The organism is Paenibacillus solani, from assembly GCF_001277345.1.
Classification (GTDB): Bacteria; Bacillota; Bacilli; order Paenibacillales; family Paenibacillaceae; genus Paenibacillus_AQ; species Paenibacillus_AQ solani.
This window is the reverse complement of record NZ_LIUT01000001.1, coordinates 2,242,448-2,286,688: the sequence shown is the minus strand read 5'-3', so window position 1 is coordinate 2,286,688 and position 44,241 is coordinate 2,242,448. Positions and strand designations below refer to the sequence as shown.

Below are 44,241 nucleotides of genomic sequence, written 5' to 3'. Positions count from 1 at the left end.
TACAGTACCGAACTCATTTTGAGAAAGCTGCCTAATGAAATAACCGTGTCTAACTTTTGGGGGTCACTTCAGGATTGTCGGCTTGTTCTTTTTGATATTTCTAAACTACAAGGCAGATAACCATAGATACAGCCCAAGCAAAGTAATAAATAACGTGGGAATCGTGAGAATTAATCCCGTTCTAAAGTATCTCCCCCAAGAAATTCTGACTCCTTTGGTTGCAAGTACATGAAGCCAAAGCAAGGTTGCCAATGAGCCGATAGGCGTTATTTTAGGTCCCAGATCCGAACCAATAATATTGGCGTAGATTAATGCTTCTCGGATCGCTCCAGAGGTTCGGGTGGCATCGATGGCCAGCGCATCAATCATAACGGTAGGCATATTGTTCATGATGGATGATAGGATCGCAGCAATGAAGCCCATGCCCATTGTGGCCACAAACATTCCTTGGTCTGCAACAGTTTGTATGACCTGGGCGAGTAAGTCTGTAAGCCCCGCATTTCGAAGTCCATATACCACGACATACATGCCAATAGAGAAAAAGACAATCGACCAGGGCGCTCCTTTGAGAACCTCTTCAGTTGGGACAGAACGGCTTCTATTAGCAATTAGAAGAAATATAATAGCTACAAATCCGACAATGACGGATACTGGAATATTTAGAAATTCGCTAATAAAGTACCCGAGCAATAGTACCGTCAGAACATACCAGGAAATACGGAACATTACGGGGTCCTTGATTGCATCGTCAGGATTCTTCAGGCGCTTGTCTTCAAATTGGCGCGGAATACTTTTTCGGAAAAAGAAGTACAGAACCAAGACGCTGATGGCCAGAGAAAATAAATTCGGTATTATCATGCGACTAGCATATTCCGCGAATCCGATCCCAAAGAAATCAGCGGACACGATATTAACCAAGTTGCTTATAACGAGCGGAAGAGAGGTAGTGTCTGCTATAAAACCACTCGCGATAATAAAAGGGAATACCTTTTTCTCATCGAAATGAAGCGCCCTTACCATAGCCAGCACAATCGGTGTCAAAATAAGTGCCGCACCATCATTGGCAAAAAAGGCGGAAACAATAGCGCCCAGAATACTAACGTAAACAAACAAACGGATGCCGTTTCCATGAGCAGCTCGTGCCACATGTAAAGCAGCCCATTCAAACAATCCAATCTTGTCTAGAATTAGCGAAATAATGATAATCGCAATGAAAGCTAAGGTGGCATTCCAGACCATTAGGGTAACATCCCATACATCTTGTATATGAACAACTCCTACGAGCAACGCAAGGATGGCACCTCCGCAAGCTGACCATCCAATCGATAGATTTTTTGGCTGCCAGATGACGAGAGTTAGTGTGAGTACAAAAATAATACATGCTAAAACAACAGTTACCATGTCGACCTCCGAACCGTGCAATGTGGATTAACTTAAATCAGTATATAATTATTCACTTATATATAAGGGACAAGAAATAACTTATTTACAAACCGAAGTTATTTCTTCCTTGTTCATTGCAGTCAAGATGGCTTTCGAATTAGGCGTATATTCGAGTACGGACTTAATATATGGTTGATCATCAACATTCAACGAATAATACACCCATTGGCCGCGTTTATCTTCCTTTACAAGGCCATAGGATTTCAATTTCCGTAAATGCTGGCTTACGCCCGGTTGAGAAATCTCAAGGATATCAACGAGCTCACATACGCAATACTCCCGTTCCCTCAGCAACGCTAAGATCGTCAGTCGAGTACCGTCGCTTAATAGCTTCAGCTTGTCCGCCATTTCTTGGATCTGCTCCATATCGTTTCCTCCTTACAATTATATAAGTGAATGATTATATAATAATCTGATATTTGTTATAAATCAATTGCAACAACTCACCTGATCATGAATATAGTCAATGCAATGGAAGGGGGCACTACAGTTTTCTAGCTTTGATTACAAAAGTAACTGGTAGCATCTTTGCTTTTTTAGCAAAATCGCTGTCATCATTCCGCGACTGAATTATGTCTTCATCAGATTCTTCAATCATTTCCTCAATGATAAATCCCGCCTTGGCCAAAGCATTTACATAGGTTGACAGTTTGCGATCAGATAATGATAGTTCACCTTTTTCAAGAGAAACCGAGTACCAAGATTCATCGAAATAACATTTTTTGAAGGCAAGCATATCATTTTCCGCAACCACACATTTATGTATAGGGTGAGACCAGCTGAATATAAAAACTCCGTCTTGTTTAAGGTAAGAAGCGATCCGACGAAAAGTACCCTCAAGGTCGGTGGTCCAGCCGATGGCGTAAATTGAATATACAAAGTCAAAATAATCGGTGGGAATGCCGCATTCTTCTTCCATAGGAGAACAGATCAAATTTGCAGAAAGTCCACATGTCTTCAAATGCTGAGCTGCCTTCTCAATTTGTTGTTCTGATATATCTACAGCCCATAGTTCGGATGCTTGGCGTTCCCCATGATATTGTAAGGATTGACCGTTTCCGCAGCCGATTTCCAGCATTTTTTTCCCAGAGACATCGCCAAAAAGCTGGCATTTTTCTTCTGAAACAAACGATCCGTAAAAAGGTAGTACGATTGCCCCCAAGAAGTCATTTCCGTATGTATCCCAATAGTAGCTGTTTGTTTTATGAACATCATTTTTGTCCATATCGACCGAGATTACGCTGCCAACCTCGCCAGCACCAATAATGTTTGTACTGAATGCAGAACCCTTGTCCATATGAGCGACCTCCCAAAATATAAAGTAGTTTAAAGGCACAAACGTATATCCCGAATTGCACTTTATTCTACTAATAGAGATAAAAGAAGAATAATCTGTCGTCATAGATTTCAAATAATGTACCATTATTCAATGAACAAATCCACCTGATCTTCTTTCTATCCCTGATTTTAATCTGAAGACATGATAATTCCATCATAGGAATGTAAGTTGAAGACAGAACATGCGGGTGAATGATATTTTTTATGAATTTATATATATTGACATGTATATACACATTGGTATATATTAAACACATGAACACATTAGTTATGCAAAGAACATTACTCACTCTTGCTGAGCCTAATCGGTTCAACATTGTTGAACTGCTCAAAAAAGGACCAAAGTCAGTAGGAGATATCGTCCAAGCCCTAGGTATTAGCCAGCCGCACGTATCTCGTCATTTGCGCATTTTAAGCGAGGTCGGGATTGTTAGCTCCCGCAGGGAAGCGCAGCTGAGAATATACAGCCTCGAAGCCGGACCTTTTCAGGAGCTGGATGAATGGTTTGATTCATTTAGCGTTCTGTGGGAAGAGCGTTTTGATCAATTTGAGACGTATATGCTGGACTACAAGAAAAAGGAGGAACTATGACAGGCATTAACAGTTTTATGGCTAGTTACATTCTCAATTATCGGAATGTCTGGAACCAAAGACTGGAGGCACTTGAACATTATTATCTGAGAAGGATAAATGCAGATGAAAAGAAAAACAACCATTCATAAAAATCGTGAACGTAGAGAACTCATCGTTGAACGTACCGTGGCTATGCCAGCACAGCTTGCTTGGGAAGGCTGGACCGATCCAAATCATATCACCAAATGGTGGGGTCCAAAAGGATGGACGACAACTGTTTATGAAATGGATGTAAGACAAGGCGGCGTTTGGAGGTATAGTCTGAAGGCGGATCACAACAGCGGTGGAGAATCCAAGTGCGGCGAAGAGACATACTGTAGAGCTATTTATGAAGAAGTTGAGGCACCTCATAAACTCGTCTATATTGACTCATTCGCAGACAGTGACTGGAATATCGTACAGGACAGTGAAATGTTCACGACCGTTCACTTTGTAGAAGCTGCCTTAGGAACACGGATTAGCATCATGACGCGATTCGCAACCAGCGAACAACTGGATAGTGCAGAAGCCATGGGAATGATCGAAGGATATACCGATGCGTATGACCGACTGGAAGACTATTTGGAATCTTTAAAGGAGGGCACTATGGATACAGTTATTTCAAAGGATGGAACACAGATTGCCTATAAAAAACAAGGGAGTGGTCCTGCACTCATCATCGTTTCTTCGGCAGCAGCAGACCATCTGGAGGCGTCTCAATTGGCTGAGCATTTGACAGCTCAATTCACTGTCTATAATTATGATCGCCGTGGACGAGGACAAAGTTCAGATACCGCGCCTTATGACGTCAAGAGAGAAGTCGAAGATATCGAGGCTCTGATTGAAGCCGCTGGTGGCAAAGCTTGCCTGTTTGGAAGTTCGTCTGGAGCTGTATTGGCACTTGAGGCGGCAAACTTGCTGGGGGATCAAATAGCGAAGCTCTATTTATATGAACCGCCGTTTATTATTAATGACAGCCGCAAGCCAGTGCCTGTTGACTATGTCCAACATTTGAATTCTCTGATTGATGACGGCAAGAGATCTGAAGCAGCTGAATACTTCGCATCCGAGGCTTTGGGCATTCCAGCAGAATTCATCGAATACATGAAAGCCGATCCTTCTTGGAATAAGATGGAGACCTTGGCACACACCCTTGCATATGATGGCCTGATTATGGGTACCACTCAGTCAGGCAAACCGCTACCAGACAGCAGATGGATTATACAAGCTCCAACGTTAATCATGACTGGTGAAAACAGCGAGCCTCTCTTTCATGACGCAGCACATGCGCTTGTCAAGCTCTTACCTAACGCCGAATTTCATACGCTGTCAGGTCAAGACCATTCTGCTGTTGTAATGGCACCTGATGTACTGGCGAAGGCTGTAGCCGATTTTGAAAGCGGTAAACTGGCATATCTGTCTAGGTCCTTCGCCGACTCGTGATTGTTCACTTTAAGACAGGAAGCTGTGAAAATCTAAGGGCACCCATTCGGGTGCCCTTAGATTATGGCCGAAGTAAGACGAAACTTATATGTGAAGAAGGGTGCTATTGAAATTTTAATAATGCGCCTTTGGCCAGAATCCGCGGACTGTTCGCCAGCCAAGAAGTCAACAGCAGCATTGGCTAGTTCAGTGCTTCTACTGTTCTACACGCCAGTCCACTTTTTTCAGAATCAAGACGATGGAAATCAACGAGAAAAGCAAGAGTACAAGCGTGTTCCAAGCGACAGACGGGGACCAGCCCGAAATCAATACCTCCCGCATGGCATCGGCGGCGTAGGTGGTAGGAAAGATATAAGAGAACCACTGCAGGATCGTAGGCAATTGATTCATATCCACCATAACTGGCGTCAAAAACGAGACGAACATCATCAACGCCTGAACGAGCATATTCGTCAATTGATGGCTAGGCGACCAGAAGCCGATCAGTACACCTACGCCAACCACGCTGAAAACGGTGAGCAGCAGTACGGGGACAAGTCCCCAGCTGTAGTGGAATTGAATGCCGTAAGCAAGTTGACCAATCATCGCTAAAATAATAAAAGACGGTACACTCATAATCAAGCCTCGCAGCAGATTGGCGAAGATGAAGTTGATCTTGGCGATTGGCAGGGATGAATAGTACGTGAAGTGACCTTGATGCTTCTGCCAAGATATCTCTTGAGCCATGGAGTTGAGTCCCATGACGATTAAGCCAAATAGCATGTTCCCCGTAATAATACGTGTCATGACAGCCGGCGTCGGGTCGACCGTAAAGAATTTGAGAAACAGCAGCGTTGTTAACGGAAACATGCATGCCATGATGAAAATCCAAACCCATGCCTCGCGGATGATCGTGAATTGAATGCGGGCCAGGATCAACCATTCTGTAATTCTGCGTTGAATTATGCTCTGCTGCTCCTGCCCTTGGAGAAAGACTGTGTCTTGGAATTGCAAGTCTTGATTTTGCATGGCTGGTTTTATTTCTCCCATGTTTAGACCACCTCCGCTTTGGCAGGCCTATCTTGTTCGTCATCAATGTGAAAATAGACATCTTCAAGATTCGGCGGGACCAAGGAATATTCTTCAATCGGTAAATGCTGATTGGTCAGGACGTCAATCGCATAACTGGCGTTTTGCTTCTCGATAAGTGCCCGGATTCGGTTTTCTCCCGTTTGCGTCCAATGTCCCAGCGCGCTTAAGCTTTGGCAAACATAATCGCTTTCCCCTAAGGAGGTCGTAATTTCCAGCTTCATTCGCTGATCAACCCGTTGTTTTAAGACGCTTACATGATCGATGGCCAGTAGCTTGCCGTGATTCACAACAGCTACTCTGTCCACAACCTGTTCGGCTTCCAGCACGTTGTGAGTCACCAGGATTATGGTTACTCCTTGTCGATTGCGTTCTTGTATCAGATCCCATACCAGCCTTCTCTTTTTGGGGTCCAGTTCATTGGTGGGTTCATCCAGAATCATGACGGGGGAGAAGCCGATCAAGCAAGTACCGATCCCGATTAAACGTTTCTGTCCGCCGGAAACATTCTTCAGCAGCTTATGACGGAGATCCTGCATTCCAAAGCGTTCCAACAATTCCTCTGTTTGTTTTACGGCGTACTCCTTCGTCAATCCCCGCAATCTGCCCGTAAAATATAAAGCTTCCCAGGTTTTTAAACTGGTCAGGGCGTGGGGCTCTTGCGAATAGTATGCCACCTCCTGGGCCACTCGCTTTGTTTGGGTCTGTACGCTGGTTCCTTTATAGCACACCGTACCTGAAGTGGGAGCAAGATGCCCTACCATCTGCTTAATTAAGGTAGATTTGCCAGCTCCATTCGGACCAAGCAAACCGAGAATTTCCCCTTGTTGAACGTCGAAGCTTATATTTTGATTGGCAACAACCTTTCCTTTTTTATACGTTTTATTCACGTCCTCTAATTGGTAGATCAGCTTCATCATTCTAAACTCCTTTCTGTTCGTGCTATGTTTATGCTGCTTTCGTGTCTGGGCCCAGGAGTATGTATTTTTTGACTGATATTGCTTTTGCTGGATGGTGCTTAAGTATACTATACGGTAAATCAGGCATTAATATAAAGCTATCATTTGTTCTCCCAAGGAGTAATGGGCGGCAGAATGGTTTTTGTCTCCGTCTGGGGACGGAGACGCGGAATGCTGAATTCTGAATCCAAGGTGTAGACCTACACCGAAGTTATCTTTAAGCGAAATCCTTAATTAAGCATTTGCTTTATAAAGAAAATGATTTATTATAGAATTACAAATAATAACAAACTATAAAACGATGAGTTCCGAAAAGGAAGAGAAAGGAGGAGCGAAACGATATATGCCGGCAGATATATTCTCAGCTTTAGCTGACCCTACCAGACGAAAAATACTGGAGATGTTGGCGGACCATGATGGATACCCTGCATCGGACATTCACAACCAATTCCATATCAGTCCTCAGGCTATATCCCAACATTTGAAAATTCTTCGAGAAGCCAATTTGGTGCATGTGGAGAAAAAAGCACAGCAGCGCATATATCGGATTAACACTGGATCAATGGCTGAATTGGAAGATTGGCTCCATAGCATGAAACAGCGCTGGAGCAGCCGACTGGACGCGCTGGATGCTGTATTGAAGGCCGAAATGGAAAAACTTAAAAATCAAACTTAAAGATGAGGAGAACGTTCCTATGGATGGAAGTTCCAACAAGCAAGATATTGTCATTACGCGAGAGTATGATTATCCTGTGGAACTTGTTTGGAAGGCTTGGACGGATCCTACGCTGGTAATGAAATGGTGGGGGCCGACGCATTATACCTCACCTCGATGCTAGATCGATTTTCGCGAAGGCGGGAAATACGTATTCAGCATGCGTGCACCGGAAGCGCAAGGCGGGATGGAATCATATTCAGCGGGTATCTATAAGAAAATCGTTCCGATGAAGCGGCTTGAATTCTCTTCATACTTATCCGACCGAGATGGAAACGCCATCGATCCGGTTCAAGCGGGTGTCCCGTCGGATTTTCCAAGACATATCGAATTCGTTATCGAATTCATTGCTAAGGGCGAACGAACAGAGCTTAAAGATTATGGAGTTCGGATGGACAGTCGGAGAGATGTTAAAACACGCTATCACGGGTATGAATCAGTCATTAGATAAGCTAGCTGCAAATTTGGTTGAATTCTAATATAAGAATCGAGGAGAAGCAAATGGGAAAAATAATCGCTTCGGTTAGTTGTACACTGGATGGAATCTACACTGGTCCGCAAGGTGATGAGAATAATATGGTGAGCTGGGCGATGCCCGGAATTATCGACTCCACCGCCGACAATCTGATTATGTTTCAGGAAGCTAATGCCATCTTGATGGGCAGGGTTAATTACGAAGGCCTTGCTAGCTATTGGCCTTTCGAAGAGGGAGAGTTTGCCGACGCTATGAACAAAACTCCCAAATATGTAGCAACGCGTAACCGCGAGGCAACGGAAGTGCAATGGGGGGATTACGGCGATACCATTTCACTCCTGGCAGGTGACTTACGTGAACGTGTGACGGAGCTTAAGAACAACATTGAAGGCACGATTATCGTACCGGGAAGTGCTAGCCTTGTGCAAAGTCTACTAAACGCTGGATGCGTGGATGAAATCAATATGATTGTTCACCCCGTCGTTCTCGGGAACGGTAAAAGATACCTGGATAACATCTCCGCTAGAAACGATTTGAAGCTCATAGCTACAAAACGATATGAAACGAGCGGTTCCATGAGACTTCGTTATGAGGTCATGAAGTGACCAGAATTTAAGGCCGGCGACCACGATTTATCTTCTTGATGCATACCGGCGGCTTTTATATGAATCCGGGGACCTTTAACACCACTTAGTCAGTGGAGTTGGAGGTTCTTTTGCATATAGATATCAGCTGAATTCAATATATTATAATTGTTGTGACAGATTAGCTTAACAGTATAGTATAAAATATAATTACAAATTGCATAGAACGAAAGATAGTGAAATAAACCAATAAACCAATAAACCAATAAAGCAATTGGAGGTTATTATGGACCGTATATTGCATCAGATAGCGAATTCAATTAGAGAGGAAGAGAACAGGTTTATCATTGGGATTTCGGGTCATGGCGCATCTGGAAAGACAACGCTGGCTCATAATCTCATAAACCTTCTGGGACATGACCATGTGAACTATATCAATACAGATCCTTATATTATCGGTTCACATCTTAGGAAGTACACTTTAATTAATTATGAATGTAATGGTGAAGAGCATCAAGAGAAAATGACAGCTTGTCATCCTGCTGCTCATAATGTACTCGCTTTAGAGAGAGACATTCAGATGATGAGAGACGGTTTGGATTTATATACGATAGGTACGAACTATACAGTGAGCTTGTTGCTTCCTGCCAATAATAAAATATATATAGTGGAGGGCATGACGGTTGCCTTCACAGATCCCAATTTATATGATTTGAAAATTTACTTGTATACTGATGAGGAAACCGAATTGATGAGAAGAAGTACACGTGATGTCGCTGAAAGAGGAAAAGATATTGATAATTTAAGAAAATCTCATAAACAGCGAAGAATTCAATATGACTTATTTATGCATCCATATCATCGGAATTTTGATTATGTTATAAAAAATTCCAATGAAAATTATATTGTTGAAAGAGATGGTATATCAAAATAGAATGTCAATGCTAAAGATCATTAAGGCTGCATAACAAGCGGCTTTTTTATTATTTGGGTCAACCATTTGGCAATTAAAAAAGGAGGTCAACCAGTAAGTTCTGGTGACCTCATAATACGATCAGACGGGATAACCCTGTTCATGATGATTTATGCGTTCGTACTAAGCGCTAACAAGCTTTTTAGGTTATCATCAATAAATTGATTATCGGTGCTATTAATTCCGCGTCCGGCAAAATGGCCCCAGATCGAATTAATTGGATTAAAAACAGCATTAGGCATAAGCTTAGCCTCGTATTCGTTATCATCTGCCGGGCAGAAGAGATCTGTGCTGCCTGGCATAATGCAGGCATGTGCTTTAATGCTTCCTAGCGCCTTATCAAAATCTCCGTTATAGATGGGGTTAGCACTAATATCTGCATTTTGCCCAGTCCATAACATCGCCAGGACATTGTGCGGATCCATATTCATAAAGCTATCTTCCCAGACCCCAGACATAAAATCTGCCAATGAATCAAATCCCATATCTCGATAAAGTTCCTCTCTATAAAACGCCTGCGAAACGCCCCAACCAGCATAGACGCGGCCAACGGCGCGCATGTCTGATGAAGTCAACGTGTTTAGTTTACTTGAATCGAAGCCGACTGCAGCCATGAGCGGAGCTTTCATTCCTTCCAGGACCACGTACGTTTGGGGCCAAGTCTTGGCAACTCCGGCAAAAGGGGCGATTCGTTCTACCATATCTGGATAACTTGCCCCCCATTGGAATGCCTGAATGCCTCCCATGGACCATCCAACGACAAGAGCAATCTTTTGAATGCCGAATTTCTCGGTCACCAGCCGATGCTGGAATTGAACGTTATCATAGATGGTTACCTGTGGAAAATTCGCCTGATTGAATGGGGGAGGTGTGTTACTGGGAGACGAAGATAATCCGTTGCCCAGCAGATTTGGAACGATAATGAAATATTGATCTGGATCTAATGCCATATCGTTTCCTATTAACCATTCATTCTGAACATGCTGGTCACCGAAAGCAGTTGGATAGACGATGACATTATCTTTCTTTTCGTTCAATTGTCCATAAGTCTTATAAGCAAGAAAAGCTCTTGGTAACGTCACTCCTGATTGTAATGTTACGTCACCCAAATCAAAAATCTCGTAATTCATGATGTTTATTTCTCCCTTCAAAATGAATCGTTAATTAAGAAAATGTATTTCTTGTTGCTAGTATAGATCTGTGATACTCTCAATAAAAGTGAATGATATTAACAGTAGTATTCAATTATTTTGATAATAAAGGGGGACCGTATGATGGAATTACGCCAACTGATTACGTTCCGCACGGTTGCATCAACATTAAACTTCAGTCGGGCAGCAGAAGTGCTGAACTATGTCCCCTCCAACGTCACGATGCAAATAAAAGCATTGGAGGATGAGCTGGGTGTTCGCCTCTTTGACCGTTTGGGCAAGCAGCTCGTTCTTACAACGGCGGGTAGACGTTTTTTAACTCAAATTCAAAGTGTTCTAGACAAACTGGACGAAGCTCGCAGCGTTGTTCATGATAATGAAAACCTTATCGGCACCCTAACGATCAGTGCGAATGAGGTTGTTTGCGCTTATCGGCTTCCAGCTGTCTTTCAACTTTTTCGTTCACGCTATCCTGGAGTGCGTCTCATCTTTCGCTCCGTTCCCAATCAAGAACTCAAGCAAGCACTCTTTGAGGGAGCCGCGGATGTCGTCTTTATACTTGACGAACCCATTCGTTCGAGTGGACTTGCAGTTGAGCCGATGGTGGAGGAAACTTTCCGTTTATTTGCCTCCCCAAACCATTCCCTCGCGAAAAGAACTGAATTGCAGCTGGAGGATTTTCACGGAGAGGTATTCCTGACTAATGAAAAGGGTTGTCCTTATCGAACCATGTTCGACCGGGGATTTGAGAAAGAGGGCATAGACACGATTACGTATTTAGAGTTTCAAAGTGCCGAGGCCATTAAACAATGTGCCATTTCGGAAATCGGTATTGCCTTTCTTCCTGAAATCGTTGCGGAAGCCGAAGTTGAACGGGGCGAACTTGTTGCTCTTCCTTGGATAATTCCGGACTTGCACGTTTACACACAAATGTCATGGCATAAAGATAAGTGGCTTTCGCCCATCATATCGTCTTTCATAGAAGCAGCCAGGGAGGTTATTGGTGTAGAAGTGGAGAATGGTGCACAATACAAAAAAGTGGGATTGAAAAAATGAAAGCCGTTAGCCCAGAATGCCAAGCATTATTGATAAAATCGATGCAGTCAACTTTAAGCAAACTCGAGAATGCTTGTACTAAAATGAATGAGAACGGATCAAGCACAACCCTCGCCAAGCAACGACGAGATGCAGTAAAAATCGCCTTAGATCGTCTGGAAAATGCTTGGCATGGAACAGATTTTTCATACGAGGCAGAAGATATCCTTGAAGCCCGAAATGTTCTAATTGGTATCCTTCCATCTGTTGAAAAACAGTATGAAAAAGTCAAAGATGGCAGTCCACAAAAGACGTTACTTGAAAGACGCATTGCTTCTATTGAAGCAGCTATTGAAGCTCTTGGTGCCCACACCCAATAAAGATATTGCAATTAATTTTAACGTTAGGATGATCTGTGGATGAAAATTTTGTTAGTTGAGGATGATAAAACGATTGCGTCCGGCCTGGAATATTCGCTGCAGCAAGAGCACTATTCAACCGTTATTTGCCATGATGTCGCATCTGCAAAAGAGGTGCTTGCCGAAGGCATTGATCAGTTCACTTTATGCCTGTTTGATTTACAGCTTCCAGACGGTAGCGGCTACGAATTGTGCAAGATGGTGAAGGAACAGCGAGACATTCCGGTCATATTCTTAACGGTGGTTGACGATGAGGTCAATGTCGTGATGGGGCTGGATATGGGAGCTGATGATTATATTACAAAACCTTTTCGAGTTCGTGAACTTCTGTCACGGATCAAGTCCGTCTTGCGGAGATATCAAAAGCCGTCCCAGGCCAAGAACATCATAGACATCGACAATATCCGTATAAACACGCTGGTAGGGAAAGTCTTTAAAAACAATGCAGAGATTTCGCTCACCGCCTTGGAATATCGATTGCTGCTGATCTTTGGCAATCATATTGGACAAGTGCTCTCCAGAAATCAGCTGCTAGAGCAAATTTGGGATGTGGCCGGCGATTTCGTGAACGACAATACGTTAACCGTGTATATCAAAAGGCTGCGGGAAAAGCTGGAGGATGATCCAGGACAACCGACTTTGATCAAAACCGTACGCGGCCTTGGATATAAGGTTGGTGATTAGATGCTGCGCAATCGAGAAATTAAGATGTTATTGTTCGTCATGGGTTCAATCAGCCTAGCGGCGATTATTGCAGCTCTTATGATTTCTCCTGTCTCTGCGGTGCTCGTTTTCTTGCTATCGATTTTGCTTACTGGCAGCAGCATGATGCATACCAGATGGAGATACCGCGAGCTTGAAAAGCTGTCTGTGTACTTACGGGAAATTAGCAACGGCAATGATTCCCTTTCACTTGATCTTCGCGATAACCAGGAAGGCGAGCTTAGCATCTTAAAAAATGATATTTACAAAGTGACGCGTATGTTATCGGAGCATCGGTCGCTATTGCAGCGGGACAAACTTCAACTGACGGATGCTATCTCCGATATCTCGCATCAGCTCAAAACGCCGCTCACCTCCATGACCGTCATGGCGGATCTGCTAAGCGCCTCTGACCTGCCTCAGGTTAAAAGAACGGAGTTTACCCATCATCTTCGCATCCAGCTTGAACGGATCGATTGGCTTGTTTCCTCTTTACTAAAGCTATCGAAAATGGACGCAAAGACCATCCAATTCAAAAAAGATCGAATCCCCGTGAAAAACCTTATCCAAAAGGCATTAGAGCCGGTTATGATTCCGATGGATATTAAGGGACAGACGGTTTCCATCAATGGCGATGACAACGTCACTTTTATCGGAGACTTCAATTGGACTGCTGAAGCGGTTATCAATATTTTGAAGAACGACGTGGAGCATACGCCTGAAGGCGGAGCGATCGCCATCGCATTTTCCGAAAACGCATTATTTACGGAAATCATTATTGCTGACAACGGAAAAGGCATTCCCAAAGAGGATTTGCCTTATATTTTCAAACGCTTCTACAAAGGCAAGAATGCCAGCGAAGGGAGCATCGGCATAGGGCTTGCGTTGGCTCACAGCATCATTGCCAGCCAGAATGGCGTGATTGATGTGACGAGCGACAATGAGAAGGGTACGCAGTTTCGGATTAAATTTTATAAGCATGTGATATAGAGTTACTCCTAAAGTGACTGAATTGTCACCTCCATCGTCACTTGAAAGTCATTTTAGACAGATAAAATGATATTCATCAGATGAACGATGGAGGTAAGGCAATGCAATTGAAGCAGCAGCGTAAGATTATTTTTGCCATCACGATATTCTACACCCTGTTTATTCTTTATTTTTTGTTTTTCGCTTTTGGTAGAGTAGGAAAGATTGATCATAATACCGGGTACACATTTATTTTTTTACCGGAAGATTTTTTTAGATTGCCAGGTCTGTCCGACCTTCTGCATCCTACATTGATGGATCTTGTGGGTTTCGGGAACATTGCAGCCTTTATCCCATTTGGCATATTGATTCCGTTGTTATATCGGACCAGCTTTGTTCGCTTTATGACTTCGTTCATCCTGTCCATTCTCATGCTGGAGACGATTCAGGCACTAACTTTCCTCGGCAGCTTCGACATGAACGACGTCATACAGAACTCATTGGGTGCAGCCATCGGATTCGGGGCATACAAACTTGGTTTTCGCACGAGAAACATCAGGAGAAATATTGTTGCTACGGGTATTTCCAGCGTTATCTTGATGCTCGGGGTGTGGGGGATCTTTGGGGTGGTTGACCACACGTTTACCAAAGAAATGGGCCCCTTTGTAGCGATAAACGATTTAAGGGATAGTACTGGGAATCCATCAACGGGAACCAAACCCTCCAGTTTTAAGGTTGGCGGTCAAGACGTGGAACCCCAATATAATGTGTATAGCACCGAAGGTAAAAACAAGGAAACGTATATGTATTCGTTAGGCAATAAGAAGGAGGTATACCTCTTCTTGAATTATGGAATTCCTGATCAAAAGGATTCCCAAGGCAGCATTAGGGTTACTGCCGATGGGCATGAGTTCCTGACCGTATCGGTAGAAGCCGGGCGCCATGAGCCGGATATGAGCTTGATTTATCTCCCTAAGGCCAATGAGCTTACGATAACCATTGAGGGAAATGTAACCCTGTGGGATGTAGGATTTAGAGAGATGGTATATAGCTGGAATTTAGCAACTGGAGAGCCGATGCTTCCGAAGTGAGCTTTGTACGAAGTCGATCCAAGAAGTAACGCTCACAAAACTTTTAGGAGGTACGGCCATGGAAATTTTAAAAATCGAGCATCTTTCTAAAATTTACGGCACTGGTGAATCGGCGGTTAAGGCGCTTGACGACGTTTCATTTACGGTTCAAAAAGGCGAATTCGTTGCGATTATCGGACCATCCGGATCAGGGAAATCGACCCTTCTTCATCTGCTGGGCGGCGTGGATCGACCGTCAAGCGGCAAGGTTCTCGTAGAGAATACGGACATCTATGCGTTGGACGAAACGCGTCTGGCTATTTTCCGGCGGCGACAAATCGGACTGATCTACCAGTTTTTTAATCTGATTCCCACCTTAACGGTGAAAGAGAACATGACGCTGCCGCTTTTGCTGGACAACCAACAGGAAGATAAGAAGCAGTTCGATGGGCTCGTTAAGACGTTAAATTTGGAGCACCGCTTAAACCATTTGCCTAATCAGTTATCCGGTGGACAGCAGCAGAGAGTTTCGATCGGTAGAGCGATCATCAGCAACCCAGCCATCATGCTGGCAGACGAGCCGACCGGTAATTTGGACAGTAGAAATAGCAGCGAGATCATCGACTTGCTGAAAATGTTGAATAAAACCTATCGTCAGACACTGATTGTCATCACGCACGACGAACGAATCGCTTTACAGGCCGACAGGATCATTTCCATTGAAGACGGGAGAATCGCCAAAGACGAGGTGATCCGTTGATGAATATTGTCTACAAACTCACTATCCGAAATTTAAAACAAAACAAGAAACGTACGCTTGTCACCATCATCGGCGTCATCATTTCGGTTGCCATGGTAACCGCTGTCGCTACGCTTGCTTTTTCCTTTTCCGATCTAATGATTAGGCAAACCATCGCGGATAGAGGAGAGTGGCATGTCCAATATCAAGGTGTAACCAAAGAACAGCTTGATGCGATACAAGGCGATGATAGGACTAAGACCGTTGCGATCACAAGAGATCTTGGCTACGCCCCTTTAGAAGGGGGACAAAATCCCAATAAACCGTATTTATTCATCAAAGAATATGATGCACTAGGTTTCACTCAATTTCAGATTGAACTAAGCAAGGGGCGTCTTCCGCAAACGAATAAGGAAGTTGTTATTTCCGAACCCGTTGCAACGAACGCCAAAGTGAATTACGAAATCGGCGATCATATATCCCTTCGCGTCGGCGAACGAATCGAACAAGGGAGCGATCATCCTCTTGATCAGACTGAACCGCTGCGTAGGGAAGATGGTACATTGACCGAAACGTTGCAGCATATCAAGACAAGGGATTATACGGTGGTCGGCTTCATTAAGCGTCCTGTATGGGAAACAGCTTGGGCTCCGGGTTATACGATTATTAGTTATATCGATGAAAACATCATCGGGGCAAACGATCGAGTCAATGCGGCGGTGGTCTTACAGAAAATCAATCCGTCCTTGTTTGTCCATGCAGAAAATTTGGCTAAGAATAACGATATTGCGTCGGTCCAATATAATAACGATTTGCTGCATTATTACGGCTTATCTAAAAGTGGTGCTTCGCAAAGCATGATGTACTCCTTATCGGCAATCCTGATGGCGATCATTATGATCGGTTCGATTTCGCTAATCTATAACGCTTTTGCAATATCCGTCTCTGAACGTTCCCGCCATTTAGGAATGCTTGCGAGCGTAGGAGCTACGAAAAAGCAGAAGCGAAATTCCGTGCTTTTTGAAGGTGTCGTCATTGGCTTGATCAGCATTCCCATTGGCATCCTATGCGGTCTTGCCGGGATAGGGATTACGTTTTGGTTCATGAATACCATGATCCAAGGAGCATTATGGACCAGTGAAAAGCTGACAGTCATCGTCACGCCGTTATCGCTACTGATTGCCTGTGTGGTTTCGATGATGACGATTTTCATTTCGGCGTATCTCCCGGCGATCAAAGCATCCAAGGTTTCCGCTATGGACGCGATTCGTCAAACAACCGACGTAAAGCTTACGGCCAATGCTGTGAAAACGTCGAAGTTCATCCGCAAGCTATTCGGTATCGAAGCAGAAATCGGATTGAAAAACTTAAAAAGGAACAAACGACGATATCATGCTATTCTTTTTTCGCTCGTTATCAGCATCGTTTTGTTTTTGACGGTATCGTTCTTTACCGCCAGCATGAAACAATCCCTGGAACTGTCACGGGAAGGCGTCAATTACGATATTGAAGTGTCGTACAGCAATGGAAAGAGAATAGACGACCCGTTGTTGCAATCGATTGTATCTCTAGATGGCGTAACGGAATACAATGTGGTTCAAGAGTTGTATAAGAACGCTTGGATCGATGAAGCGTTCATCGCCGATGAATTGCAAGAGATGGTTAAGAAGGATAAGAGTTTACTGCAAGACGGAAAGTATCGTTACGATATTAAGCTTCATGCTTTAAACGATTTGAGTTTGCAAGCCTATGCCAAAGCGGTGGGTGCAAATTATGAACATCTTACGGATCCGGATCTTCTCGCCGCTATTGTCATATATACGACTCATTACCAAGATATGGACACAGGGAAGTATGTACAGACGAAGGCCATGTATACGAATGTCGGTCAAAGTATCGAATTAACGAATAGCTATATAGAAAATGCGGAAGAAACGAAGGTAAACAAAGTAACCGTTGCCGCGTTGACGGATCAAGCTCCGATGGGGGTGAGCCCGGCAGGCTTAGGGGGGTTAAATATGATCGTGTCGGAACGCGTCATGGATCGTCTGGCAGACCAAGAGGAGCAAGCTAACGTCCAGGCATTCCTCCATTTGAAAAGTACAGAACCGATGAGAACACAGCAGCAAATCGAAGAAATGTATGAGACCAATCTGAATGTCTATAATGTATATCAATCCAGAAAAAGCGAAGAGCAACAGATTCTAATGATGTCCGTCTTTTCTTACGGTTTTATCATATTAATCTCTGCAATTGCCATAGCGAACATTTTTAATACGATCTCGACGGGCTTATCCCTTCGAAAACGAGAATTTGCGATGTTGAAATCCGTTGGCATGACGCCAAAAGGCTTTACGAAAATGCTCAACTATGAAAGTGTTTTTTATGGAGCCAATTCGCTGTTGTTCGGACTTCCTCTTAGTTTCGCCGTGATGGTTCTGATCTATAGAGCGTTTGCGAACAAGTTTAGCTACGGCTTTACTCTACCTTGGATGAGCATTCTTTCTGTCATTGTTGCCGTATTTGTTATAGTTGGTTCAGCGATTGTTTTCTCAGGTGCTAAAGTAAAGAAGGAAAACATCATTGATGCATTAAAGCAGGAGAACATATAGGCAACTGCTTACACATGAGACAGATGGTTTGCAATAAAGAACGGGTGTACTAATGTAATCCAGAGCTAGGAATGTCTTTGGGCATCCGATAGATGATTGTCTAATATTGATCAATATCGGCAGTAAGTATACATGATGGAAGAGAGCCGTATACAGGGTTATCCTGGATACGGTTCTTTTTTGCTTAGCGGGCTGCATAATAAGTTTCGTGGTGGGAGAGCCTACGCATCATTCCGAAATTGGATAATATAACAGTTGACTCCGCTTACATTAAGGATGTATTATAAACTTAAATCGCAATAATAATTTAGTTTTATACGTAATAGAAAACTTTATTCTTATTTTTATCTCATTTAAGTTTATAATATAAACTTAAAAACTTATAAATCATAGTAAGAAAGTAAGGTGACTAACTCTAATGAATGTTAATTTACCAAGCACGATACGCAAGATGAACAAAGAAATCGTCTTGAATATCATCAAAGACCTGGGACCTTTACCACGCTCTGAAATCGCGAAGCATTCCGGCATTACCAAAGCAACAATATCAGAGATCGTCAAAGAATTGATCGATGAGAACCTCATCTACGATGAAAAGGATGACGCTGATGCAAGCAAGCGTGGAACCAACTTGCATTTTTCAAAAAATGCGTCTTATGGCATTGCTATAGATTTAGGCGGAACGACGATTCATCTGGGCATGTTTAACTTAGCGGGTGAGTGTTTCTTTGAGCAGACGGTTCCGACTTATGATCTGGAGACAAGCAATGAATTCCTGGAGCGAATGACTGCCGATTTGAAACATTTCATTCAACAATCAGGGCACCCGATCGAACGGCTTTCGTTTATTAGCATTGCGACTCCCGGCATTGTGGATCAGGCTACGGGCATAGTTCTCGAAGGCTCCCCTAACTTGCCCGAATGGAAGAACATTCACTTGGGACAATATTTTAGAGAAGTATTTCAAGTACCAGTTACTATCGAGAATGATGTACGCGCCGCGCTCGTTGGTGAAATGTATTCTGGCGCCTTTAAGGATCTGGATTCAGCCGTGCTGATCGGAATCGGTACCGGACTCGGGTCGGCCATGATGATTGACGGTAAAGTCATTCGAGGATCGCATAATGCCGCAGGCGAAATCGGTTATATGGTTGTTCATCGTGACCAGATGTATGCGCCTTCTGAAAAGGGACATTTGGAAATGTCATGCTCCGGTTCGGGGATTGAGGACGCGGCCTTTAAGCTATACAAGAGAAAGATGTCTGCAAAAGAGGTGTTCCAGCAAGCCAAGCAAGGCGATCTTCAGGCAAAGTATCTTGTTGACAAGTTCGAGGATCATCTCTCAATGGGGATTCTTAATATGATAGCCCTCATTAACCCGGAAAAAATTTTACTGATGGGCGGAGTGACTAAGTCCTTATCACTGGATCACATCATGAGGAAAGTAAAGCTTCATACGACAGAGGTCACGGACGTATCGATTGAAATTTCCAAGCTTCAGCATCACTCGGCTTTACAAGGTATAGCGATTTTAGGATTAAATCACTCCTATCCAACCCTACAATTCTTGAAAGACAAGCAATTGTAATAACCCGGTAAATATAGAATCAAAACTAAAGGAGCGTGAGCTTATGTCAGGCATTCAACTTCACCCGCATGACATTATTGATGAAGGTATGTCGCAGATTATTTCTTACATTAAGAAGCTAAAAGACGTTCAATACGTCTTCCCTGAGGTAAACACCATCTTCGAGCGCAATCCGGTTCCCGTTGGGAAATTACCGCGCAACCCCGTCCATGAAGTCGTCTTCGGGACAGGTACAATGCATGCGATTTTGCCTTCTTACGCAGAGTCGGGCCTGGATCAACGCCGGGAACCTACTCTCTCTCCTGAGCAGGATCCGCTTATGATCATCAAGAACGCGATGCAAGGAGAGGACTTCGAAATCATTCCATGGCTGAATATTCTGAATGGCCACTTTGAGGGAAGTAAGCTCCAGAACAATTTGGTGACGGATTATACGGGACAAGTCATTCCGCACTGGCTCTGTCCGAACGCGCCGGATGTAATCGATTTCTGGGAGAAAGCTTTCGTGGATCTAAATCAACGCTATGGATTCACTTCCTACATGATTGATCGTATTCGCTTTCCGGATTGGGCGGGAGAGGAGATCAATCCCAAGCAACTGCTGACCTGCTTCTGTCCGCATTGCCAAGCAAAAATGCACGATCGGCACCTAGATGTTCATGCCATCAAAGAAGCAATCAACACATGGAGTATGATGTTCAAAGCAAAACAATTCGATTCGGCCGTCGCGTATGCGAACGCTAATGAACTTATCCAGGCCTGGATCCAATTCCGTCAAGACAGTGTCTCGGAATTCGTGGAGCATCTCATCAAGCGGGTACGAAAGATCAATGAGGAGTTTACGATCTGGCTCGACTTGTGGCCGCCTGCTTACGGTTGGTTGCTCGGACAAGATTATGCCAGCCTGACGAAACTTTCTCCTGCACTGAAACACTTCCCTTATCACAAGCTTGGAGGAGGTGCTGACGTGCAAGGATTGATCCATAAACTCACGGCTACACCAGAGGAACAAGAAGACGCATTCCATGCATTTAAGAAATTCTTCGATCTACCATATGACCTGTCGTACGAGACGTTCAAAGCCGAAGGTTTCCCAATTGAGTTCGTTGCGGATCAGAACAATATCGTTCGTGCGAAATCCGCGCCGGATACTCGCATATTTAGCGGCATCCAAATGTGGAACCTCACGCCGGAAAATTTACTAGAAGCAATCCATGCCGGCGAAAGGAGCGCAGCCGACGACCTGTTATATTACTGCTACGGCTGGGCAACAGACGATCTGTTCGAAGCTATTCAAAATCTCCGTGAAAAAGGAGCAAACTGATCATGCAAAAACTACAACGACCGATTATCTTCTTCTTGATTTTTGCCACGATGTTCGTACTCGGCGGGATTCAGAATACTAAAGGAATCATCTTGGAGAAGGTACAATACGATATACAGCTTGATATAAGTCAGGTCGGTCTCATGGTATCCATCTTCCAAATCGGATTCCTGCTGGCAAGCTTGGTGGCGGGGATACTCGCCGACCGTAAAGGGATCAAAGTCGTCATGATGGCCGGAACCGTGCTCATGATGATCGGCTTATTCGGAACCAGCATGGCGTTTACCGTGACATTCTTCCTGGGATTCTATCTTATCGTCGGTCTCGGGATCGGTTCCATGACCGTATCGGTTGCCACCCTGATTCCAGCGTTCTTCAAGGAACGCGCAGGTGTAGTCTTTAACTTGGCAAATGCGTTGTTCGGGGTCGGTATGATCGTGACTCCGCTGATTATCAATATGATTTTTGAGCACAACATCACCTGGCGAGCATTCTATATCGGCGTCGCCGTCATTATTGCCATCATCTTATTCGCTTTAATTTCTTTCAAACAGTCCCAAACCTCTTCGGCAAATGGACAAAATGATGTTACAGTCAAATCTGTTCTACAGCTCTTCCAGAATCGCCAGATCATACTGGTCATTCTATTCATCTTATTCTATGTCGCCGCGGAGGCCGGGTTCTTGAATTTCTTCCCGATTCTCTACACGTCGCTCGACATTGCAGGAATGGATGCGGCACACAAGGCCGCAACCGCAAGTTATATCATTGCAAGCTTTGCTTTCTTGTTCACAATTGGTCGGTTTGCCGGAGGCTTCATCATTTACAAACTTGGAGAGCGCCGCACATTGGTATTATTCTCGCTCTTCGCCCTTGTCTCTTTAATTGCCGGACGCATCTTCATGAAAGATTTCAGCTATCTTATCATGGTGTTCGGATTGGCAATGTCCGTCTTGTTTCCAACTGCGCAAGGTATCGCTTCCAAACTGACAGAAAAAACAGGATCCTTACAAGGCTTGATTTACGTTGCCTCGGGTCTCGGAGGTGCCGTTGTTGGAATACTGATCGGTCAGATCTCTAAATCCTTCGGAATCCAAAACGGATTCAACGTACTGATCCTTTTTACGGCACTAATTAGTATATTTGCCTTCATGATCAAGACGCCGAAAATCGAGAAATAACAATTCTATCAGATTACGCGTAAAGGCCCGCACAAATTGCGGGCTTTTATTTATATAGCCATTTTGAGCTATATGGCAAAAATACCTTTTTATGTATAATGTAAACACTACAAATGGTAGCGCTTTCTCCACACCTCTGTTGATACTGCCACGATATAAGGAATGATGATGTGTCTAGTCCAGAACGGAGGGAATGAAATGAAAAGCAAATATGCCTTCTTACTTTCCTTGAGATCACTTGAATACGAAATCAAACAATTAAGTGCCTATGCGAAGGAGCACGAAGAGTGTTTCGATCTCTTACAAATGAAGCTGGATGCGCTATGTCAATTTATGACGATCGAAGAAAACGACAAGCAGTGGCTTGAGTGGGGGGGTCAGGAGGAAATCCAGTTATACGTTGAGCAGCTGCGTGAAACATCTGTACAAGCGCTATGTGATATGGAAAAATATCAATCCGGACTCGCCATTGAGCAACGCTTAAATGTAAGTGAGTACATCGAAATACTATCCAGATCCGTTAGAAACGAACTGCGTGATTTCCGTATTGGACATCGATCCAAAGTTCTTTTTATCGGATCAGGCGCATTTCCTCTCTCGGCACTGACCATCGCTCATGAGACCCATGCTACAATTGTATGCTTGGATATCGATCCGGAAGCCGTAGAGCAGGGGAGAAAAGTAGCAGAAACTTGGGGACTTGGGGACAGGATCATATTCTCGGGAAAGCCGCTCAAGGAAATATCTTTTGTGAATGAAGCTACGCATATTGTTATTGCCTCTCTTGTTCGTAACAAACTGGATGTTTTAAATGATTTGAAAGAGAAGATTCAACCCGGCACGCGCATCATGATGAGGTATGGAAATGGATTGAAATCGCTTTTTAATTATCCGCTTGAAGAAGATCTGTCTGACGATTGGCGACGGACTGCCATTTCAGCAGGGGAAGGTTTTTATGAAACAATAATTATCGAACCGAAGCACAGCATAGTATAAGGAAGGTGAAGAGGGTGAACAAACTGCACGAAACTGCCCCTCTTGGCAATGTATTGATAGTTGGTGCAGGGCCAGCGGGTATTCATGTTGCCGTAGATCTGTCTAAAGGTTGGTGTTGCCGTCTGGGTCTGACCAACCGCAAGGGAATTCATGCGGAACGACTGCAACAAGAGCTTGATCAATATTCTTTCCAGCTTTGCACGGAAGTACTGGTTGAGCGAGCCAAGCATCTCTCAGCGACAGCCCGATTGGACCAGTTTTATGCAGGATTCGACACCATTGAAGATGATTGGCATACCATCGTTCTATGTGTTCCCAGCCACAGTTACGTTGAGGTCATTCGTGAATTGAAGCTGGATCAGCGAATTCAGCTTGAACGAATTATTCTGATATCACCAGGAATAGGCTCTAATATTCTAGTGAAGGAAAGCCTTGGCCAGTCTCGCGATCTTATAGAGGTGATTAGCTTCTCAACATACTATGCAGCGACAAAGTTCCCCCCAGCTGCATCCACTCTCCTAAAATCGATTGTCAAAGGCCTGAAAAGGAAGATATACATCGGTTCCAGCCAGGCAAACAGCAGCATGTTGTTTATACTTCAGGATTATATGTCCAGCCTCGGCATTGAAGCTGAACGTACATCACATCCAATCGAGGCAGAAAGCAGAAGTATTACGACTTATGTCCATCCACCGTTGTTCCTAAATTCATTTTCTTTACAAGAAATTTTCAGCCTCACTCGCTCCAGCAAGTATATGTACAAGCTATATCCGGAAGGACCCATTACACCAGATGCCATCCGTAGTATGGTGAGACTGTGGAAGGAAATTTCCAGTATCCTTGTGAAGTTTGGAGCGGAACCGGTGAATCTGCTGAAATTTATGAATGATGACAACTATCCCGTACAGGAGCAAACGCTCTCCAGATTAGACATCGAGGGATTTGTTCAGTTCGAGGATATTCACCAAGAGTACTTATTATATATTAGGTATGCGTCTCTCCTTATTGATCCATTCTCTATCCCTGACGAACAGGGTCAATACCGTCCATTCGCAGCTGTACCTTACCAACAGGTGAGTCGAGATCAAGCGGGCAGATGGGTTATTCCTCGTGTTCCTTATGAAGATTACAGAAGATTGAAGCTGTTATACCTTGTCGGGCAAGCATTTCACCTTCCTATGCCCCAAGCCAAGACGTTAATTGTAAACTTTGAAAAGCATTTAGGAAAATTTATGGAGGAACAAGGAACGGAAGCATTTCTTCCTGATCTCATCAATGACAGCACATGGGATGAAGCAGAAGTGATTATCAGAGAAATGCAAACGATAAACTTAAAGGATAGAGAGGATGTTTTCAAATCATGAGTTTATGGATTCGATCTAAGCGCAGTACTGTCTTCTTAGGTTTTATATTGATGTTATGTCTGTCCATCGTTCTATTCGGTTGCACACAAGACAAGGTGGGGAATACTTCTTCCGGGTCACCCAGTGAGACAAACAATTCCAGTTCATCTGCATCCAAACATGTCACTATCATACATAGTCTTCCCAATGATACGCTTGATCCGCATAATACGTGGATTGCTTTGCGCGCTGGTATAACAGAAACATTGCTGCGTCTTGATGAGAATATGGAGATCACTCCTTGGCTGGCATCTGACTGGGAAGCCAAAGACGAACGGACTTGGATCTTCACGATTCGGGAAGGTATCAAATTCCAGGATGGTTCCCTTCTCAATGCTGAAGCTGTAAAAGCGTCATTCGAGAGAGGTATTACTGACAGTAAAGCACTAGACGCTGCGCTGAAAATTGATTCGATCGAGGCAAGTGGACAGAAGCTTCAGATAACAACAAGAGAACCTTACCCTGCGTTCCCAACGGAACTTGTACATCCGACCACCAGCATTATCAGTGTAGCTGCGGAGGACAGTATGGGCAAAGTGGCATTTAACAGTGCCCCAGTAGGAACGGGTCCATTCATGGTGACTAGCTTTACCTCAGGCAGTGAAATACGCCTTACACGTTTCGACGACTACTGGGATGGAAAGCCAAAGTTAAACGAAGCTACATTCAAGTTTAACGCAGATGCCAATGTCAGAACACTCGCCTACCAGTCGAAGCAAGCGGACATTGTATTTCACTTATCTCCAGAGATGCTCGTCTCCATTGATGCTGACAGCGAGCTGGATGTTAACTCCGTTACGAGCTTGAGAACACACTATTTCACCTATAACCCAGCCAGTTCTAAGGTTAGCGACATTCACGTTCGTCAAGCACTCGATAAACTCATTGATCGGGATGCGATTGTTCAGGATATTATGCTCGGCCATGCATCACCAGCCAATGGGCCGTTTAATGCCTCACTTTCTTTTGGCAATAAAGAGGGCTACCAGAAAGTAGATGAAGCAGGCGCACTTCAGTTATTGGAAAACGCAGGGTACAGTAAGGATTCAGATGGCAAGCTCCAGAAGGACGGGAAGCCGCTAACATTGAAGCTTATCGCTTTTACCGGAGTTAACCCTGAACTGCCGCTGATCCCTCAGGTGGTTCAGTCTGAAGCGGCTAAAGCAGGGATCACCATTGAGATCGTTTCTGTGGAATATCCCGAAGTCTACATCGCAGATCATACGGATTGGGACATCTCTACTACCAGTTACTTAACTTCACCAAGGGGAGACGGGGGTTCTTTCCTGAACTCCGCATACGTTCCGGGAGGTTCATATAATCCTGCCAACATTGAAGTGAAAGAACTTAAGCCCATTTTGAAGGAACTTAATGAGACAGGTGACACAGAGAAGCGAAACCAACTCACACAACAGGCGGTCACTATGATCAACAAAGCTATGCCTCACTCCTATATTATCAATCCCAACATCCTGGTAGGGTTGAACAATCGGGTAACCGGGTGGAAACCGGGACCAGAGGAGTTTTACATTTTAACGCATACACTGGATGTGAAGTGATATGTTACTGCAGTTGTTTTCACGAATGATTCAGCTAATTTTTGTTCTTTTAATGCTAAGTATCGCTACGTTCCTGCTGATGAAGATGGCCCCAGGTGATCCGGTGCTCACGATATTAAAGGCCAGTGAGGGAGCGGTCTCCCAATTGGATCAGGAGCAGGTGAGGGAACAACTCGGGTTGAATCTGCCGTTGATTCAACAGTATGGTCTCTGGCTTTGGAGTGTCCTGCAGCTCGACTTAGGAAGGTCTTTGGTTAACAATCGGGCCGTTTGGGACCTGATGATGGATAGACTTCCCGCTACCATTAACCTAACTGCAGGTGCTGTTATCGTGCTGTTACTCGTATCCGTACCGCTTGGAGTTGTAGCTGCAAAATATAAAGGAAAATGGCCCGATCACCTTAGCCGTTTATTTGCGCTAATCGGCGCTTCCATCCCCAGCTTCTGGCTTGGATTGTTGTTAGTTTATGCCTTTGCCTTCAAGTTGAACTGGCTGCCTACGATGGGAAGCGGTGACATTAGACATCTCATTCTGCCATCGATTACGCTGGGGTTTGTTATGGCCCCCGAGTACATTCGGCTGCTCCGGTCCGGAATACTCGATGCGTTATCTCAAGAGTATGTTCGTGCCGCTCGCGCTAGAGGGATCGCCGAATGGAGGATCCTTGCCAAACATGCTCTACGCGCTGCCTTGCTTCCGGTCATGACGATTTTCGGAATGAGTCTGAGTGGACTTCTGGCGGGCTCTGTTGTGACAGAGACTCTTTTTGCATGGCCGGGCCTGGGCAGCATGGTCATGGAGGCAATTATTCAACGGAATTATCCTGTTATTCAGGGTTACGTTCTTCTTACAGGTGTTTTTGTTGTAACGGCCAATATACTTGTGGACCTTAGCTACAGACTGCTCGATCCCAGAATTCGTGCCAAAAGGGGGCGCGGTGTATGAAAAGAATATCTCTTCTCCAGAGTATAACCCCTTACGAAAGTCGACAACTTCGCTCCAATCCACTGGTATGGATGGGTGCAGGCATCATTCTGGTTTTTATTCTCGTCGCTCTCATTGGACCCTGGATCGTGCCAAACGATCCATTGCTGGTTAACATGTCAGATCGTTTACTTCCTCCCAGTGCTCAGTTCCCACTAGGTACAGACCATCTGGGCAGATGCATATTATCTCGTATTATCGAAGGGACGCGCACCACGATGAGTACGTCTTTTCTGGTGCTGCTTACGGTCATCCTGATTGGTGTGCCTCTCGGTATGTTATCTGGATTTTGGGGTGGACGCCTGGACACTTTGCTGATGAGATTCGTTGATGGCATAGGTGCAGTACCTGAATTTTTGCTCGCTGTTGCCGTTGCCGGTTTCCTGGGACCCGGTCTTCTGCATGTCATGCTGGCTGTTGCGTGTGTGAAATGGATTACTTATGCAAGATTGGTACGAAGTATTATCCTTCTGGAGAAGGAAAAGGATTATGTCAAGGCAGCTGTTGTAGCAGGCAGCGGGATGTGGACCATTCTATATCGTCATTTAGTAAGACAAGTCATGTCTCCACTTGCTGTCATGACTGCGCTTGATGTAGGCCGATTTATTCTGCTAATATCCATGCTTTCGTTTCTTGGTCTAGGCGTGCAGCCTCCTGCTCCAGAATGGGGAGCAATGCTGAATGAGGGACGCTCATATTTCCAGGCTGCTCCGCAGCTGATGATTTATCCGGGCGTGTGTATTCTAATCGTTGTGTTTAGTTGTAACCTGATCAGTGATGGCATACGGGATCACCTGGATGTGCGCAATCGCTAATGAAATTTAATGTGGATGGGAGGGTTAGTAGTGAAGAAATTACAAGAAGGACATCCCGTCCTTAAGGTAAATCAGCTGGCGATAAGTGTCTTGAATAAAGGGAGTATCCACAGCATTACGGAGGACATTACGTTCGAAATTCATATCGGAGAAACACTGGCCATTGTTGGAGAAAGCGGAAGCGGTAAAAGCATTACAGCGAGTGCCATAGCAAGCCTCTTGGCCAGACCGCTCACCGTTACTCATGGACAGATTCTTTTTCAGGGGACAAATCTGTTAGAAGCCCCGGCCCGATACGTAAAATCGTTGCGAGGCCAAGCAATTGGATGCGTATTTCAGGATTATCGAGGCAGCTTCACACCTTTCATAAAAGTGGGCCATCAACTGGTGGAAGTCATTCGCACACATGCTCAGGTCACACATGCGGAAGCGAAAAAAATGGCCATGGACTGGCTGCATCGAGTGAAACTCCCAGCAGAACGCTCATTTCGGAGTTATCCTTATCAGTTGAGTGGAGGGCAATTACAGCGCATTGCGCTTGCTGCCGCTTTAATGCTGAAGCCGGCTCTGCTGGTTGCAGATGAACCAATCACTGCGCTGGATGTCATCACAGGAAGAGCTATTATGGACTTAATGGAGGATCTCCAGCGTGAAGTCGGCTGTGCAATTCTTTTGATCTCCCATGATTTGAGGCAGGTCATCAAGCGTTCACATCGGATCGCAGTGATGCAAAATGGTCGTCTTGTGGAAACGGGAAGCCGCGATCAGATTCGGGATGACCCCCAACATCCGTATACGCAAGCGCTGTTGCGGGCTTGTCCCCGAATCACTCGCAAGCATGGTCCCCATATACAAGAAACGGGAATGTGGAGGTAATGGATAATGGAATCATTGCTGAATGTTTCTAATCTGGTTAAAACGTATGGACATGGCAAGGATGCTGTTCATGCGGTCCGTCAGATGTCCTTCACTATACAGAAAGGGGAATGCGTGGGACTTGTAGGCGAGAGCGGCAGTGGCAAAAGTTCGCTTGCACGTTTACTCCTTGCGTTGGAAAGGCCGGATCGTGGAGATATATGTCTGAATGGGAACTCACTTGTACATGCAAAAAAGAACTTACTCAGAAATATGAGGCAGCACATACAGGTTGTATTTCAGGACAGTAATACGTCCTTGAATGATCGATTACCTGTTTGGCGATCCATGCTGGAACCTCTCGATAATTTTCCTGAAGTTAAACCATCCTTTCTTGCGAATGTAAGGCATACCAGACGTGAAACAGCAGTAAAGCTGCTGGATATGGTGGGACTCGGCCCGGAACATCTGGATCGTTACCCCCATGAACTCAGTGGAGGACAACGTCAGCGGGTCGCGATTGCAAGAGGCATCAGTCTCAGGCCACAGTTGCTTATCTGTGATGAACCCACTTCCAGCCTGGATGTTACGGTGCAAGATCATATTCTCCAGCTGTTAAAACAATTGCAAATAGATCTGGAGATGTCATTCTTGTTCATTTCTCATGATATTGCAGCCGTTTATCAGATGAGCAATCGAATCATCGTCATGAAGGATGGGGAAATCGTAGATGAGTTTGCGAGTGAGCTAATCGGTGAGCCTGAACGGCATGAGTATACGAAGTGCCTGTTATCAGCGGCATACGATCTGGAGTAATATGTTGAGTTTATATAATCTACGATGAAAGAGGTTCTCATGAAAAATGGTGTATGGTTAGCTTTGTTCTCATCGTTGGTATTTAGTGTGATGAATGTTCTGGTGAAGGAGGTTAGTGGAACGATTCCACCAGCGGAGATTGCATTCTTCCGTGGATTGATCGGAACCATCCTGATCCTTGTGTTGATGCGTTCCAAACAGATCTCTTTTTCCAGATCAGGAATTCCCATGCTGGCATTAAGAGGTGTGCTGGGCGGTTTGTACATGCTTGCCTATTTTTTCACCTTGTCCAGAATCCCTTTGACGGATGCAAGCATACTCGCACAGATGTCTCCCGTATTTGTGATCGTGCTGTCCGTTATTTTCTTAAAAGAGAAGCTTTCCCGAAGAACTCTGGGCATACTGCCCTTTATCTTCCTGGGTGCTGCTCTCCTTGTTAAGCCACATGAGTATTCCAGTTATTCAGTTTATGCTTTGGTAGGAATACTGAGTGCTGTCTTTTCAGCAGCCGCCGGAATCTCCATTCGTTATTTGAGCAAAATACATCCATCCTATGAAATTGTATTTTATTTTGTGGCAACATCGACACTGGTGGCGTTGCCCTTTATGTGGCAGCAATTTGTCATTCCAAATTTGTTGCAGTCAGCATACCTGCTGGCTATAGGTGTGGTTTCACTGCTTGGACAAGTGTTCCTGACTCGGGCATTTACGCATGAGAGTGCTATTGTGGTTCAAGTTGTCAGTTATTTCGGTCTTGTACTGAATGGATTGTTTGGTTTTATATTTTGGCAAGAGATTCCGGACATGTTGACCGTGATCGGTGGTGTGATCATTGTTGCGGGATGTATCGCTTTATCAAGTCGAAGGGTCTCGGCTAAAGCGCGCTAGACTCTGCCCATTTATTTTGTATGAAGGAGGTTCTTAATTTGAACGAACAGTCGCTATATGAGGTGTGGTGGCAACATCCGGGTGAAGGGGAGCAGGGGATGGAGGATGATCATATTCCACACTGGAAGAGAGTGCTCGGTTTCATACCGGAAGAGAATCTGGAAGATTGCAGTGTCCTTGATTTTGGCTGTAACCAGGGAGGGTTTTTAAGACTTCTATATGAGTTACGCCCTTTCAAAGAAGGAGTTGGAACAGATCTTGCACGACAGTCTATTGAAATTGCGAACCAGCGCAAGGGAGGACTGCCGCTTGAATTTCATGCTACCGGGCAGCCTGAACAGTTTGTGCATCGTTTTGATTTTGCATTTAGTCTTGCTGTGCTATATTTGATTCCAAATCTGGATGATCATGCGTTGAAGATCAAATCCTGTCTCAAACCTGGCGGAGTCTATTATGCAACCTTTGCCGATTACACAAGCAATCCCAGTTTGCCCGCAATACGAGAGCGCATTAATAGCAATGCGGTTATTCCGATGCAGGATCACAACCTGGATACTATAACCCAAGCGTTCATGCAGGCAGGATTTCAGGTGAGCGTTCGCCGCATGCTGCCAGCAGGCTTTGTTGATCTTTCCCATGGGAAGAAGTGGTATAACCGGGTAGTAGATCAATTACAATTTGCGTATGAACAATCCTATTTATTCCGATTTGTAGCACCACAAGCGTAATATACGCTTCAATGAACTACTGCCCCCAACTGAACAATAGAAATAAAGAGGGCTCAAATAATTTCGAGCCCTCTTACATATTTCTAAAAAGCATTAGTGCGGGGATATGAGCAGGGCCATGCAAATCAGAAAATGTAAAAAATCAAACCCTTGCCCTCGGCAGCGGTTTCGCCGTAGAAACGACGTATCTCATTAAAATGCTGCAGCATGAAGGCAAAGAACTCGTCCTCATCCTCGACTGAAACCATGCCAGGCTCAAGAGGATATACCTCTTCCTTGATCATGGTCGGGAAATCGTATCGCGATCGGAGCTGCTCTTCATTCAGCTCAGAGATCTTCTGGTGCGCTTCTGCAACTTGATCGGCACGTAAGGAGAACGCCCCGAATGAACCAAAGTCGATGCCTCGCTCTGTCGTTATGGGAACAACATAGCTAAGTGGGGGCTCACCTTCGGCTATATCTCCACATAGCAAATAGTGAATCGCCTCCCAAGCTCTATCAATATCCAGTCCGGGATAATCTTTTATGTTTAAACTCTTCAATTCAATCTCGCCTGCATCGATTTGCTGCACCAGTTTGTCATCCAGAGCAAAGTAATAACCGTACATTCCCATCTTGGCATCCTTCTCTCCATTTTTAGTATTGACTCTACTACACTATCTAAATGTAACATCTGGAAATTGTTCATTTCAAGGAATATTGGATATAATCGACATTATTTAATCCCTAATATATGGAAATATGATATTCTTAATAGAAAATACTACAGGGAGAGAGAGCCAGATGTCGGATTATGATGAACTAGCGGAACAAAGACGCAAAAATTTAAAACTCATTCATTTTAGCAAAGAAGATCAATCGCTTGTGGAGTCGGAGAAACCTAAAGAGACGTTTGCCGACGTCGGAGGCCTGGAAGAGGTTAAGAAAAAAATTAGAATGAACTTCATAATGCCCTTGAAGCAGCCGGAAGTATTTGCCGCATACGGCAAACAAGCTGGAGGAAGCCTGCTCTTGTTCGGGCCTCCTGGATGTGGCAAAACGTTCTTGGCGCGTGCTGTGGCAGGTGAGATCAATGCTAATTTTTTTCATGTCGAGCTTCAGTCGATTCTTTCCATGTATTCCGGCCAGAGCGAGCATAACCTACACGATATATTCGAAAAAGCGCGGGAGAGCAAGCCGTGCGTTCTTTTCATAGATGAAATCGATGCCCTTGGCGGCAGCCGTCATCAAATGCGCCAGCATCATGATCGCATGCTCGTTAATCAATTATTGTTGGAGCTTGACGGTCTGCAAGCGGAGAATGATAACGTATTTGTCATCGGCGCAACCAATACACCCTGGTATCTGGATTCCGCATTGAGACGTCCTGGACGGTTTAACCATCTTGTTTTTGTACCGCCGCCTGAAGAGTCAGAGCGGCAAACCATTCTCGAACTGAAGCTTTCAGGCAAGCCTCTGGGTACGCTGAACCTGTCCAAAATAGCTGCAGAGACGAAGCTTTATTCCGGAGCCGACTTAGAGCAGCTGGTTAAGGATGCTGTGGAATCAGCGATGGAACGAACTTTTGAGAAGGGTGAGATCCAGCCGATTACTCAGGATGACTTAAAACGATCGGCCAAAGGGCGGAAGGCAACGACCCTCGACTGGTTCGCTACGGCAAAGAATTATGCGACATTCAGTGATTCAAACCGCGATTATCAAATCGTGTTGGATTACATTAAGAAGCATGGCGTCAAGTCATAATTGTATCAGGAGGGAAATAGCAGGTGGAGAACATACATGATTACACCGCATATGCTAAGGCGCAGCAGCTCATCGAATGGAGGCGGTATAAAGAAGCATTACAGGAAGCTGAGCAGCTGCTTAGACAAGAACCGGAGGACCCGGATGTCTTTGCGTTAATCTCACAAATTCACCTCTTTATGAACGAATATGACAAAGCACTCTATTGGTCGAATCAGGCGCTTAGTCGAGAACCGGAGCAGCAGCTGGCATGGTTCGTGCGGGTTAGTGTTTACTACGCTACGGATAAAGATCGGGCTTTCCAAGAAGCTGTGCAGGAAGCATTAAGAATAGATCCCTATGAGCCTCATTATTATTATCTGCAAGCCAATATGTATAACACTAAAGGCAGACCAAACCAAGCGAAGACGGCAATTTCGCATGCACTTGAATTGCGTCCGGAATCACCGCTATATTTGGCCCTATTAAGCTATACAGAAGCATTGCTGAGAAACTATGAGGATTCTGCCAGCTTGGAAAGAGTCGCACTTAATAATAATATGGAATCATGTGAAGTATATTTTTTTCTCGGTATGGCAGCTGGCCAGCGCGGGGAATACAAGCTGAAAGAGACGTATATGAGGAATGCTGTTCGCTTGGATCCGGACGACAAACAGTATCAGAATGAATATTTAGAGGCGCTTCAGCATAACCAAATCTTATTTAAAATCATTTTATGGCCAATAAAATTTTTGCGAAAAATGAAGGCTTGGCAGATTCTGCTCACCTGGATGGTGGCGGTGCTATTATTTAGGCCGTTGGTAATCCTGTTTATCGTGTTGTATGTACTCTCACATTGGGTAACCAAAGCCATTGTGCATGTCAAAGTATTCGGCTGGGGACGCAGAGGAGTATAAGCTCCTATATATGAGAAATAAATTCTAATATTTTGTGCTGTTAAATGGCATCAGAAGAGAATAATATACAGTCTTTTAAAGTCGCGAATAACGCGGCTTTTTTTATTTCAAACGATGAAGGGATATCGCTGTGGGATCGTCAAAGTATAATCATGGACGATATAGATGATGTTTTAACGCTGCCAGCTTATAAAAAAGTTTATTTTTTACTGAACCTTTTTCTCCCCGGGAGCGAATTAAGAGTTGTAACACGTTCAGGAGGGGCCCCCATGAATGATAAAGATTTATTTCAGTGGCTTGAAAAAGCTGCGACGGGCGATGAGTCAGCCTTTCAGCTTGTCTATCAGGCGACTCACCAAGACGTCTATCGGACGGTTGCTTTTCTCGTCTACAACAAACAGGATATTGAAGATATCGTGAATGAAGTTTACATGCATATGTGGCGCTCGATTGACAAGTACGACCATAACCGGCCATTTCGATTTTGGTTGCACGGGATTACGGTGCGGCTTGTCCAGGATTGGAAAAGAAAGGCCTGGCGGCGAATTCGTATCTTTGAACGAAACCGCCAGTTAACTTGTGAACAGTTTGAGTGGACGGATAAAGCTGTCCTGCAGTCAGAAATGCAGCATGAGCTGTTCAGCCTTGTCCGCCAGCTGTCGTACAAACTGCGCGTGGTCGTCATCCTGCGCTATTTTCACGATTATGCTCTCGAAGAAATCGCAGACATTCTGCAGATCCCCGTCGGCACAGTGAAATCCAGACATCATCTGGCAATCAAAGAACTTCGGAAACGATTCGAGATGACGGGAGGAGAATCGTATGTCCATTGAAAAGGAATTGCAAGAAGAGCTTCGTCAGGTGGCCGATTCGATGCACTATCCATCCGATTTACATGGGCGTGTAAGTCAGTCCTATCAACACTATGTGAGTAATAAGAGAGGTAGATCTCCAATGAAAAAACGCATGATCGCAGGTATTATCGCAGCAGTAATCCTGATTCCGTCAGCCGTATTTGCTTCTTCCTATCTAGCCGATGAAATATTCGGTTCCGTTAAGACTATGGAACAGCACGGCGGATCGCAGGAAAGCTATGACGAGATCGAGGGAATGCTTCAAGCAGCAAAGAGCAAGCTCACCGAAGAGGAATTCGAGGAATTTATGGACCTATTCAAGCAGATGGTGCAATTAAAGCTGAAGATGACCGATGAAAAAGGAATTAAACATATGGATAAGCTAACCAAAGAAGAACAGCAGCAGTTTGAGCAGCTCCTCCCAAAGCTGGCCCCGCTCTTCGAGAAAATTAACGGAACAGCGAACCCGTAGGAATAAGAAGAGGGACCCAATCGATGTGAAATGGGTCCCTTTTTCTCGTTATTGTTACTTATATACATAATCCCCAAAAAGCTCAGTTAATATATCCTCATTTACCTTTAGCGACCCAAACCATCCTGCCCAGGGCATTTCCATATCCGATCGTCCTTTGGTGCTATTTAAGTAATCCTCGTTCGCAGCAATATCTCCATAATTTGTCCGTGCATCTCTTTTGGCTTATTGCAGGATGTCCATTCAGAGCAAGCATCCTCTCTCTTTATCGGAAAGGGTATGTTCAGAGTAAATAGAAACCAATCGTTCTCGATCATATTCATAATTATTAACATGATAAAGTTTCTTGCGAATCGATTCCTGTTTCTATATATAAATTTCTGGAAATCAGTGCAAAGGGACTTGATTTTCGTTACATAAAGATTTATCATTGACCCATCAACTATTGATGGGTCAATCAAAAGGAGGTTTTTATCATCTCTAGATGTCATACAGACGACCTGCTGTATTTGCTATTGCATTTAAACAAGCATATTGCGACCCGGTTTGAACGCTGTGCTGGGGTTAGTCCCAATCGACTTGAACTTCTGTGCAAACTGACGGGTGGCCAAATTAGCCAATCGGATCTGCAGAAAGCAGTGTCTATTGATCCAGCTGCTGTAACTCGCCATGTTCAGCAATTGGAAGCCGAAGGAATCCTTCAGCGAACCCGATGTGAGAGCGACAATCGGATTACGTTAGTTCAGCTAACCGAAGAGGGCAAAGATAAAGTAGCCATGTTTAAAGCGGAGAAAGATCGTTTCCTGGAGGAACTGCAGGTAGACCTCACAGAATCAGAACGACTTGGGTTAATTCAAGCTCTTCAGAAGCTAAACAACCAGATACATCGAATGAAAGATACAAGTAAGACCAATTCATGATAGAGAATAGGAGAGAATACCATGACTGTAACATCCTTAAACAATGATTATAAAGAAATTATTACTTCTCGGCGCTCTGTACGTGTGTATGATCCCGCGGTCAAAATTAGCCGTGAGGAAATGACTGAAATATTGGAAGAAGCGACATTGGCACCATCATCCGTTAATCTTCAGCCTTGGAGATTTCTTGTCATTGATAGCCCAGAAGGTAAATCGACGCTTGAAGAGCTTGCACCAGGCAACAAAACGCAAGTTACAACTTCTTCGGCAGTCATTGCTGTTTTCGGTGATATGAATGCATTTGACAATGCAGACGAGATCATGAGTTCTGCTGTAGAGAAAGGATTCTTACCGCAAGAGATCAAAGAGCAAATTATGGCGAACTATACGGATCTTTTTGGACGTATGCCAGCACGAGCTTTTCGCGAAATGATTCTTATTGACAGTGGTCTGGTATCCATGCAGCTTATGCTTTCTGCTCGTGCCCATGGATATGATACAAACCCGATTGGCGGATATGACAAATCCCGAATTGCAGAAGCATTTGGTATGGAGAAGGATCGTTATGTCCCGGTTATGCTTATATCTGTAGGTAAAGCTGCTAAAGAGGCACGTAGAACTACTCGTCTGCCTATTGATCGTATTGCGGAGTGGAAGTGAGGATATGACAATGATTATTATTCATGCAGAAATGAAAATCAACCCGGTAGTAGAAGCGGAGTTTCTGGAGACCGTACAAGAACTAATTGAGTCATCCCGCGCGGAAGCAGGGAATGTATCGTATAAGCTCATGAAGGATACCGACCAGGAAAACACATATCTGATGGTCGAACAGTGGAAAGACCAAGATGCAGTAGCAGCTCACAATGCAAGCAGCCATTTCCAGGCGTTCGTAGCAAAAGCTCCAAAATACTTGACAGCCCCTTTACATGCTGAGGCTTTTGTAGGTCAACCCATCAGCAAATAATAACAGTTCATATTCCGGCAAGTCGGACGACATGATCATATATGCTTAAGAAGTCGCGGAAATCCGGGGCTTTTTTTATGTTGACGTATGATCTTGTTTAGAGTCTTAGAGTGGGAGACGAATGTGAGTTTAAGCACCGATTTCTTAAGTGGATATGTGATACAATCAAACAAGTTTGACTTTCAATATGACAAGATAACAGGAGTGAAATAATGTATGAAAAAGGTTTTGCTCATAGCTTCAGCTTTATTACTGAGTCTGGTATCAGTAGCTTGTAACAACGATAACAGTGCATCGAATGATGCGGAGCCACAGGATATTAAAGAAAAAGTCCATATGTATAGTGTTGGTACCTTTGAGGATGTCAGTGCATCCATTACATCACATGAACTCATTGTGACGGATAAGGGGAACAAGACTTCTTATGACCTTCCAAAGGATGAGTTCTTTGTTTCCATTGCACCGTTTATTGAAAGTACACATGAATGTGCGATCCACAGCTTAACGGGGTGCCAAGGTGAATTGGCAGCCAAAAACTTCGATGTGTATATTCAGGATGAAGAAGGTACTGTAGTCATGGATGAGAAGATTACTTCTTTGGAGAATGGTTTTATTGATCTATGGTTACCACGGGATCGGAAATATCAAGTGAAAATTATGTATGATGGAAAAACAGCAGAATCTGAAATCGCTACTTTTAAAGATAACAATACTTGTATCACAACGATGCAACTTACATAACATGCCATATAAAAAAGCCTGAACATTGNGCGCGTGCCGGTACTCAATCGGCGCGCGCTGTTTGAGTTTTGCCTGAAAGCGCTGGTAGTTATAAAAATAAACATAATCTTCAACGGCTTGATGTACCTCTTCTTCTGTTTTACACTGAAGGAGGTACAACTTTTCCGTTTTAAGATGCGAGAAAAAGGATTCGATGCATGCATTATCCAGGCAGGTTGCTTTGCGAGAGTGGCTGCCTTTAATGCAGAATTCTTTCAATCGTGTGTTGTACGCCTCAGACGTGTATTGGAAGCCTTGATCCGAATGGAGCACGGCTTCTGAGACGTCTCTTTTTTGTGTCCACTGTTCGACGGTGTTAAGTACAAGTTCAACATCATTACGTCTAGAGATTTGCCAAGTTACAATTTCATTATTAAATAGATCTTGAATGACAGACAAATAATGAAAGTTTGTTCCGTCAGAAATATAGGTAATATCCGTCACCATTTTTTGTCCCGGGGCCGTAGCATGAAATTGACGTTTGAGTCGGTTAGGGTACACCACGGATGGTGTATAACTGGATGATTTTCGTTTCTTTCGAATCACGGACTGAATCGACAGTTCTTTCATCAAACGCCATACNATCCCCTCTAAGTTAAGCTCGATTCTCATGATAACATGAGGCTTTTTTCGAGTGTCTACTTTGAGGGGATAATACCAACATTCAGGCTTTTTTGTTTTAGCAGTGTAAATTCGCGCTGATAATTGATTAGAGAAGAGCATCCTACACATTTGATTTTTTTCGTTTTATTCCTTGGAAGATCAGCATACACCCCATTAAGAAAAATAAAATATTGACTGAACTCAAGGGCTGGTTTCCTAAAAAACCTTTGACTATTAGATAAGATTGGATAACCAAGATAATGGATGCGTAGAGAAAGTACATATTGGATTTGTCTTTGAATTTTCGGCCAAGCAACCTAATTATCATGGTAAATGCAATAGCATAGATGGAGATGATCCCAACAAAGATAAGAGCTAAGATCGATAAGTTCATAAAATCAGCCCCCTTTATATTTGTGGTTCATTATAACATATCATGCTGGATTAGAATTGACTCATCCTTTGTTAGTTGAAGAAATTCCACAATGGTTATCCACAAATCGTCCCGGGAGGGGAATCCTGAATTCTTTTAACTTGATCCGTACCACCAAATGATATATATTGATTTAATATCGACATTACAGCAGGTCTAAAAAGGAGGAGCCATGTCACCACGTACCAAAGAACAAAATGAAGCAATCCGGGTAATGCGGATGAATCAAATTATGCGAGCGGCTGCTGAAGTATATTTGGAGAAGGGCATCCAATTGGAAATACGCGATGTTTCGGTCAAGGCTGAGCTCGGCTATGGTACCGTTTATCATTACTACAAGAATAAATATATGCTTTTGGAAGATCTACTATGGGATGCCCTGAATCAAACGGAGTCGGCCGTACAGCCCGCATTGACGGGGGACGGCAGCAGTTTGCATAAAGCTGAGTCATTCTCCAGGCTGCTCCTGCAGAAGTGTACACAGGATCCTGCTGTATTTATATTACTTAAAACGGTTGCCGATAATTTTCACCACTTCCCGGGGAACCGGTTCAGCAAGCTGTCTGCCGAATTTCATGAACGGATCTTTTTGCCTTTAGTTCAATTGATTCGTGAAGGTATAAATCCCGTAAGCCCGGAGAAAATAGCGAATCTAATTTTTGGCTCGCTTATTGGCTGCACAGCGTTAAATATCCACCACAATATGCATAACGAGATGGATGTGGATGGAATCATCGATATGATTTTTTCAGGTATAAAGTATAAGGAGGGATGAATAGGATGGTCATCCTAAAATCCAAGGCGGAAATTGAAGAAATGAGAAGAGCCGGTCGAATTGTCGCAGCTTTTCATCAAGCATTAGCAGATATGATCCGGCCGGGTATCACAACGCTCGAAATTGAGTCGTTCGCAGTGCGGTTCTTGAAGGAGAATGGCGCCAAGGCTTATACGATAGGCTACAACGGTTATCCGTTTGCGACCTGTACGTCTGTCAACGACGTCATCGCGCATGGGTTTCCGAACCAGACTCCGCTCAAGGAAGGCGACATTGTTACAATTGACATCGTCGCGGAGGCGGATGGCTGGATCGGCGATTCAGCTTGGTCTTATGCAATCGGCGAGGTGTCGGAAGAAGCCCGCAAATTGATGCGGGTAACGAAAGAATGCTTAGACCTTGGTATCGAAAAAGCTCTGGTCGGAAACCGGATCGGCGATGTGATGCATACGGTGCAAACCCATGCCGAGCAAAACGGTTTCTCGGTCGTGCGTGATCTGCTCGGTCATGGTGTAGGAAGAGAAATGCATGAAGAACCTAATTATCCCCACATCGGGAAGCCGGGCAAGGGATTCCGCTTGAAGGAAGGGATGGTTCTCACGATCGAACCGATGCTAAATGCCGGAATAGCAACAATGAAGATTGACGCAGACGGATGGACCGCTAGGACCGCTGACGGCTCGCTTTCCGCACAGTACGAGCATACCATTGCTATTACGGCGGATGGCCCAATAATATTAACCGAGCAATAGATAATCACTCTTTACTAAAGGAAATGTCTGGCATCATTATACGGACTTAACCCTGCTAGCTGAAGCTAGCAGGGTTATTTATATTACACGTTAATGCTATACACGATAAACGGGCTTCATTGAGAGGAAAATCACAAGACATGTCTCCACCCAATGAGATTCATAAATCAAAATGCTTATTAACTTGGTGTTGACTTATGAAACATTTAGGAGTATATTTCTATGTGTAACCGGTTACCCTTTCTGAAAGCGGAGTGAAGATATGGCTTCAATAAAAGAAGTGGCTAAGCTTGCTGGCGTATCTGTTGCCACCGTATCCAGAGTACTAAATGACAAAGGATATGTGGGACAGCATACACGGGAAATGGTAGAGCAAGCGATTAAAGAATTGAACTATAAACCAAATGAGGTAGCTAGAAGTCTGTTCAAGAAACAGTCGAGTACGATTGGCTTAATCGTGCCGGATATCATGAATCCTTACTTTCCCGAGTTAGCTAGAGCTGTCGAAGATACGGCTTCCAAGTTTGGATACAATGTCATTCTATGCAACTCTGATGAAGATAAAGTGAAAGAACAAGCATACCTAGATATGTTACAGCAGAACTATGTAAACGGTATCATAGTTTCATCAAATACAATGACCGCTGAACAGGTTATTAAGCTGAATATCCCTGTGGTAAGTATTGACCGAGAGATTAGCAAAGGGCTTCCGACGATTGTAGTGGAGAACATGAAAGGGGCCCATACAGCTACTCGTTATCTGATAAGTAAAGGATGCAGCAGAATTGCACACATCAGAGGACCTCAGGGAGTAGTGAATGCGGACGAACGTTGTGAAGGCTATAGAGAAGTCGTTCAGCAGGAGTCATGGTTCAGCGAAAGCTACATTGTCGACGGAGATTATGACATGGAATCTTCGATCGAAGCAACGTTGGAACTTTTAAAGACCCACCCTGAGATTGATGGTATTTTTGCTGCGAATGATATTATGGCGATTGGCGCTATGAAGGCTGCTAACCAGCTTGGGACAAAGGTGCCTGACGAGCTCGCGATTGTTGGATTTGATGGAATTAAGTTATCTTCTGTAACGATTCCAGAATTAACGACCATTGTCCAGCCGATTTACGAAATGGGTGAAAAGGCGACAAAGATGTTAGTTAGTTTAATGAATCAGCAAGAAGTTGGGCAAACCTATTATAAATTTGATGTGGACCTTATAGAGAGAAATTCAACCTAAGGGGTAGATAGAGATGGATAAGAAACCAAAAATTACTGTTCTCGGAAGTATAAATATGGATTTGGTAACAATCACTTCTCAAGTGCCGAAGAGAGGGGAAACGCTCTTCGGCGAACATTTCCAAATGAATCCCGGAGGAAAGGGTGCCAATCAAGCAGTGGCTGCAGCCAAACTTGGAGCGCAAGTTCAACTGATTGGCTGTGTGGGAAATGACAGATTTGGTGAGGATATTGTAGCTCATTTACAAGAACAAGGTGTAGATGTGAGCAATGTGGAACCGGTTACAGATATAACTGCCACGGCTACAATTATCGTTTCTGATCAAGATAATAGTATTATTGTTGTCCCCGGAGCCAATAATTATGTAACGGCATCGTTTGTTGAATCCAAACGAGATGTGATTGCAGCAAGTGATATTTTAGTCCTTCAGTTGGAAATACCGTTAGAGGGTGTGCAAAAGGCAGTTCAAATTGCCAAAGAAAACGGAGTCAAGGTCATCCTAAATCCGGCACCGATCCAAGCACTACCGTCAGAGCTGCTTAAGGATGTTGATTATTTCACTCCAAATGAACATGAGCAGGAGCTGCTTAGAAAAAATCGAGCTGAAGAAGAGTTAGATGGTAAACTCATCGTCACAAAAGGCAGTCAAGGCGTTTGTATCTATGAAGATGGAGAGGAGGTCATCATACCTGCCTACAAAGTTGATGTTGTTGATACGACTGGAGCAGGTGACTCATTTAATGGCGGCTTAGCTCATGCACTAAGTAAAGGACTAAGTTTGAAAGATGCTTGTAAATACGGTAATGCAGTTGCTGCTTTATCAACGACTAAGCTTGGAGCCCAGACAGGAATGCCGACCAGCGCCGAGGTCGAAGAATTTATCAATAGCCAAAAATGATTCGTCCATAAAAAGCTATATATCATTTTACAGAATGCACACAAGATTTTAGCAGTCAAAGATTTTGTTTCAATGGGATCAGCTTGGCTGGATCCTCTTCAAGTAATTATCACTCAGTTTAAGCAGCCCCTTACTGCTGCTGGTTTTATTATTCTCCTCTTGGGAGGATATACAGCTTACATGTCATCGATTGGTGCGAATGAGGTTACTGTAAGCGCATTAACGAAGCCTATTTCAAAGATCAAATCCGTTTATGTTCTGGTTCCGCTTGTATATTTATTAGGTAATGCATTGTCACTCGTTATCCCAAGTGCTTCGAATTTGGCCATTATATTACTGGCAACACTGTACCCTATATTAAGAAAAGCGGGGATGTCGGCATTAACGACTGGAGCGGTTATCGCCACCTCAGCAACGATTGTTCCGACTCCGTTAGGAAGCGACAACGTAGCGATCGCGGAAGAATTAGCGAAACACGCTTCATTTGCAGGGTTAACAGTAACAGACTATGTATTTAAATATCATGCTTTGATTTCCATCCCGACTCAGCTTGTTATAGCGATTGTTCACTATTTCTGGCAGAAGAGAATGGATAAAAAAGCAGCTCTGCAGAATCAAGCAGGCGATGATCATGAGCATGTGGATGCGGGCAAGGTTGAAGAAATCACGGAAGACAAATTATTTAAAACCGTATATGCTACACTCCCAATCTTCCCAATTATTCTGTTGCTAGGTAATTACGCTGTTCAATTAACGACTGGCAAATCCATTGATATTAGCGTTGAGATTGCCACCCTAGTGTCCTTTGTTCTAGCTATTGTGTGTGAATTAATCAGACATAAAGGAAACAAGAGCGTTCTGGAAAAGACAGAAACTTTCTTTAAAGGAATGGGTGGAGCTGTTCCCATTGTAGCTCTTCTGGTAGCGGCATCCGTATTGTTACGGGCTTGAAATCGATTGGTTTGGTTGACGAGCTTCAATCCGCTATGCAAAGTATCCAAGGTAATGGATTAGACTTTATTCTCCCTCTTATCCTAGTAGCATTAACGGCTCTCATCGTGATATTGAGGGGTAGTGGTACTGCTCTGATCTTCGCCATGGTACCGCTCATCCTGCCATTGGCAGTGGTAGCTGGAATTAGCCCGATTGCTATTTCTGTACCACTCGGTCTGTCAGGCAATCTCTTCAGAGCGGTTTCACCAGTAGCAACAGTTATACTCATTGTTGCTGGAACGGTGAAGACAGATCCGATTGCCCTTGTAAAAAGAACATCGGTTCCGATGATTGCTGGCGTAGTGTTTATGTTCATATTATCTATGATCTTTTTCTTATAATCCGTATAGAAAAAGAATAAAATTCATAATAAATACAAAGAAGAGCAGGTGCATTTGAAGTTACCCCCGTCAAGTAGACAGTTATAATATAAGAGCACTAAGCAACCTTGGTTCGGTACTCCACCGGACTAA

At 44.0% G+C, this 44,241-nt stretch carries 46 protein-coding genes and 1 pseudogene; 39 read left to right on the top strand and 8 right to left on the bottom strand.

The genetic code is table 11. The features are described 5' to 3' along the window. Nucleotides 1-105 precede the first annotated feature (105 nt). The 3 genes from AM231_RS10185 to AM231_RS10175 form a co-directional block, all read right to left on the bottom strand. Nucleotides 106-1,401, bottom strand: coding sequence for an arsenic transporter (locus tag AM231_RS10185; protein WP_054402512.1), 1,296 nt, complete (start codon nucleotides 1,399-1,401; stop codon nucleotides 106-108). Nucleotides 1,402-1,482: 81 nt separating this feature from the next. Continuing rightward, nucleotides 1,483-1,809, bottom strand: a complete 327-nt coding sequence (locus AM231_RS10180) for an ArsR/SmtB family transcription factor (protein ID WP_054402511.1) — start codon at nucleotides 1,807-1,809, stop codon at nucleotides 1,483-1,485. A gap of 118 nt (nucleotides 1,810-1,927) precedes the next feature. Next, the gene (locus AM231_RS10175; RefSeq protein ID WP_054402510.1) at nucleotides 1,928-2,740 is read right to left on the bottom strand and encodes a class I SAM-dependent methyltransferase; all 813 of its coding nucleotides are present in this window, start codon (nucleotides 2,738-2,740) and stop codon (nucleotides 1,928-1,930) included. A gap of 311 nt (nucleotides 2,741-3,051) precedes the next feature. Between AM231_RS10175 and AM231_RS10170 the strand changes: the two genes are divergently transcribed. Next, complete coding sequence (locus AM231_RS10170) at nucleotides 3,052-3,372, top strand: ArsR/SmtB family transcription factor (RefSeq protein WP_053493209.1); 321 nt, start codon at nucleotides 3,052-3,054, stop codon at nucleotides 3,370-3,372. A gap of 105 nt (nucleotides 3,373-3,477) precedes the next feature. Beyond that, nucleotides 3,478-4,836 (top strand): alpha/beta fold hydrolase, encoded by a 1,359-nt coding sequence (locus tag AM231_RS29915; RefSeq protein ID WP_242615112.1) that lies wholly within the window; start codon nucleotides 3,478-3,480, stop codon nucleotides 4,834-4,836. A gap of 195 nt (nucleotides 4,837-5,031) precedes the next feature. On the opposite strand, the gene AM231_RS10160 is transcribed toward AM231_RS29915, so the two are convergent. Both AM231_RS10160 and AM231_RS10155 read right to left on the bottom strand, forming a co-directional pair. Then, nucleotides 5,032-5,865 (bottom strand): ABC transporter permease, encoded by an 834-nt coding sequence (locus AM231_RS10160; protein WP_054402509.1) that lies wholly within the window; start codon nucleotides 5,863-5,865, stop codon nucleotides 5,032-5,034. A gap of 2 nt (nucleotides 5,866-5,867) precedes the next feature. After that, nucleotides 5,868-6,824 carry an ABC transporter ATP-binding protein gene (locus AM231_RS10155; protein ID WP_207383559.1) on the bottom strand — a complete coding sequence of 319 codons (957 nt, stop codon included), beginning with the start codon at nucleotides 6,822-6,824 and terminating at the stop codon, nucleotides 5,868-5,870. Nucleotides 6,825-7,164: 340 nt separating this feature from the next. Here AM231_RS10155 and AM231_RS10150 point away from each other — a divergent pair, with 340 nt between their 5' ends. From AM231_RS10150 to AM231_RS10135, 4 genes and pseudogenes are all read left to right on the top strand, one after another. Further along, nucleotides 7,165-7,539 (top strand): ArsR/SmtB family transcription factor, encoded by a 375-nt coding sequence (locus AM231_RS10150; protein WP_207383558.1) that lies wholly within the window; start codon nucleotides 7,165-7,167, stop codon nucleotides 7,537-7,539. A gap of 19 nt (nucleotides 7,540-7,558) precedes the next feature. Beyond that, nucleotides 7,559-8,029: pseudogene (locus AM231_RS10145) on the top strand (SRPBCC family protein). 50 nt (nucleotides 8,030-8,079) lie between these two features. Continuing rightward, on the top strand, nucleotides 8,080-8,658 hold the full coding sequence (locus tag AM231_RS10140; RefSeq protein WP_054402505.1) for a dihydrofolate reductase family protein: 579 nt from the start codon (nucleotides 8,080-8,082) through the stop codon (nucleotides 8,656-8,658). Between the two features lie 265 nt (nucleotides 8,659-8,923). Next, on the top strand, nucleotides 8,924-9,571 hold the full coding sequence (locus AM231_RS10135; protein WP_054402504.1) for a uridine kinase family protein: 648 nt from the start codon (nucleotides 8,924-8,926) through the stop codon (nucleotides 9,569-9,571). Nucleotides 9,572-9,720: 149 nt separating this feature from the next. Here AM231_RS10135 and AM231_RS10130 read toward each other — a convergent pair whose 3' ends face one another. After that, the gene (locus AM231_RS10130; protein WP_054402503.1) at nucleotides 9,721-10,740 is read right to left on the bottom strand and encodes an alpha/beta fold hydrolase; all 1,020 of its coding nucleotides are present in this window, start codon (nucleotides 10,738-10,740) and stop codon (nucleotides 9,721-9,723) included. Between the two features lie 144 nt (nucleotides 10,741-10,884). Here AM231_RS10130 and AM231_RS10125 point away from each other — a divergent pair, with 144 nt between their 5' ends. The 19 genes from AM231_RS10125 to AM231_RS10035 all read left to right on the top strand — a co-directional run bounded on the left by AM231_RS10125 (nucleotide 10,885) and on the right by AM231_RS10035 (nucleotide 31,445). Then, nucleotides 10,885-11,817, top strand: a complete 933-nt coding sequence (locus tag AM231_RS10125) for a LysR family transcriptional regulator (RefSeq protein WP_054402502.1) — start codon at nucleotides 10,885-10,887, stop codon at nucleotides 11,815-11,817. Continuing rightward, the gene (locus AM231_RS10120) at nucleotides 11,814-12,176 is read left to right on the top strand and encodes a hypothetical protein (protein WP_054402501.1); all 363 of its coding nucleotides are present in this window, start codon (nucleotides 11,814-11,816) and stop codon (nucleotides 12,174-12,176) included. The genes AM231_RS10125 and AM231_RS10120 overlap by 4 nt, the downstream gene beginning before the upstream one ends. A 39-nt stretch (nucleotides 12,177-12,215) precedes the next feature. Continuing rightward, the gene (locus tag AM231_RS10115; protein WP_054402500.1) at nucleotides 12,216-12,899 is read left to right on the top strand and encodes a response regulator transcription factor; all 684 of its coding nucleotides are present in this window, start codon (nucleotides 12,216-12,218) and stop codon (nucleotides 12,897-12,899) included. Continuing rightward, entirely contained in the window at nucleotides 12,900-13,907 is a 1,008-nt protein-coding gene (locus AM231_RS10110; RefSeq protein WP_054402499.1) for a sensor histidine kinase, read from the top strand. It abuts the gene before it with no gap. A 101-nt stretch (nucleotides 13,908-14,008) separates the two neighbouring features. Beyond that, on the top strand, nucleotides 14,009-14,977 hold the full coding sequence (locus AM231_RS10105) for a VanZ family protein (protein ID WP_054402498.1): 969 nt from the start codon (nucleotides 14,009-14,011) through the stop codon (nucleotides 14,975-14,977). A gap of 58 nt (nucleotides 14,978-15,035) precedes the next feature. Then, nucleotides 15,036-15,716, top strand: coding sequence for an ABC transporter ATP-binding protein (locus AM231_RS10100; RefSeq protein WP_054402497.1), 681 nt, complete (start codon nucleotides 15,036-15,038; stop codon nucleotides 15,714-15,716). Next, complete coding sequence (locus tag AM231_RS10095) at nucleotides 15,716-18,307, top strand: ABC transporter permease (protein WP_054402496.1); 2,592 nt, start codon at nucleotides 15,716-15,718, stop codon at nucleotides 18,305-18,307. Before AM231_RS10100 ends, AM231_RS10095 begins: the two co-directional genes overlap by 1 nt. Nucleotides 18,308-18,725: 418 nt before the next feature. Further along, on the top strand, nucleotides 18,726-19,895 hold the full coding sequence (locus AM231_RS10090) for an ROK family transcriptional regulator (RefSeq protein WP_054402495.1): 1,170 nt from the start codon (nucleotides 18,726-18,728) through the stop codon (nucleotides 19,893-19,895). A gap of 43 nt (nucleotides 19,896-19,938) precedes the next feature. Next, nucleotides 19,939-21,219 carry a hypothetical protein gene (locus AM231_RS10085; protein ID WP_054402494.1) on the top strand — a complete coding sequence of 427 codons (1,281 nt, stop codon included), beginning with the start codon at nucleotides 19,939-19,941 and terminating at the stop codon, nucleotides 21,217-21,219. 2 nt (nucleotides 21,220-21,221) lie between these two features. Further along, complete coding sequence (locus AM231_RS10080; RefSeq protein ID WP_054402493.1) at nucleotides 21,222-22,400, top strand: MFS transporter; 1,179 nt, start codon at nucleotides 21,222-21,224, stop codon at nucleotides 22,398-22,400. Between the two features lie 198 nt (nucleotides 22,401-22,598). Next, nucleotides 22,599-23,396, top strand: coding sequence for a nicotianamine synthase family protein (locus AM231_RS10075; protein ID WP_054402492.1), 798 nt, complete (start codon nucleotides 22,599-22,601; stop codon nucleotides 23,394-23,396). A 14-nt stretch (nucleotides 23,397-23,410) separates the two neighbouring features. After that, nucleotides 23,411-24,760 (top strand): opine metallophore biosynthesis dehydrogenase, encoded by a 1,350-nt coding sequence (locus AM231_RS10070; RefSeq protein WP_054402491.1) that lies wholly within the window; start codon nucleotides 23,411-23,413, stop codon nucleotides 24,758-24,760. Next, complete coding sequence (gene nikA, locus AM231_RS10065) at nucleotides 24,757-26,358, top strand: nickel ABC transporter substrate-binding protein (RefSeq protein WP_054402490.1); 1,602 nt, start codon at nucleotides 24,757-24,759, stop codon at nucleotides 26,356-26,358. The genes AM231_RS10070 and nikA overlap by 4 nt, the downstream gene beginning before the upstream one ends. A 1-nt stretch (nucleotide 26,359) precedes the next feature. Then, a complete protein-coding gene (gene nikB, locus AM231_RS10060; protein WP_054402489.1) occupies nucleotides 26,360-27,304 on the top strand; it encodes a nickel ABC transporter permease in 945 nt (314 codons plus the stop codon). Further along, the gene (gene nikC / locus AM231_RS10055; protein ID WP_054402488.1) at nucleotides 27,301-28,158 is read left to right on the top strand and encodes a nickel transporter permease; all 858 of its coding nucleotides are present in this window, start codon (nucleotides 27,301-27,303) and stop codon (nucleotides 28,156-28,158) included. The genes nikB and nikC overlap by 4 nt, the downstream gene beginning before the upstream one ends. Nucleotides 28,159-28,188: 30 nt before the next feature. Beyond that, nucleotides 28,189-29,034, top strand: coding sequence for an ABC transporter ATP-binding protein (locus AM231_RS10050; RefSeq protein ID WP_054402487.1), 846 nt, complete (start codon nucleotides 28,189-28,191; stop codon nucleotides 29,032-29,034). 6 nt (nucleotides 29,035-29,040) lie between these two features. Beyond that, entirely contained in the window at nucleotides 29,041-29,829 is a 789-nt protein-coding gene (locus AM231_RS10045) for an ABC transporter ATP-binding protein (RefSeq protein WP_054402486.1), read from the top strand. Between the two features lie 39 nt (nucleotides 29,830-29,868). After that, nucleotides 29,869-30,717, top strand: a complete 849-nt coding sequence (locus AM231_RS10040; protein ID WP_106406062.1) for a DMT family transporter — start codon at nucleotides 29,869-29,871, stop codon at nucleotides 30,715-30,717. Nucleotides 30,718-30,755: 38 nt separating this feature from the next. Next, nucleotides 30,756-31,445 (top strand): class I SAM-dependent methyltransferase, encoded by a 690-nt coding sequence (locus AM231_RS10035; RefSeq protein WP_054402484.1) that lies wholly within the window; start codon nucleotides 30,756-30,758, stop codon nucleotides 31,443-31,445. Nucleotides 31,446-31,570: 125 nt separating this feature from the next. Here the strand turns inward: AM231_RS10035 and AM231_RS10030 are convergent, their stop codons facing one another. Next, the gene (locus AM231_RS10030) at nucleotides 31,571-32,059 is read right to left on the bottom strand and encodes a YfbM family protein (RefSeq protein ID WP_054402483.1); all 489 of its coding nucleotides are present in this window, start codon (nucleotides 32,057-32,059) and stop codon (nucleotides 31,571-31,573) included. Between the two features lie 169 nt (nucleotides 32,060-32,228). On the opposite strand from AM231_RS10030, the gene AM231_RS10025 reads away from it, so the two are divergent. The 8 genes from AM231_RS10025 (at nucleotide 32,229) to AM231_RS09985 (ending at nucleotide 38,038) form a co-directional block, all read left to right on the top strand. Beyond that, nucleotides 32,229-33,188 carry an ATP-binding protein gene (locus AM231_RS10025; RefSeq protein WP_054402482.1) on the top strand — a complete coding sequence of 320 codons (960 nt, stop codon included), beginning with the start codon at nucleotides 32,229-32,231 and terminating at the stop codon, nucleotides 33,186-33,188. 23 nt (nucleotides 33,189-33,211) lie between these two features. Then, complete coding sequence (locus AM231_RS10020) at nucleotides 33,212-34,084, top strand: tetratricopeptide repeat protein (RefSeq protein WP_054402481.1); 873 nt, start codon at nucleotides 33,212-33,214, stop codon at nucleotides 34,082-34,084. Nucleotides 34,085-34,353: 269 nt separating this feature from the next. After that, the gene (locus AM231_RS10015) at nucleotides 34,354-34,917 is read left to right on the top strand and encodes a sigma-70 family RNA polymerase sigma factor (protein WP_054402480.1); all 564 of its coding nucleotides are present in this window, start codon (nucleotides 34,354-34,356) and stop codon (nucleotides 34,915-34,917) included. Beyond that, the gene (locus AM231_RS10010; RefSeq protein WP_054402479.1) at nucleotides 34,907-35,410 is read left to right on the top strand and encodes a DUF3600 domain-containing protein; all 504 of its coding nucleotides are present in this window, start codon (nucleotides 34,907-34,909) and stop codon (nucleotides 35,408-35,410) included. The genes AM231_RS10015 and AM231_RS10010 overlap by 11 nt, the downstream gene beginning before the upstream one ends. A gap of 515 nt (nucleotides 35,411-35,925) precedes the next feature. Beyond that, nucleotides 35,926-36,330, top strand: a complete 405-nt coding sequence (locus AM231_RS10000) for a MarR family winged helix-turn-helix transcriptional regulator (RefSeq protein WP_242615110.1) — start codon at nucleotides 35,926-35,928, stop codon at nucleotides 36,328-36,330. Nucleotides 36,331-36,351: 21 nt separating this feature from the next. Continuing rightward, nucleotides 36,352-36,990, top strand: a complete 639-nt coding sequence (locus AM231_RS09995) for a nitroreductase family protein (protein WP_054402477.1) — start codon at nucleotides 36,352-36,354, stop codon at nucleotides 36,988-36,990. 10 nt (nucleotides 36,991-37,000) lie between these two features. Beyond that, nucleotides 37,001-37,297, top strand: coding sequence for a putative quinol monooxygenase (locus AM231_RS09990; protein WP_054403605.1), 297 nt, complete (start codon nucleotides 37,001-37,003; stop codon nucleotides 37,295-37,297). Nucleotides 37,298-37,513: 216 nt separating this feature from the next. Then, a complete protein-coding gene (locus AM231_RS09985) occupies nucleotides 37,514-38,038 on the top strand; it encodes a CueP family metal-binding protein (protein WP_054402476.1) in 525 nt (174 codons plus the stop codon). A 29-nt stretch (nucleotides 38,039-38,067) separates the two neighbouring features. On the opposite strand, the gene AM231_RS30440 is transcribed toward AM231_RS09985, so the two are convergent. Continuing rightward, the coding region (locus tag AM231_RS30440) for an IS3 family transposase (RefSeq protein ID WP_423212909.1) at nucleotides 38,068-38,650 on the bottom strand (583 nt) is incomplete at its 3' end. A gap of 635 nt (nucleotides 38,651-39,285) precedes the next feature. Between AM231_RS30440 and AM231_RS09975 the strand changes: the two genes are divergently transcribed. From AM231_RS09975 to AM231_RS30210, 6 genes are all read left to right on the top strand, one after another. Beyond that, nucleotides 39,286-39,888 (top strand): TetR/AcrR family transcriptional regulator, encoded by a 603-nt coding sequence (locus AM231_RS09975; protein ID WP_054402474.1) that lies wholly within the window; start codon nucleotides 39,286-39,288, stop codon nucleotides 39,886-39,888. A 5-nt stretch (nucleotides 39,889-39,893) separates the two neighbouring features. After that, nucleotides 39,894-40,640: a type I methionyl aminopeptidase gene (gene map / locus AM231_RS09970; protein ID WP_054402473.1), complete on the top strand. Its 747-nt coding sequence runs from the start codon at nucleotides 39,894-39,896 to the stop codon at nucleotides 40,638-40,640. 262 nt (nucleotides 40,641-40,902) lie between these two features. Beyond that, nucleotides 40,903-41,877 carry a LacI family DNA-binding transcriptional regulator gene (locus AM231_RS09965; RefSeq protein WP_054402472.1) on the top strand — a complete coding sequence of 325 codons (975 nt, stop codon included), beginning with the start codon at nucleotides 40,903-40,905 and terminating at the stop codon, nucleotides 41,875-41,877. A 13-nt stretch (nucleotides 41,878-41,890) separates the two neighbouring features. Then, complete coding sequence (gene rbsK, locus AM231_RS09960) at nucleotides 41,891-42,775, top strand: ribokinase (RefSeq protein WP_054402471.1); 885 nt, start codon at nucleotides 41,891-41,893, stop codon at nucleotides 42,773-42,775. 72 nt (nucleotides 42,776-42,847) lie between these two features. Beyond that, complete coding sequence (dcuC, locus tag AM231_RS09955) at nucleotides 42,848-43,726, top strand: C4-dicarboxylate transporter DcuC (RefSeq protein WP_278044617.1); 879 nt, start codon at nucleotides 42,848-42,850, stop codon at nucleotides 43,724-43,726. A gap of 35 nt (nucleotides 43,727-43,761) precedes the next feature. Beyond that, on the top strand, nucleotides 43,762-44,109 hold the full coding sequence (locus AM231_RS30210; protein ID WP_341271605.1) for a hypothetical protein: 348 nt from the start codon (nucleotides 43,762-43,764) through the stop codon (nucleotides 44,107-44,109). Nucleotides 44,110-44,241: the final 132 nt, after the last annotated feature.

Coding starts and splice junctions, on each gene's coding strand:
- AM231_RS10075 (WP_054402492.1), top strand. CDS start 22,599: ATGAAAAGCAAATATGCCTTCTTACTTTCCTTGAGATCACTTGAATAC.
- AM231_RS09975 (WP_054402474.1), top strand. CDS start 39,286: ATGTCACCACGTACCAAAGAACAAAATGAAGCAATCCGGGTAATGCGG.
- AM231_RS10110 (WP_054402499.1), top strand. CDS start 12,900: ATGCTGCGCAATCGAGAAATTAAGATGTTATTGTTCGTCATGGGTTCA.
- AM231_RS10100 (WP_054402497.1), top strand. CDS start 15,036: ATGGAAATTTTAAAAATCGAGCATCTTTCTAAAATTTACGGCACTGGT.
- AM231_RS10155 (WP_207383559.1), bottom strand. CDS start 6,824: ATGATGAAGCTGATCTACCAATTAGAGGACGTGAATAAAACGTATAAA.
- AM231_RS09995 (WP_054402477.1), top strand. CDS start 36,352: ATGACTGTAACATCCTTAAACAATGATTATAAAGAAATTATTACTTCT.
- AM231_RS10185 (WP_054402512.1), bottom strand. CDS start 1,401: ATGGTAACTGTTGTTTTAGCATGTATTATTTTTGTACTCACACTAACT.
- AM231_RS09965 (WP_054402472.1), top strand. CDS start 40,903: ATGGCTTCAATAAAAGAAGTGGCTAAGCTTGCTGGCGTATCTGTTGCC.
- AM231_RS10130 (WP_054402503.1), bottom strand. CDS start 10,740: ATGAATTACGAGATTTTTGATTTGGGTGACGTAACATTACAATCAGGA.
- AM231_RS10180 (WP_054402511.1), bottom strand. CDS start 1,809: ATGGAGCAGATCCAAGAAATGGCGGACAAGCTGAAGCTATTAAGCGAC.
- AM231_RS10090 (WP_054402495.1), top strand. CDS start 18,726: ATGAATGTTAATTTACCAAGCACGATACGCAAGATGAACAAAGAAATC.
- AM231_RS09990 (WP_054403605.1), top strand. CDS start 37,001: ATGATTATTATTCATGCAGAAATGAAAATCAACCCGGTAGTAGAAGCG.
- nikA (WP_054402490.1), top strand. CDS start 24,757: ATGAGTTTATGGATTCGATCTAAGCGCAGTACTGTCTTCTTAGGTTTT.
- AM231_RS10045 (WP_054402486.1), top strand. CDS start 29,041: ATGGAATCATTGCTGAATGTTTCTAATCTGGTTAAAACGTATGGACAT.
- map (WP_054402473.1), top strand. CDS start 39,894: ATGGTCATCCTAAAATCCAAGGCGGAAATTGAAGAAATGAGAAGAGCC.
- AM231_RS10015 (WP_054402480.1), top strand. CDS start 34,354: ATGAATGATAAAGATTTATTTCAGTGGCTTGAAAAAGCTGCGACGGGC.
- AM231_RS10095 (WP_054402496.1), top strand. CDS start 15,716: ATGAATATTGTCTACAAACTCACTATCCGAAATTTAAAACAAAACAAG.
- nikC (WP_054402488.1), top strand. CDS start 27,301: ATGAAAAGAATATCTCTTCTCCAGAGTATAACCCCTTACGAAAGTCGA.
- AM231_RS10080 (WP_054402493.1), top strand. CDS start 21,222: ATGCAAAAACTACAACGACCGATTATCTTCTTCTTGATTTTTGCCACG.
- AM231_RS10135 (WP_054402504.1), top strand. CDS start 8,924: ATGGACCGTATATTGCATCAGATAGCGAATTCAATTAGAGAGGAAGAG.
- AM231_RS09985 (WP_054402476.1), top strand. CDS start 37,514: ATGAAAAAGGTTTTGCTCATAGCTTCAGCTTTATTACTGAGTCTGGTA.
- AM231_RS10105 (WP_054402498.1), top strand. CDS start 14,009: ATGCAATTGAAGCAGCAGCGTAAGATTATTTTTGCCATCACGATATTC.
- AM231_RS10120 (WP_054402501.1), top strand. CDS start 11,814: ATGAAAGCCGTTAGCCCAGAATGCCAAGCATTATTGATAAAATCGATG.
- AM231_RS10125 (WP_054402502.1), top strand. CDS start 10,885: ATGGAATTACGCCAACTGATTACGTTCCGCACGGTTGCATCAACATTA.
- rbsK (WP_054402471.1), top strand. CDS start 41,891: ATGGATAAGAAACCAAAAATTACTGTTCTCGGAAGTATAAATATGGAT.
- AM231_RS10170 (WP_053493209.1), top strand. CDS start 3,052: ATGCAAAGAACATTACTCACTCTTGCTGAGCCTAATCGGTTCAACATT.
- AM231_RS30210 (WP_341271605.1), top strand. CDS start 43,762: ATGCAAAGTATCCAAGGTAATGGATTAGACTTTATTCTCCCTCTTATC.
- AM231_RS10150 (WP_207383558.1), top strand. CDS start 7,165: ATGAGTTCCGAAAAGGAAGAGAAAGGAGGAGCGAAACGATATATGCCG.
- nikB (WP_054402489.1), top strand. CDS start 26,360: ATGTTACTGCAGTTGTTTTCACGAATGATTCAGCTAATTTTTGTTCTT.
- AM231_RS10040 (WP_106406062.1), top strand. CDS start 29,869: ATGAAAAATGGTGTATGGTTAGCTTTGTTCTCATCGTTGGTATTTAGT.
- AM231_RS10085 (WP_054402494.1), top strand. CDS start 19,939: ATGTCAGGCATTCAACTTCACCCGCATGACATTATTGATGAAGGTATG.
- AM231_RS10175 (WP_054402510.1), bottom strand. CDS start 2,740: ATGGACAAGGGTTCTGCATTCAGTACAAACATTATTGGTGCTGGCGAG.
- AM231_RS10030 (WP_054402483.1), bottom strand. CDS start 32,059: ATGGGAATGTACGGTTATTACTTTGCTCTGGATGACAAACTGGTGCAG.
- AM231_RS10160 (WP_054402509.1), bottom strand. CDS start 5,865: ATGGGAGAAATAAAACCAGCCATGCAAAATCAAGACTTGCAATTCCAA.
- AM231_RS10115 (WP_054402500.1), top strand. CDS start 12,216: ATGAAAATTTTGTTAGTTGAGGATGATAAAACGATTGCGTCCGGCCTG.
- AM231_RS10010 (WP_054402479.1), top strand. CDS start 34,907: ATGTCCATTGAAAAGGAATTGCAAGAAGAGCTTCGTCAGGTGGCCGAT.
- AM231_RS29915 (WP_242615112.1), top strand. CDS start 3,478: ATGAAAAGAAAAACAACCATTCATAAAAATCGTGAACGTAGAGAACTC.
- AM231_RS10140 (WP_054402505.1), top strand. CDS start 8,080: ATGGGAAAAATAATCGCTTCGGTTAGTTGTACACTGGATGGAATCTAC.
- AM231_RS10025 (WP_054402482.1), top strand. CDS start 32,229: ATGTCGGATTATGATGAACTAGCGGAACAAAGACGCAAAAATTTAAAA.
- dcuC (WP_278044617.1), top strand. CDS start 42,848: ATGGGATCAGCTTGGCTGGATCCTCTTCAAGTAATTATCACTCAGTTT.